This window comes from Terrabacter ginsenosidimutans (assembly GCF_039539425.1).
GTDB classification, from domain to species: Bacteria; Actinomycetota; Actinomycetes; order Actinomycetales; family Dermatophilaceae; genus Terrabacter; species Terrabacter ginsenosidimutans.
Window position 1 is genome coordinate 229,610 of the sequence record NZ_BAABDC010000002.1, and the last position, 56,849, is coordinate 286,458.

A 56,849-nucleotide genomic window follows, 5' to 3' on the forward strand; every position below is an offset into this window, starting at 1 on the left:
GGCCGAGGCGGTCCTTGCGGCATACCCACGCCTCGACGTGCTCGTCAACAACGTCGGCGGCTACTGGGCCACCCGCCACGTGACCCAGGACGGCCTGGAGCGCACCTTCGCCGTCAACCACCTCGCACCGTTCCTGTTGACCCACCTGCTGCTCGACCGGCTGCGCGCCAGCGCGCCGGCCCGCATCGTCACCGTCTCGTCGGGCGCCCAGGCCATGGGCAGGATCAACCTCGAGGACCTCCAGGGAGCGCGCGACTACAGCGGGCAGCGGGCCTACAACCAGTCCAAGCTCGCCAACGTCATGTTCACCTACGAGCTCGCGCAACGACTCCGGGGATCCGGGGTGACGGCGAACGTCCTCCACCCCGGCATCGTCCGAACCGCCTTCGGGCAGGAGGACTCCGGCACATGGATGCGGCTCATGCTCCCCGTGGTCCGGCCCTTCATGAAGAGCCCTGAGCGCGGGGCTGACACGTCGGTCCTGCTCGCCTCGTCACCGGACCTGGAGGACGTCTCGGGCTGCTACTTCGCGGACGGCAGGGCGAAGCGCTCGTCGCGGGCCTCCTACGACACCGAGGTGGCGGCGCGGCTGTGGCGGGCCTCGGCCGAGCTCGTCGGCATCGAGCCCTCCTGACGTCAGGCTGCCCCACCGGCGCAAGTAGGCTCTGCTCCGTGAGCGAGCGCTACGACTGCACCGACCCCGAGGGCCGTGCCGAGGGGATCCCGGCCGCGGCGTCGGCCATCCGACGCGGCGAGATCGTCGTCCTGCCGACCGACACGGTCTACGGCATCGGCTGCGACGCCTTCGACGCGACGGCCGTCGCCTCGGTCCTCGCCGCCAAGGGGCGGGGGCGCGACATGCCGCCCCCGGTCCTGATCCCCACGGCCCGCACGGCTCAGGGCCTCGCGACGCAGGTGCCCGACTACGCCCAGCGGCTCATGGAGAAGTTCTGGCCCGGCCCGCTGACGCTCGTGCTCAAGGCGCAGACCTCGCTCCACTGGGACCTCGGCGACACGAACGGCACGGTCGCCCTCCGCGTGCCCGCCCACGAGCTCACCCTCGAGCTGCTCGGCGACATCGGGCCGATGGCCGTCACGAGCGCCAACACCACCGGCGACCCCGCCGCACGCACCGTCGACGAGGCGGTGGGGATGCTCGGTGAGTCCGTCGGGGTCTACCTCGACGGCGGCCCCGCCGGCGAGGGCCAGCCCTCGACGATCATCGACTGCACGGGCGAGACGCCGGTGACGCTGCGCATCGGCGCGCTCTCGCAGGACGACATCGACGCTGCTCTCGTGCCCGAGCCCGAGCTCGAGGCACCCGCGCCCGACCCGGCGGCCGACAGCCCCGACACCGTGGGGGAGTGGCGCGACGTGTCGTCGCCCGAGCAGCCGTCCGACGGTCCCAGCACGACCCCATAGAGTTGGCTCGCGCTCGCGCCCCACTCCCGACCCACCCGGAGAACTCCCATGGCTGACGACACGTTCTACGGCTCCGACTTCGGCGCCCTGCAGTCCTTCGACCCCGACATCGCCGGGGTGCTGCTGTCGGAGCTCGACCGCATCCGCGGCGGCCTGCAGCTCATCGCCAGCGAGAACATCAGCTCGCCCGCCGTGCTGACCGCCCTCGGGTCGACGTTGTCCAACAAGTACGCCGAGGGCTACCCGGGGCGTCGCTACTACGGCGGCTGCTCCGAGGTCGACAAGGCGGAGACCATCGCCATCGAACGGGCCAAGGCGCTCTTCGGCGCCGACCACGCGAACGTCCAGGCCCACTCCGGCGCGAGCGCCAACCAGGCCGTCTACGGCGCCTTCATGGCGCCCGGCGACACCATCCTCGCCATGGCGCTGCCGATGGGCGGCCACCTGACCCACGGCACGAAGGTCTCCTTCTCCGGCAAGTGGTTCAACGCCGTGCACTACGGCGTCGACAAGGAGTCCGAGGACATCGACTACGACCAGGTCGAAGCGCTCGCGCGCGAGCACCGGCCCAAGGTCATCTGCGCCGGTGGCTCCGCCATCCCGCGCCTCATCGACTTCGAGCGCTTCCGCGCCATCGCCGACGAGGTCGGCGCGATCCTCTGGGTCGACGCCGCCCACTTCATCGGTCTCGTGGCGGGCAAGGCCATCCCCTCCCCGGTCCCGTATGCCGACGTCGTGACCTTCACGACGCACAAGGTGCTGCGCGGCCCGCGCTCGGGCGCCCTCGTGTGCAAGGCCGAGCATGCCGCGGCCATGGACAAGGCGATCTTCCCGATGATGCAGGGTGGCCCGCAGATGCACACCATCGCGGCCAAGGCGGTCAACTTCAAGGAGGCCGCGACCCCCGAGTACGCCCAGTACGCCAAGGACGTCATCGCCAACAGCCAGCAGCTCGCGGCCAGCCTGCTCGAGCTCGGCATCCGCCCGACGACCGGCGGCACCGACACCCACCTCTCGCTCCTCGACCTGCAGGGCGTCGGCGTCACCGGCAAGGAAGCCGAGGAGCGGGCCGACGCAGCCGGGATCGTGCTCAACAAGAACGCCATCCCGTTCGACCCGCAGAAGCCCAACATCGCCTCCGGGATCCGTGTGGGCACGCCGTCGGTCACGACGCAGGGCATGGGCCTGGAGGAGATGAAGCAGATCGCCTCGCTCATCCACACGGCCGTCACGCAGGGCGACGCGGATCCCGACCACGCGATGAGCAAGCAGGTGCGCGCGGGGGTCACCGACCTCGTGACCCGCTTCCCGGCATACCCTCGCTGAGTCGGCTCACTCCACAGCGTCGGCGCCCGAGCGAAGGTCGGTAGGTGCACGAGTACGTCCTCGTCCTCATCGTGGCCGCTGCGGTCACGTACCTCGCCACACCCTTCGTCCGGAGCGTCGCCGTCGCCACGGGCGCCTTCACGGCCGTCCGTGAGCGCGACGTCCACAAGACGCCGATCCCGCGGCTCGGGGGAGTGGGGATCTACATCGGCTTCGTGGCCGCTGCGCTCGTGGCCAGGGCACTGCCCTACCTGGGCACCCTCTTCTCCGACCGGCGCATCTTCGGGGTCATCGTCGCCGGCGGCATCGTCTGCCTGCTCGGGGCGTTCGACGACATCCGCGAGCTCGACTGGCTGACCAAGCTGGCGGGGCAGATGCTCGCCGCGGGCCTGATGGCCTACACGGGAGTGCAGCTGCTCTCGCTCCCCATCTTCGGCACGACGATCCTGCCGACACCGGTCCTCGTGCTCTTCACGATGCTCGTCGTCATCGCGTCGACGAACGCCGTCAACTTCATCGACGGTCTCGACGGCCTCGCCGCCGGCGTCGTGGGCATCGCGGCGTTCGCCTTCTTCATCTACAGCTACCTCGTCTCGCGCTCCTTCGTGCCGGCCAACGTGTTCTCGACCGCCACCTTCATCAGTGCGGCCCTCGTGGGGTGCTGCGCCGGCTTCCTGCCCCACAACTTCCATCCGGCCCGGCTCTTCATGGGTGACTCCGGGGCGCTGACCCTGGGCCTGCTGCTGTCGGCGGCGACGATCACGCTCACCGGCAACGTCGACCCCGGGCAGGTCAGTGCCAACGAGGTGTCGGCGGCGTTCCTGCCGGTCCTCGTGCCGCTGTCGGTCCTGCTCCTGCCGTTCCTCGACATGGTCCTCGCCGTCGTCCGTCGTACCCGGGCCGGAAAGCGGCCGTGGCAGCCCGACGCGATGCACCTGCACCACCGGATGCTGCGCATCGGTCACGGCCACCGCCGGGCCGTGCTGATCCTCTACCTATGGGCCGCCATCGTGGCCCTGGGCTCTGTCTCCTTCGTCATCTGGGACGGACCCCGTCCGCTCGCGGTCGTGGGGGCAGCTGCCGCCATGGGCGTCGTGCTCACCGTCTGGCTTCCGCGGTGGAGGCCGTCCGAACGCTTGTGATAGCATTCACAAGCACCTGAGGGCAGCCTGAGAAGGCCGCCGCGGGTGCCCGAATCTCTTGTCAGCACTACCGATCCGAGCTCGATCGGGATCAGCCCGAGCCCCGCCCGCACTACGCCTCTCGACGCACCAGGCAGGTTTTCCTTGAGCGCCACACCGGCACGCGACGCATCACAGTCAGATGCCTTCGCGCAGCTCCTCCGGGGCTCGCTGCTGCCGACGTCCGTCGCCGGCCTCGTCTGCGTCGTCGTGGGGCTCTTCTCCAGCCCCAAGGCCGCCTGGTCGGCTGCGCTCGGCGCGGCGATCGTCATCTTCTTCTTCAGCCTGACGCTCCTCGTCATGAAGCGCACGGCCGACCTGGCGCCCACCACGACCATGATGATCGTCATGGCCACCTACACCTTCAAGGTGCTGGTGCTCGGCATCGTCATGTTCAGCCTGCGCGACGTGACCTGGGCCTCCGGCTACGCCATCGGCCTGTCCGTCACCGTCTGTGCCGTCGTCTGGCTCTTCTTCGAGATGCGCGCCTACAAGCGGCTGCGGATCTTCGCCTACGACCCTGACGGCGCGGCCTCGCTCGACGCGTCGCCCGACGCGGCACCCCACCGGGAGCCGCGTGATGAGCCGTGACACCGGAGGTCGACATGACCACATCACCGACGCCGGAGCCCGGCGACCCGAGCGAGCCCACGGTGCCCAGCGAGCCCAGCGAGCCCTCGGCGGAGGACAAGGCCGAGGAGCTGCGCCGGTTCAACACCCGCGAGCAGGACTCCGCTTGGCGTGCCGTCGCGTACATGCTCACGGGTCCGCTCATCTACGGCGGTCTGGGTGCCCTGGCCGACCATTGGCTGGGCACGACCTGGCTCGTCGGGGTCGGGATCGTGGGTGGAATGGCCCTGTCGCTCTACCTGATCTGGTTCCGATACGGTACCCATTGAGCCCGACGGCCTCCGTGCCGCACGTCAGCGCGTCGCCCGCAGGCCCGCCGACCTGGAGCCTCACCGGGAGCCCGCTCCCGAGCACCGACTCTCCACCCCTGACGCAGGTCGTCAGCCGAAGTGCCCAGAACCTACAAAGGAGTAACCCGTGAGCATCGTGGCCGCCGCCCCGACGGACTACACCGCCCCCGGCGTCGAGGAGTTCTGGCAGCCCCTCTTCGGGACCGACGGCCCCTGGGCGGTCACGCGGCCCATCCTCCTCATGGTCGTCGCGACCGGCCTCGTCGTCTGGTGGCTGCTCGCCACGACGAAGAAGAAGGCGCTCGTGCCGGGCCGTGGCCAGATGGGCACCGAGGCCGTCTACGGCCTGGTCCGCAACAGCATCGCCAAGGACCTCATCGGCAGCAAGGACTTCATGCGGTTCGTGCCGCTGCTCTTCGCGCTCTTCACGACGATCCTCGTCAACAACTTCTTCGGCGTGATCCCGCCGTTCAGCTACCCGACTTTCAGCCGCATCGGCTTCCCGATCGCCTTATCGCTCATCGTCTGGGTCGTCTTCCACGTCGTGGGCATGCGCAAGCACGGCTTCATCGGGTACTGGAAGTCGCTCGTGCCCGCGGGCCTGCCGAAGGCGATGATCCCCGCGATCTTCTTCCTCGAGCTGATCACCGACCTCTTCACGCGACCGGTCACCCTCGCCCTGCGACTCTTCGGCAACATGTTCGCGGGCCACATCCTCATCGTCCTGTTCATCACCGGTGGCTGGTACATGCTCAACTCCGGCGGCGTCCTCGTCGTCGCCGGTGGCGTCACGTGGATCTTCGCCTTCGTCATGACGCTCTTCGAGCTGCTGGTCGAGTTCCTCCAGGCCTACGTCTTCACCCTGCTGGCCGCCCTCTACATCGGCGGCGCGGTCGCCGACGAGCACTGAGGCCGGCGTCTCCCTGCGCGTTCGGCGCCCCACGAACTGCACCACCGCACGAGCACCACAAACCAGCTTCGCCCCAGCCCGTCTGGTAACCGCCAGCCGGACAAGACAAGAAGGAATGGAACACACATGACTGGCAACATCGCCATCCTCGGTTACGGCCTCTCCGCCATCGGCCCCGGTATCGGTGTCGGTCTGATCTTCGCCGCCTACATCAACGGCGTCGCCCGTCAGCCCGAGGCCCGCGGCATGCTCCAGCCGATCGCCTTCCTCGGCATGGCCATCACCGAGGCGCTCGCCATCTTCGGTATCGCGCTCGCGTTCGTCTTCAAGGGCTGACGCCCCTTACCGGGGGCAGCTCGAAGCACCGACCGTCTTTTCTCTCTAGGAGAAGCTCATGCAAGCAGTGACCGTGACCGCCGAAGGCGGCGAGGGCTTCTGGGCCACCGCGGCACCGATCATCCCGCACCCGCTGGAGTTCTTCTTCGGCCTGGCGTGCTTCGCGATCCTCTACGTCGTGGTGGCCAAGAAGGTCGTGCCACGGCTGGAGCAGATCTACGCCGAGCGCACGGCTGCCATCGAAGGCGGCATGAACAAGGCGGAGGAGGCCCAGGCCCAGGCCCAGGCCGCGCTCGAGCAGTACCAGGCGCAGCTCGTCGAGGCTCGCTCCGAGGCTGCCCGCATCCGTGAGGACGCGAAGGCCCAGGGCGCGCAGATCATCGCCGAGATGCGCGAGCACGCGGCGTCCGAGGCGTCCCGGATCACCGAGACGGCGCACAAGCAGATCGAGGCCGAGCGCCAGCAGGCGGTCGTCTCGCTCCGCAACGACGTCGGACGCATCTCGACCGACCTCGCGAGCCGCATCGTCGGCGAGTCCCTCCACGAGGAGACCCGCCAGAAGGGCATCGTCGAGCGCTTCCTCGCCGAGCTCGAGTCGGGCGACGTCGTGCGCGAGAAGGTCGGCGGCGCCGCCGGCAGCCAGGGCGGAGACGCCTGATGCAGGGACCCTCACGCGCAGCAGCGGTGGCGAGCCGCGAGGCTTTCACCGGCGTCCTCGCTGCCGGTGCCGACCGCTCGCGGTTGGCCGAGGAGCTCTTCGCGGTCGTCGGCGTCATCGACGGCAGCGCGACCCTGCGCCGAGCCGTGGCCGACCCCTCGCGCGAGGGCGCTGACAAGGCACAGCTCGCCGAGCGTCTCTTCGCGGGCAAGATCAGCGCTGAGACGCTCGTCGTGCTCAAGGGCGCCTTCGGGCAGCGCTGGAGCTCCGAGCGTGACCTGACCGACGCGCTCGAGAGGTATGCCGTCGAGGCCGTCATCGCCGAGGCCGAGTCGGCCGACCGAGCCGACCGCGTCGAGGACGAGCTGTTCCGCTTCGAGCGGATCGTCGCCGCCGACGCGGAGCTGCGTGCGGCGCTGGTCGACACGCAGGCACCCTCCGACAAGCGCGCCGACCTCGTGTCGTCGCTGCTGAGCGACAAGGTCACCCCGGAGACCCTCGTGCTGGCCCGTCAGGCCGTCGTCGCCCCGCGCGGCCGCCGGTTCGACCGGGTCCTCGAGCGCTACCTCGAGACGGCGTCGAGCCGCCGCGAGCAGCAGACGGCCACCATCACCTCGGCCGTCCCGCTCACCGACGAGGACCGCACCCGCCTCGCGGCGGGCCTGGCCGCCATCTACGGCGGCAAGGTCCACGTCAACACCGTCGTCGACCCGCGGGTCATGGGCGGGATCAGGGTCGAGATCGGTGACGAGCTCATCGACGGCACCGTCATCCGCAAGCTCGACGCGGCCCGCCGGGCCATGGGTGCCTGAGGCACCCACCACCAGCTGTGATCAACCATTGGCCCGTTCTGCGGGTCGAGACCGAGGAGAAGATCTGACATGACGGAGCTTTCGATCCGTCCGGAGGAGATCCGGGACGCTCTGGACTCGTTCGTCCAGTCCTACGAGCCCGGCACGGCCTCCCGCGAAGAGGTCGGCCGCGTCACCGACGCCGGTGACGGCATCGCTCACGTCGAGGGTCTTCCCTCGGCCATGACCAACGAGCTGCTCCAGTTCGAGGACGGCACGCTCGGCCTCGCGCTGAACCTCGACGTCCACGAGATCGGCGTCGTCATCCTCGGTGACTTCGCCGGCATCGAGGAGGGCCAGACCGTCAAGCGCACGGGCGAGGTCCTCTCGGTCCCGGTCGGTGACGACTTCCTCGGTCGCGTCGTCGACCCGCTCGGCAACCCGATCGACGGTCTCGGCGAGATCAAGACCGAGGAGCGTCGCGCCCTCGAGCTGCAGGCGCCCAACGTCGTCCAGCGCAAGTCCGTGCACGAGCCGCTGCAGACCGGCATCAAGTCGATCGACGCCATGACGCCGATCGGCCGCGGCCAGCGCCAGCTGATCATCGGCGACCGCCAGACCGGCAAGACGACGGTCGCGATCGACACGATCATCAACCAGAAGCGCAACTGGGAGTCCGGCGACCCCGACGCCCAGGTCCGCTGCATCTACGTCGCCATCGGCCAGAAGGGCTCGACCATCGCGTCGGTCCGCGGCACCCTCGAGGAGGCCGGCGCCCTCGAGTACACCACGATCGTCGCGGCCCCCGCGTCGGACTCGGCGGGCTTCAAGTACCTCGCCCCCTACACCGGTTCGGCCATCGGCCAGCACTGGATGTACCAGGGCAAGCACGTCCTCATCGTCTTCGACGACCTGAGCAAGCAGGCCGAGGCCTACCGCGCCGTGTCGCTGCTGCTGCGCCGCCCGCCGGGCCGTGAGGCCTACCCCGGCGACGTCTTCTACCTGCACTCGCGGCTCCTCGAGCGTTGCGCGAAGCTCTCGGACGACCTCGGCCACGGCTCGATGACCGGCCTGCCGATCATCGAGACCAAGGCCGGTGACGTCTCGGCGTACATCCCGACCAACGTCATCTCGATCACGGACGGCCAGATCTACCTGCAGGCCGACCTGTTCAACGCCAACGTGCGTCCGGCCATCGACGTGGGTGTCTCGGTCTCCCGAGTCGGCGGCGCCGCGCAGATCAAGGCGATGAAGTCGGTCGCCGGTCGACTCAAGCTCGACCTCGCGCAGTTCCGCGCCATGGAGGCGTTCGCCATGTTCGCCTCCGACCTCGACCCCGCCTCGCGAGCCCAGCTCGCCCGTGGTGCGCGCCTCGTCGAGCTGCTCAAGCAGCCGCAGAGCTCGCCGTACCCCGTCGAGGAGCAGGTCGTCTCGATCTGGACCGGTACGACCGGCAAGCTGGACGACGTCGCGGTCGAGGACGTCCGGAATTTCGAGGCCGAGCTGCTCGATACGCTGCGTCGGGACGGCAAGATCCTCCAGACGATCCGCGAGACCCTCAAGCTCGACGAGGACACCGAGACGGCCCTGTCCAAGGTCGTCGACGAGGTCAAGTTCACCTTCCGGGGCACCGGCAGGGACGGCCTCGAGGCCGGCAACGAGGAGTTCGACGAGATCGCCGACGACCAGATCACCCAGGCGAAGATCGTCAAGCAGAAGTAGGCACCACGGGGCTCCGTCCCCGTGCGTCCCGACAGCCCGCGTGGCTGGGAGGATGCCCGGGGGCGTGGCCGCCCCACACGGCATACGCGACGCCGTGCCCTGCAGGACAACGTCACCACAGACACACGAGACCAAGAGAGGCGGAGCACATGGGAGCGCAGATGCGGATCTACCGCCAGCGCATCAAGTCCGTCAACTCCATCAAGAAGATCACCAACGCGATGGAGCTGATCGCTGCCGCACGCGTCGTCAAGGCCCGCCAGCGGGCCACCGAGGCGATGCCGTACACGACCGCGCTCACGCGCGCCGTGTCTGCGGTGGCGACCAACACGAACGAGGACCACCCGTTGACGACGGCGAAGGAGACCGCCAAGCGGGCCGGCGTCGTCATCATCACGGCGGACCGCGGACTTGCCGGTGCCTACTCCGTCGCGGCGATCAAGGAGAGCGCGGAGCTCATCTCCAGGCTGACCGCCGAGGGCAAGGAGGTCGTCCCCTACCTCGTCGGCCGCAAGGCCGTGAGCTACTACAAGTTCCGCAAGCGCGACTACGCCGCCGAGTGGACCGGGTTCTCCGACGCCCCGACCTTCGAGAACGCCAAGGAGATCGCCGACCGCATCACGGCCGACTTCCTCAAGGACACCGAAGAGGGCGGCAACGACGAGATCCACGTCGTCTTCACGCGCTTCCGGTCGATGGTCCGCCAGGACCCGCACGTGCTGCGCCTGCTGCCCCTCGAGGTCGTCGAGGCCGACGAGGCCGGCGACGACGAGAGCCTGGACCTCAGCGTGCACCACTACGAAGAGGGCCAGATCCCGCCGGAGTACTCCTTCGAGCCGAACGCCTCCGAGGTGCTCGACCTGCTCCTGCCGAAGTACGTCCGCAACCGCATCTTCACCGCGCTCCTCAGCTCGGCGGCCTCCGAGCTCGCGGCGCGCCAGCGAGCCATGAAGTCGGCCACCGACAACGCGACGGAGCTGATCAAGACCTACCAGCGCCTCGCGAACCAGGCCCGACAGGCCGGCATCACCCAAGAGATCAGCGAAATCGTGGGCGGCGCCAACGCCCTCGCCGACGCCAAGAAGTAACGCCCACAGGTAAGGAAGCAGACCACCATGACTGCAACTGTCAGCGACACCACGTGGACGGCCCCGCCCGCGGGCGGCGTCGGACGCATCTCCCGCATCATCGGCCCGGTCGTCGACGTGGAGTTCCCCGTCGACAACATGCCGGAGCAGTACAACCTGCTCACGACCGAGGTCACCCTCGCCGGTGAGACCAAGAACATCAACCTCGAGGTCGCCCAGCACATCGGCGACAACATGGTCCGTGCGATCTCGCTCCAGCCGACCGACGGTCTCGTGCGCGGCTCGGCCGTCCAGGACACCGGCGGCCCCATCACCGTCCCCGTCGGCGACGTGACGCTCGGCCACGTGTTCAACACGACCGGTGAGTGCATGAACCTCGCCGAGGGCGAGCGGCTCGAGGTCAAGGAGCGCTGGGGGATCCACCGCAAGGCCCCCGCCTTCGACCAGCTCGAGTCCAAGACGACCATGTTCGAGACGGGCATCAAGGTCATCGACCTGATGACCCCGTACGTCCAGGGTGGCAAGATCGGCCTCTTCGGCGGTGCCGGAGTCGGCAAGACCGTGCTCATCCAGGAGATGATCGCGCGTGTCGCCCGTGACCACGGCGGTGTCTCGGTGTTCGCCGGCGTCGGCGAGCGCACCCGTGAGGGCAACGACCTCATGGTCGAGATGGAGGAGGCCGGCGTCCTCGGCCAGACCGCCCTCGTGTTCGGCCAGATGGACGAGCCGCCGGGCACGCGTCTTCGCGTCGCCCTGTCGGCCCTGACGATGGCGGAGTACTTCCGCGACGTCCAGAAGCAGGACGTGCTCCTGTTCATCGACAACATCTTCCGCTTCACGCAGGCCGGCTCGGAGGTCTCGACCCTCCTCGGCCGTATGCCGTCCGCCGTGGGTTACCAGCCCACCCTGGCCGACGAGATGGGCACCCTCCAAGAGCGCATCACGTCCACGCGCGGTCACTCGATCACCTCGATGCAGGCGATCTACGTGCCGGCTGACGACTACACGGACCCGGCTCCGGCCACGACGTTCGCGCACCTCGACGCGACGACCGAGCTCTCGCGTGACATCGCGTCGATGGGTATCTACCCGGCCGTCGACCCGCTGTCCTCGACCTCGCGCATCCTCGACCCGCGCTACGTGGCAGCCGACCACTACAGCACGGCCGTGCGCATCAGGTCGATCCTCCAGCGCAACAAGGAGCTGCAGGACATCATCGCGATCCTCGGTATCGACGAGCTCTCCGAGGAGGACAAGATCCTCGTCAACCGGGCCCGTCGCATCCAGCGCTTCCTGTCGCAGAACACCTACGTCGCCAAGCAGTTCACCGGCATCGAGGGCTCGACCGTGCCGCTGTCCGACACGATCGAGGCGTTCACGAAGATCGCCGACGGCGAGTACGACCACGTCGCCGAGCAGGCGTTCTTCATGTGTGGTGGCCTCGACGACGTCGAGCGTCAGTGGGCGGACATCCAGAAGAACCTCTGACCCACACACGAGCGCCGGGATGACCGGTCTCACCCGACGACGGGGAGGTGCCCAGGTGGCCCTCCCCGTTCGTCGTGTCGTGGTACCCGTGCTCATGCTGCTCGTGGCTGTCACGCTGGCCGTCCGAGCCCGCTTCGGGCTCGACCTCGGCGACGGCACGCACGCGGTCGAGCTCGCGATGCGGCTCGCGCGCGGGGACCTGCCGTTCCGTGACGAGATGAACCTGCAGGTCCTGGGGGCCTGGCCGGCGGTGCCGTTCGTCTGGGTGTGGATGCATGCGGTGGGGCTCGAGGGCATCGTCCTCGCCTCCCGGGTGTACTTCGTCGTGCTCGCCGTGGCCGTCGCCGGGCTGGCCTGGTCGGCCGTGCGCGGGTTCCTGGGCCGCTGGGTCGCGGGCCTGGCCGCCCTCACGGCTGTCGTGCCGACGGCCTACAACCTGCAGCTCGTCGGCTACAACACGACTCCGGCCCTGCTCTACCTGGTGGGCGGGAGCAGCGCTGCCGGCGCGATCGCGAGGGGGTCGCTCGGCTGGGGCGTGCTCGGAGGTGCTGCTGCCGTCCTGGGGGCGATGAGCCATCCGGTCACGACACCGGCGGCCGTCGCCCTGCTGGTCGTCTCCCTGGTCCTCGCGCGCGGACGGGTGAGGGCCGGCCTGCTTGCCGGTGCCGTGGCGGCGACCGCGGTCGTCGTGGGGCTCGCGGTGGCGGTGTGGGGCATCGACCACGTCCGGGAGACCCTGGCCTTCACCACGGGCTACCAGCGGGAAGGGGTGGACCGCCTCGGGCGTCTCGGTACCTGGCTGTCCTACCTCGGCGGAGAGCTGGGCCGGCCTGCGGTGCTCGTCGCCCTGGCCCTCGGGGTGACTGCGGCCGTCGCGCTCTGGCGCGGCAGCCGCCTCGGCGGCCCCGTCCTCGTGGCCGCGGTGGCGATCACGACGGCCCACGGGCTGACTCGCGGAGCGAGCGCCGCGACCTACACCATCGGCTCGTGGCTGAGCCCCGTCATGGCGCTGGTCCTGTCGCTCGTGCTGCTGCCCTCCGCCCTGGTCGCGGCCGCCTGCCTGCGCGGGATGCCGGCGCGGCTGCTCGTGATCGGGGTGACGCCCGGGCTCGTGGGCGCTCCGGTCGTGGCGGCCTTCACTGCGTCGTCCCCGAGGTGGGGCGCGGTGGGGGCGTGCCTGGCGCCGGCAGTCCTCGCGGTGTCGGCGTGCGCCCTGACGGGCCTCGTGCGAATGGGTGGACCCGGCGTCCAGCAGCGAGAGGAGCCCGCTGGCACGGCGCGGACCCTCGTCGCGGCGGGGGTCGGCCTGCTCGTGCTCGGCTCCCTCGTCGCAGCGCACACGGCGACCAGCTTCCGTGATGCGCCCCTCGACCGTCTCGACGCGGCGGCGCCGTCCGGGGCGTATGCCGGCCTGCTGACGAGCCAGCGCCGGGCCGACGAGGTCGCCGGCGCCCAGGCGGCCCTGCGAACCTGCGCCCGACCGGGATCGACCGTCCTCGCGATCGGCTACCCGGCGGCATACCTCATGGGTGACGTCGAGTTCGGGAGTCCGGTGACGTGGCTCGGCGACTTCGGGGCCAGCACGTCGCACGTCGTGCGCTGGCTCGACGCGCGGGCCGTCGTGCCGGACTGCGTGGTGCACCCGGCCCGCTGGTGGGCGCCGCAGCGCCCGGGCGGCTCCGTCGTGGATCCCCTGCGTGACTGGGTGGGGGACCGCTACCACGAGACCACCTCCACGACCCAGCTCGTGGTGCTGGGCAAGAACTCCGGATGACGGGAGCCCTGCCAGACTGGGCACGGTGTGCGGGAGCACACGTCGTGAGCCGGGGACGGCGGGCATGTGCCGTCGACGCCCGGTGTTGCATCCACTGAGAGACGTCAGCGCCGACGAGCCAGCACCCACCGCAGGACGAGGAGAATCGTGAGCAGCTCCACCCAGCACTCCACGCGCCACCGTGTCGTGGTCATCGGATCCGGCTTCGGCGGCCTGTTCAGCACCCAGAAGCTCAAGGGGGCCGACGTCGAGGTCACCCTCATCGCACGCACGACCCACCACCTGTTCCAGCCGTTGCTCTACCAGGTGGCGACCGGCATCCTCTCCGAGGGCGAGATCGCCCCGTCGACGCGAGAGGTGCTGCACCGACAGCGCAACGCCAAGGTGCTGCTCGGCGACGTGACGAAGATCGACCTCGCCGCTCGCACGGTGACGCACTCCGCCGTCGGTCGCGAGACGGTCACGCCGTACGACTCCCTCATCGTCGCCGCCGGCGCCGGCCAGTCCTGGTTCGGCAACGACCAGTTCGCACGGCACGCCCCCGGGATGAAGTCGATCGACGACGCGCTCGAGCTGCGCGGGCGGATCTTCGGCTCCTTCGAGCTCGCGGAGCTCGCCACCACCCAGGCGGAGATCGACCGGCTGATGACGTTCGTCGTCGTCGGCGCGGGCCCGACGGGCGTCGAGATGGCCGGCCAGATCTCCGAGCTGGCGCGGCGCACCCTCAAGCGCGACTTCCGCCGCATCGACCCGACCAAGGCTCGGGTCATCCTGCTCGACGCAGCTCCGGCGGTGCTCGGCTCGTTCGGCGACAAGCTCGGCGACCGCGCCGTCGAGCGCCTGACCGAGATGGGCGTCGAGGTCCGGCTCGGGGCCAAGGTCGTCGACGTCGACTCGACCGGCATCGAGGTCGAGCGCGGCGACGGCAGCCGCGAGCGCATCGAGTCGGTCTGCAAGGTCTGGGCCGCCGGCGTCAGCGCCTCACCGCTCGGCCGCCAGCTCGCGGACCAGACGGGCGCCTCGCTCGACCGCGCCGGACGCATCGAGGTCCTGGACGACCTCACCCTGCCCGGCCACCCCGAGGTCTTCGTCGTCGGCGACATGATGGCCCTCAAGGGACTCCCCGGCGTGGCCCAGGTCGCGATCCAGGGCGGGCGCTACGCGGCGGAGCAGATCACGCGCCGGCTCGGGGGACAGGAGCCCAAGGGGCCGTTCGAGTACTTCGACAAGGGATCGATGGCGACGATCTCACGGTTCTCGGCCGTCGCGTCGGTGGGCAAGGCGCAGTTCAGCGGGTTCTTCGCCTGGATCCTCTGGTTGGCCGTCCACCTCGTCTACATCATCGGCTTCAAGCACCGCATCACGACGCTGCTGCACTGGGTCGTCACCTTCATCGGTCGCGGGCGGTCCGAGCGGGTCGTGACGGAGCAGCAGGTCTTCGCCAGACAGGCCATCGCCGACCTCGGGTCCGACTTCAGCCCCGAGCTGCCGCGCCTGACCAAGGACCGGCCCCACGAGAGCCCGCTGGAGAGTGCGCGCGAGACCCCGCCGGAGAGCCCGCAGGACGGTTCGGCCGTCGCCGAGCCCGCGGCGGATGCCTCCAGGGTCGACTGACCGTCACCGCAGACGCGACCGGGCCGGCTCCTCGTGGGAGCCGGCCCGGCGGCATACCTGCTGGGTGCCCGCGCTCGGGCGTCGGATCAGGGGACGAGTCGCTCCACGGCCGCGCCGAGGCGCGGGAGCGCGGCAACGACGTGCTCCTTGGCCTTGCCGCGCAGCGAGCCGTAGACCTTCGCCGCGGACCCGTGCGAGGTGCTGGCGGCCTTGGCGTCGGTCACCGCGAGCAGCGCGTCGGCGGCCGCGTCGGGCTGGGCCGCGAGGTGGGCGCCGAAGGCCTGCTCGCCCTTGGTGGCCCAGAACGGGTCGAGCGCGGTCGCGAACTGGGGGAGCAGCCGGTCGGTGGCGCTCGTGACGAAGTTGCCGCCGAGCTTCTTGGCGGCGGCGTAGCCGGCCTTGACGGCGGCGCCGCCGAAGCCGGACTTGTCGGCCACCTCGGCGTCGATGACGTCGGTGAGAGTGGCGACGGCAACGGGTCGGCGGGCCGTCTCGAGAAGGGCGTCGGACACGGCTGTGCTCATGGACTGGACTCCTGTGGAGGGTTGGGGATCGGAGCGGGCGGCCTGCGCCACCTCGCGTACGGAGCATCCTCGCAGAGGCACTAAACTGCAGAGCACACCCCCACGATCCGGAGGAAACGTGAGTTCGCTCAAGGTAGAGATGGTTGCCGCCGACCGGAAGGTCTGGGAGGGCGAGGCCAAGTTCGTACGCGCTCGGTCCATCTCGGGCGAGCTGGGCATCCTGCCGGGCCACGCTCCGTTGCTCGGCGTCCTCGTCGAGGGTGAGGTGGCCATCGAGTCCCTCGAGGGCGACCGTCGCACCGTGACGGTCGACGGTGGCTTCCTCTCGGTCGACTCCGACGTGGTGACGATCGTCGCCGAGCACGTCGACGCCTCGTCGCTGCAGACGAACTGAGTCCCCGCGTGCCGTCCGTTCTCGTCTCCACCGAGATCGTGATCGGCACGCTGCTGGTGATCGCGGTGGTCGTTCTCGCGACCACCTTCCTGCGCCGCCGCTACATCGCCAAGGGTCTGCCCCTGACGCTCTGCGGCATGCGCCGGTCGCCGTCGGACCGCTGGCGCCTGGGACTCATCAGGTTCGGCGACAACGCCCTCGAGTGGTACACCCTCGGGGGCGTCTCCGTGCGTCCGAGACACCGCTGGCTGCGCCAGCGCCTGCTGCTCGACGTCCCGGAGCTGCTCCGGGGCGGCGACTCCCTCCCGCTGCTTCCGGGGGCGAGCCGGGTTCCGTGCAGCGACGGTGACAGCGACTTCGAGCTGGCCCTGCAGGGACCTGCCTACACCGCGCTGCGGTCGTGGCAGGAAGCCGCGCCCCCCGGCTACAACGTCAACGTCGCCTGACGCCGCCGCCCCGCCGCCGGCGTCACACCGCCGTCCAGGAGCTGGCGGCGGGTGAGCAGACCATGCTGGTGCGTCGCGAGCTCGTGCAACGACGGGGAGAGGGTGCGGTCCACCACCCGAGAGTGCTCCGCGACCCAGCTGTCGAAGCTCCCGATGGTGTCCGCTGTGGACGGGGTGGGTCGCGCGGCAGGGGATGTGGACACCACGCGTGGTCGGACCTGTGGTCGTGCGCCAGATCGCGCCGGCGCTGCGCCTTGACGACATCACCCGCGCGATCTCGTGCGCTGCCCGACGCGAGACCAGAGGTCGCGCGCGAGGGCGTATGCCGTGTGGTTGGGTCAGTGCTTCCTGGCCCGTTCCGGCTTCTCGACGCGGCCGCCACCGGGCTGCCACAGGATGTCGCCGCCGATCGGCTTGTTCGCGACGCGGGCCAGGATGAAGAGCAGGTCGGAGAGGCGGTTGAGGTACTTCGCGGTCAGCACGTTGACCCCGCCCACGCCGCGCGCATCCGTGTCCTCGGCTGCCGGCTCGGTGCCGTGCTGGTCGACGGCCGCCCAGGCGGACCGCTCCGCACGCCGCACGATGGTCGTGGCGAGGTGCAGGTGGGCCGAGCCGGGAGTGCCGCCGGGCAGGATGAACGAGCGCAGCTTCTCGACCTGCTCGAGGTAGTGGTCGCAGTCCTTCTCGAGGTCGTCGACCCATGGCTGCTCGACACGCAGCGGGGGGTAGTCGTAACGCTGGCGCAGCGGCGTCGAGAGGTCGGCGCCGACGTCGAAGAGCTCGTTCTGCACGCGCTGCAGGGTGGCCTTCACCTCCTCGGTCAGGTCGCCGCAGGCCACGGCGATGCCGATGGCCGCGTTGGCCTCGTTGGAGTCGGCGTAGGCGTGGAGCCGGGCGTCGTTCTTGCTGACCCGGGAGAAGTCCCCGAGGCTCGTCGTGCCGTCGTCGCCGGTGCGCGTGTAGATCCGCGTCAGGTTGACCATGGGGCCACTCTCTCACCCGCCCCGGCCGGTCCGACGCTCGCCCACGTCCCCGCTAGGGTTCGGTGGGTGAGAGAGCGATTCCGCGTCGTCGGTGGTGCCCACCTGATGGGCGAGGTGTCCGTCGTTGGCGCCAAGAACAGCGCCCTCAAGCTGATGGCCGTGGCCCTGTTGGCGGTCGGTCGCACCACCTTGACGAACGTCCCGGCCATCGCCGACGTGACGATCATGGCCGAGCTGCTGCGGCGTCTCGGGGTGGGGGTCGACTACGACGCCGCCGCAGGTGTCGTGGTGCTCGAGGTGCCCGAACGCATCGGTCATCGCGCCGACTACGAGCTCGTCCGTGCCCTGCGCGCCTCCATCTCGGTGCTCGGCCCTCTCGTGGCCCGGGTGGGGGAGGCCGACGTCGCCGTCCCCGGTGGGGACGCGATCGGTTCCCGTGGGCTCGACCTCCACGCAGCGGGTCTGGAGGCGCTCGGGGCCGAGGTCCACGTGACCCACGGCTACCTCATCGCCACCGCTCCCCGTGGCCTGCGCGGCGCGGACATCCGCCTGGACTTCCCCAGCGTCGGGGCCACCGAGAACATCCTCACCGCGGCGGTCCTGGCGAGCGGCACGACGACGATCGACAACGTGGCCAAGGAGCCCGAGATCATCGACATCGCGCAGATGCTCGTCTCCATGGGGGCCCGCGTCGAGGGTGCCGGCACGTCCCGCATCACCGTCCACGGGGTGGACTCACTCGCCCCGACCGAGCATGCCGTCGTCTCCGATCGCATCGCCGCCGGGACCTGGGCCTTCGCCGCCGCGACGACCCGGGGAGACATCGAGGTCGTAGGCGGCGTCGCTGACCACCTGCGCGCGCCGTTGGGGGCGCTCGAGGCGGCCGGCTGCCGCGTCGAGGTCACCGACCGCGGCTTCCGGGTCTCGGCGCTCGAGCGGAGGCCGCGCGCCTTCGACGTCGCGACCCTGCCCTTCCCCGGCTTCCCGACCGACCTGCAGCCCTTCGCCCTGTCCTACAACGCGGTGGCGGACGGGTCGGCCATGATCACGGAGAACCTGTTCGAGGCGCGCTTCCGCACCGTCCAGGAGCTCGCCCGCCTCGGGGCCGACACCCAGGTCGACGGCCACCACGTCATGACCCACGGGGTCCCGATCCTGTCGGGTGCCCCCGTCGAGAGCAGCGACATCCGCTCGGGTGCGGCCCTGGTGATCGCGGGTCTCGTGGCCGAGGGCGAGACCCTCGTCAGCGGTGTCCATCACATCGACCGCGGCTACCCGCGCTTCGAGGAAGCGCTGCGGGCCATGGGTGCCGAGGTCACGCGCGAGCCCGACGACGAGCCCCCCTTCGAGTAGCAGGTCTCCAGCGCCCCAGGGGTGGATCGTCCCCTTTGCCCGGGAGTAGTCGAATCGGACCATGGTGCCCCATCACGTTGTTCGTCCCGAGGTCGTATTTCTTGACCACTTCTTGACTCCGAGGGGCAACGTTTCGGTTGGCTGAGGCGTCATCATGGTGACGGCACAGCGTTGAGAGGGGTCTGCATGACGCTGAACACCCACCGCAGGGGACCGGTCCGAGTGCTCGACGCACCCGACGGCCACGATGTCATCATCGAGGGTCGGCTCGACGTCCACACGGTTCCGGACATACGCGACGCGATTCACGCAGTCATCAACCAGGGGCCGGGCGAGCTGCGTCTGCATCTCGGCAGCGCCGAGATCGGTGACGCGACCGGTCTCGGGGTCATCGTCCACCTCCATCGGCGCGCCACCCGGGCCGAGCGGCGCATGCTGCTCGTCGACGCGAGCGACCGCACGACGCGCCTGCTGCGCGGGTGTCGTCTCGAGCGCATCCTCGCGCCGCGCCACGGCTCGGACGAGACCGGGTCCAGGGTGACTGTGGCGCCTCTCACCGCCTGAGCGCCTGCCCACGGCGAGGTGCCGCCGCTACCGTCGAGCCATGTCTTCGACGGAGAGCACACCGCCCCCGCCTGCCCGGGCGACGCCCGACCGTCCGTGGGTCATGCGCACGTATGCCGGTCACTCGAGTGCCGCTGCGAGCAACGCGCTCTACCGCCGGAACCTCGCGAAGGGTCAGACGGGCCTGTCCGTCGCCTTCGACCTGCCGACCCAGACGGGCTACGACCCCGACCACGTGCTGGCGCGCGGCGAGGTCGGCAAGGTCGGCGTGCCGATCAGCCACATCGGCGACATGGCGGCCTTGTTCGCCGACATCCCGCTGCGCGAGATGAACACGTCGATGACGATCAACGCGACGGCCATGTGGCTGCTCGCGCTCTACCAGGTCGCTGCGGAGCAGCAGGCCGAGGCCGCGGGGGAGGACCCCGCCGAGTGGGTGCGCTCCCTGGCCGGGACGACGCAGAACGACATCATCAAGGAGTACCTCTCACGCGGGACCTACGCCTTCCCGCCCGGTCCGTCGCTGCGCCTCATCACCGACCTCATCACCTACACGGTCCGCGAGATCCCCCAGTGGAACCCGATCAACATCTGCAGCTACCACCTGCAGGAGGCCGGGGCCACGCCGGTGCAGGAGATCGCGTATGCCATGTCGACCGCGGTCGCCGTCCTCGACGCCGTCCGCGACTCCGGGCAGGTGCCGGCCGAGGAGCTCCCGAGCGTCGTGGCCCGGATCTCCTTCTTCGTCAACGCCGGTGTCCGCTTCGTCGAGGAGATGTGCAAGATGCGCGCCTTCGTCGAGCTGTGGGACGAGCTGACCCGCGAGCGCTACGGCGTCACCGACCCCAAGGCGCGCCGGTTCCGCTACGGCGTCCAGGTCAACAGCCTCGGCCTGACCGAGGCCCAGCCCGAGAACAACGTCCAGCGCATCGTCCTCGAGATGCTCGGGGTGACGCTCTCGAAGGACGCCAGGGCGCGCGCGATCCAGCTGCCGGCCTGGAACGAGGCGCTCGGCCTGCCCCGGCCGTGGGACCAGCAGTGGAGCCTGCGCATGCAGCAGGTGCTCGCGTACGAGTCCGACCTGCTCGAGTACGACGACCTCTTCACCGGGTCGGTGGTCGTCGAGGCCAAGGTGGCCGAGCTCGTCGCCGGCGCCAAGGCCGAGATGGCGCGCGTCGAGGGGATGGGCGGCGCGGTCGCTGCCGTCGAGTCCGGCTACATGAAGTCCGCCCTCGTCGCCTCCCACGCCGAGCGCCGCCGCCGCATCGAGGCGGGCGAGGCCGTCGTCGTCGGGCTCAACCGCTTCGAGACGACCGAGCCCAACCCGTTGACCGCCGACCTCGACACCGCGATCCAGACCGTGGACGCCGACGTGGAGCGGCACGCCTCCGAGGCCGTACGCGCGTGGCGCGGGACCCGTGACGCCGACCCCGAGCGGCGCGCTCGGGCGGCAGCGGCGATGGAGCGCCTGCGCGCTGACGCGGCGTCGGGCACCAACCTCATGTCGGCCTCCCTCGAGTGCGCCCGCGCCGAGGTCACGACGGGGGAGTGGGCAGCGGTCCTGCGCGAGCAGTTCGGCGAGTACCGCGCTCCCACAGGGGTTTCCGGCTCCGTCGGTGTCGGCTCGAGCGAGCCGGGCGATGCCTTGTCGCACGTCCGTGAGCTCGTGGCCCGCACGGGTGAGGAGCTGGGCGAGAAGCTGCGCATCCTCGTCGGCAAGCCCGGCCTCGACGGTCACAGCAACGGCGCCGAGCAGGTGGCCGTCCGGGCCCGCGACGCCGGCTTCGAGGTCGTCTACCAGGGCATCCGGCTCACGCCGGAGCAGATCGTCGCGGCCGCGGTGGCCGAGGACGTCCACCTGGTCGGGATCTCGATCCTCAGCGGGTCGCACATGGAGCTCGTGCCCGAGGTGCTGCGCGGCCTGCGCGAGGCCGGGGCCGGTGACGTGCCGGTAGTCGTCGGCGGCATCATCCCCGAGTCCGACGCCGCCGCACTGCGGGCCGCGGGCGTCGCCATGGTCTTCACGCCGAAGGACTTCGGCCTCAACGACATCATGGGCGAGATGGTCGGTGTGATCCGCGCCGCACGTGGACTGGCGCCGCTCGAGTCCGCGCCGGCCTGAGCAGGCGTAGCGTCGCAGCATGAGCGACCTGCAGTGCGCCGCGCGCATCATCGTCGTCAACCCGCCCGGGCTCGCGGACGTGCCGTGGCTCGCGTCAGCGGTCCACCTCGAGAAGGTGCAGGCGGTGTATGCCGCCGACGACGTCCCCGACACCGGCCCCGTCGAGTCCCTGGCCGACGACCTCGGGGTTCCGTCGCACCTCGGTCACGGTGCCCTCCACGACGGCTCGTCCGGGCTCGAGGAGCTCGTCGACCGGCACCGCGGCGAGACGGTCGTCGTCGTCCGCGGAGGCGACGACCCCGACCCCGTGATGCTGCTCGTCGACGCGGACGGCATCACCCGCCAGCCGATCGAGGGCCTCGCCTGATGCCGTCCGCGGCATCCGCAGACGCCGTCGTGGCCGAGCTGGAGGCGGAGCGCAGCGACGAGGCGCACGCCTCGGCGCGCCGGCGGCTCGCGCCGACCGAGGAGGCGTTCGGGGTGCGGATGGGCACGCTCTTCTCCATCGCCAAGCGACACACCGGTCTGCCCCTCGCCGAGGTCGTCCGACTTCTCGCCCAGCCGGCCTACGAGCCCCGGCTCGCGGCGGTCTGCATCCTCGACTTCAAGGCCCGGCGCAAGCGCATCGACGGCCACGGCCGCGGCACCCTCGCCCGGACCTACCTCGGTCACCACGACCGGATCACCACGTGGGACATGGTCGACCGCGCCGCGCCGCGGGTCATCGGGCTCTGGCTCGTCGGACGTGACAAGCAGGTCCTGCGCGACCTCGCAGCCGCGCCGGAGCCGCTGCGGCGGCGCACCGCGATGACGGCCCCGCTCGGACTGCTCGACACTCCCGACGTGGAGGTCGGCTGGGAGCTGGCGGGGGAGCTGGCTCCGGACCGGGATCCCCTCGTGCACCAGCCGGTCGGCATCTTCCTCAAGCACGCCGGCGAACGGGACCCGGACCGGCTCGTGGCCTTTCTCGAGCAGCACGTCGCCGACATGCCGAGGCCGGCCGTGCGGCTGGCCGTCGAGAAGCTGCCGTCCGAGGTGCGTACGCGCTGGGTCGGGCGCCAGGTCGGGCGCTAGGTCAGCGGGCCGACGCGACCGCGCCACACGGCATACGCCATCGACGCCGCGGAGCCGTCAGAAGAGGCGGGACTCGGCGTCGTCGATGCCCTTGAGGGCGTCGTAGTCGAGCACGACGCAGCGGATGCCGCGGTCCTCGGCGAGTGTGCGTGCCTGCGGCTTGATCTGCTGCGCGGCGAAGACCCCGGTCACGGGCGCGAGGTGAGGGTCGCGGTTCATCAGCTCGAGGTAGCGGGTGAGCTGCTCCACGCCGTCGATCTCGCCGCGGCGCTTGATCTCGACCGCGACGCTCGTGCCCGACGAGTCCTTGGCGAGGATGTCGACGGGGCCGATGGCGGTCATGTACTCGCGGCGCACGAGCGACCAGCCGTGGCCGAGCGTGTGGATGTGCTCGGCGAGGAGCCGCTGCAGGTGGGCCTCGACGCCGTCCTTGACGAGACCGGGGTCGACCCCGAGCTCGTGGTCCGAGTCGTGCAGGACCTCGTGGAGCAGGACGGTCAGGCGGTCCTCGCTCTTGGCGTGCTGCACGCGCCAGACGGCGACGACCCCCTCACCCGACTGCGCCTCGTCCGGGTCGACCTCGGCCATGGTGCACGGCGGCGACATCCAGTTGAGCGGCTTGTACGAACCGCCGTCGCTGTGGACGAGCACCGAGCCGTCGGCCTTGACGACGAGCAGACGGGTCGCGAGGGGGAGGTGGGCGGTGAGGCGACCGTCGTAGTCGACGCTGCACCGGGCTATGACGAGACGCACCGCACCACCCTAGAGGAGGTCGCGTGGGGAGCGTCACGCCCCGGGCGGGTGTGGCGCGTGCAGCCCCTCTGCGAGACTCCACCCATGGCTCGTGAGTTCACCAAGGTCGGCGTCATCGGACTCGGCACCATGGGTGCCGGCATCGTGGAGGTCTTCGCCCGCAACGGCATCGACGTCGTCGCGGTCGAGGTCACCGACGAGGCGGTCGAGAGGGGCAGGGGCGTCCTGCAGCACTCGACCGACCGCGCGGTCACGCGCGGCAAGCTGACCCCCGAGGACCAGACCGCGCTCCACGCCCGGGTGCAGTTCACCAGCGACATGGCCGACCTCAAGGAGTGCCAGCTCGTCGTCGAGGCCGTGCCCGAGCACCTCGACCTGAAGAAGGACATCTTCGCCAAGCTCGACGCCATCGTGTCCGACGACGCGATCCTAGCGACCAACACGAGCTCGCTGCCGGTGACCGAGATCGCCGTGGCCACGATCAACCCCAAGCGCGTCGTGGGCATGCACTTCTTCAACCCGGCTCCCGTGCTCCAGTTCGTCGAGGTCATCAAGACCGTCATCACGAGCGACGAGATCTTCGAGGACGTCAAGGCGCTCGCCGAGCGGCTCGGCAAGAAGCCCGTCATCGTCGGCGACAAGGCGGGCTTCATCGCCAACGCCCTGCTCTTCGGCTACCTCAACCACGCCGTCGCGATGTTCGAGAGCAAGTACGCGACACGCGAGGACATCGACGCCGCGATGAAGCTCGGCTGCGGGTACCCGATGGGTCCGCTCGCCCTGATGGACCTCATCGGGCTCGACACGGCCTACGAGATCCTCGACACGATGTACAAGCAGGGCCGCGACCGCCTGCACGCCCCGAGCCCCATCATCAAGCAGATGGTCAGCGCCGGGCTCAAGGGTCGCAAGAGTGGCCGCGGCTTCTACACGTATGCCGCCCCCGGCAGCTCGGCGGTCGTCGACGACGCGCTGACGCCCACGGCGGCGGCGGGCTCGACGGCGGGCACGCGTCCGGTGCGGACCGTCGGCGTCGTGGGCTCCGGCACGATGGCGACCGGCATGGTCGAGGTCTTCGCCAAGGCGGGACTCGACGTGACGTTCGTCGCCCGCAGCGAGGCGAAGGTCGAGGCCGTGCGGGCAGCCCTTGCCAAGAGCCTCGAGAAGGCGGTCCAGCGCGGCAAGGCCACCGAGGAGGAGCGCGACGCGGCCCTCGGGCACGTGCGCGGCACGACGCGCCTCGAGGACCTCGCCCAGGTCGACCTCGTCGTCGAGGCGGTCGTCGAGGACCTCTCCGTCAAGCGTGCCCTCTTCGAGAACCTCGACGAGATCTGCCGCCCCGACGCGATCTTGGCGACGACGACGAGCTCGCTGCCCGTCGTCGAGTGCGCGGCCGCGACGAAGCGCCCGCAGGACGTCGTCGGCATGCACTTCTTCAACCCGGCGCAGGTCATGAAGCTCGTCGAGGTCGTGCACACCGTCTCGACGGCCGACGACGTCGTGGCCACCGTGCAGGCCCTCTGCGCGACCGTCGGCAAGCACGCCGTCACGTGCGGCGACCGGGCCGGCTTCATCGTCAACGCGCTGCTCTTCCCCTACCTCAACGACGCCGTGAAGATGCTCGAGGCCAACTACTCGACGGCCGACGACATCGACACCGCGATGAAGACGGGCTGTGGACTGCCGATGGGACCGTTCGAGCTGCTCGACGTCGTGGGTCTCGACGTGTCGCTCGCCATCGAGCGCGAGCTGTACCTCGAGTTCCGCGAGCGTGGCTACGCTCCTGCGCCGCTTCTCGAGCACCTCGTCACCGCCGGCTACCTCGGTCGCAAGACGGGGCGCGGCTTCCGCACCTACGCCTGAGACCTACGCTGGGGCCATGCCCTCGCGTCGTCGTCCCAGCAAGCACGCGCGCGAGCACGTGCCGCTCGACGTGACACGGATCCAGGGCGGCTCGACGCGTGAGGAGCCGTATGCCGGCACGCGCTGGACGGTGCGCTCCGTGAGTGGCGCGTCCGCCACGCGGGACTACCTGTGCCCGGGCTGCCAGCAGGACATCCCGCCCGGGGTGCCGCACGTCGTCGTGTGGCCCGCCGAGGGGGTGGGCGGTCTCGGTGACCGGCGTCACTGGCACACGGGCTGCTGGCAGCGCCGCGACGCGCGTCCACCCGGCAACTCCTACCGCTGACGCCCCCGGACGGACCTGTCGGGCTGCGGGGGAGTCGAGGGCTCACGCGTCGAGGACCGGTGCGAGCTCCCGGGCGACGAGGCGCAGGGGGGCGGTGTCGCGCTGGGCCCGGGCCAGCAGGATTGCCCCCTCCAGGGCGCACAGCATGAGGGTCGAGAGCGTCTCGGCACGCCTGCGGGTCCTGCCCATCGTCACCAGGGCGTCGGTGATGGGTCGGCGCCACGTCTCGAGAGCGGCCGAGGCCGCCTGTCGGACGGCCGCGTTGGTGTCGGCACAGTCGACGACGGCGCCCGCGACGGGGCAGCCGCGCTCGAAGTCGCGCCCCCGCAGGTCGGCGTCCCAGTCGTCGACCATGGCCGTGAAGAGCCGGCTGGGGGAGGGGCGGCGCATGCCCGCGAGGTGTCGGCCGATCCGGTCCGCTGCCCACGAGCCGGACCACTGGAGCGCCTCGGTGACGAGCTGGTCCTTGCCGCCGGGAAAGTAGTGCTGGAGGGAGCCGCGGGGCGCTCCCGCCTCGGCGACGACCTGGCGCAGTCCCGTCGCGGTGACGCCGGCGCGCCGCAGCTGCTGGGCCGTCTCGTAGACGATCCGATCACGGTGTCCGACGGGTCCATTTGGCATCCTCGGCCTCCTGCGTGCCACATGACTGCTTTCGCAGAACTATGACATGTGTCATGATCTTAAAGCCACTATGACGGTCGTCATAAGTCGTGGTCCGAGGAGGTCGGTGTGGAACGTGTGGGATTCATCGGGCTCGGCATCATGGGCACGCCCATGGCGACCAACCTTCTCCGGTCAGGGTTTCCCCTCGCCGTCTGGAACCGCTCACCTGACGCGCCGGCACGGTTGGGACTGCAGGGTGCACGCGTCATGGCCTCTCCGACCGACGTCTTCGCCGAGTGTGAGGTCGTGCTGCTGATGCTCGCGCACGAGACAGCGGTGGACGCGGTGCTGCGTCGGGGGACTGCCGAGTTCGACACCATGGTCGCCGGCCGCACGGTCGTGGCGCTCGGCACGACGTCCCCGACGTTCTCCGCGGGGCTCGAGCGGGACGTCGTGGCAGCAGGTGGGCGCTACGTCGAGGCGCCGGTGTCGGGCTCGCGGGTGCCTGCGGAGCGGGGCGAGCTGGTGGGCCTCGTCGCCGGCGACGAGGACGCGGTCGAGGAGGTCACGCCGCTCCTACGGTCGATGTGTCGCACGGTGCTGCCCTGCGGACCCGTGCCCGCGGGCCTCGGCACCAAGCTCGCCGTCAACCTCTACCTCTGCACCATGGTGGCCGGGCTGGCGGAGGCCTACCACCTCGCAACCGCACTGGGCCTCGACCTGACCGCCTTCCAGCAGGCGCTGGATGCCGGGCCGATGGCGAGCGCCGTCTCGACCCTGAAGCTCGCCAAGCTCGTCGAGCGGGACTTCGAGGCGCAGGCCGCGATCCGCGACGTCCACACGAACACGCGCCTCGTCGCCGACGCGGCCCGGTCGGTCGGCGCGGCAAGCCCCCTGCTGGACGTGACGCGTGAGCTCTTCCGGGAGACGGAGGACTCGGGGGCTGCGCTGCTCGACATGGCTGCCGTCGTGACCGCCCTCGAGAACCGCGACGGGATCACCGCGGCACGGCAGGTCCCGGCCGGCAGCCCTTGACCGCTGGGCGCCCTACCCCTTCGGCCGGGACGCGAGCACCTGCTCGCGGAGGATGTCGGCGTGGCCGCAGTGCTGGGCGAGCTCACGCAGCACGTGGAGGTGGACCCAGCGCAGGGGCAGCGGGCCGCGGCGGTTGCCCCGCACGACGTCGTCGAGTCCGAGGTGGGCCGTCACCGCTCGGGAGGCCTCGCACGCCTCCCGGTGCGCTCGCTGCACCGAGGCGATGGTGTCGGCCTCGTCGAGGACGAACGACTCGTCCGGCGTCGCGGGGATGCCGATCTCGGTCCGGGAGCGACAGGTCACGGCCTCGTCGAACCAGACCTTCTCGACAAAGGTCGCGTGCTTGACCAGGCCGAGCAGGGTTGTGGCCGACGGCACGAGGGAGCGCCGGGCCTCGGCCTCGCTGAGGTCGTCGAGGGAGGCCCTGAGGGCTGCGCGGTGCTCGTCGAGGAAGACCTCGAACTGGACGCGGGCGGGCTGGTCGATGACGTCCTCGGCGAACGTCGGGGGGAACGACATGGGGAGAGCCTGCCACGAGAGCGCCCGGTGCGCGCGCGCCGGGCGCACCGGCACAGGGGCCTAGTGCCGACGTTGCCTGGGGACGAGGACCTCCTCGTAGAGCAGCAGCGCGCCCGCGGCGAAGGGGATCGCCAGCAGGGCCCCGAGGATGCCGAGCAGGGCGCCGCCGGCGAGCGCGGCGACGACCGTCACGGCACCGGGCACGGCCACGGTCCGCTGCATGATGCGCGGCATGACGGCGTAGTTCTCGATCTGCTGGTAGACGATGAAGTAGATGATGACGATGAGCGCCTTCTTGGGCTCGTCGAAGAAGGCCACGATCGCGACGACGGACGCGCCGAGGGTCGCACCGATCATCGGGATCAGGCCGAGGAAGCCGACCGCGACGGCCAGCACGGCCGCGAACTGCAGCCCGATGAGGCTCATCATGATCCAGGCGAAGAACGCGTTGATCGCGGCGACGGCCACCTGGCCGATGGCATACGACCCCACCCGTCGCATGACCTCCTCCGCGAGGGAGGCGGTGCGCGGACGACGACTGGCCGGCACGAGGGCGTAGGCCGCCTGCTTGACCGCGGGCAGGGAGGCGAGGAAGTAGAGCGTGAGCACGAGCACCGTCAGGCCGCTGAAGACGCCGGTCGCGATGATCTTGCCGGCGTCGAGGACGCCACCGAAGACGCCTGCCCACAGGTTGCCGTCCGCGACCCGCTTGTTGACCTCCTCCTGGATGCGCTGGACGAGCTGGTAGCGGTGGTCGACGTCCTGCACCCACGGGTTGGCCAGGAGGTTGTCGAACATCCGCGGCACGTTCGTCGCGAGCTCGCTGCCCTGCTGGGCCACGGGCGGGATGACGACCCAGCCGACGAGGGTGAAGACGGCGAGCACGCCGAGGAAGACGATCGTCACGGCCCACCCCCGCCGCACGTTGCGCCGGGTCAGCGCCTCGACCAGAGGGTTGAGCGCCAGCGTCAGGAAGAGCGAGATGACGAGCAGCGTGATGACGGTGCCGAGACGGCCGACCGCCTGCACGACGGCGTATGCCGTGAGCACGCCGATGGCACCGACGAAGCCGATGTAGAAGGGCGACTGGCGGTTGAAGGGCGTGCCGCTCGGGCCGAAGTCCTTCCGGGGACCCTTGCCCCGCTTGCCGCTGCCGGTGGCAGCCGGGATGTCGGGGCCGGCCGGCGACGGCGGCTCGTCGCCGCGTCCCGCGTCCGCGCCCGTGGTGTCGAGGGGCAGGGCGCCGGCGAGGAGACCGGGCTCCGGCTGCCCGGCCTGCCCGTTCTGCGCAGCCCGCCCGGTCTGCTCGGCCTGCCCGTTCTGCCCGTCGCGCGAGGCACCGTGCCAGCCGTAGGCCGCCTCGGAGGCCCGCTCGTCGAAGCCGAGGTCGCGGGCCCTGAACTCGTCCATCCGAGCGCGCTGGGCGCGGCGGTACTGCGTCCACCGTCCCCAGATCTTCACGGTCGCGAGCCTACGTCAGGTGCCGCCTGCGGGCTCGGGGTGCCGGTCGCGTGTCAGTCCTCGGACCCGAGACGGAGGGCATACGGGTACGGAGTGGGTGAACGAGGACATGGCGGCGCCGTCGTCGCGGCGCCGTCCCACCCACCCGACAGGCACGAGGAGCACCCATGCCCAGCGTCACCCGCAGCTTCACCGTCCGACCCGCCCCGGCGGATGTCATCGACTACCTCAAGGACTTCGCGAACGCAGAGGAGTGGGACCCGGGCACCGAGTCGTGCACCCGCGTCGGGGACGGCCCGGTCGCGGTCGGCGCCCGGTGGCGCAACGTGTCCAGGATCGCCGGCGTGACGACCGAGCTCGACTACGAGCTGACCGAGCTCACCAACTCGAGCGTCGTGCTCGTCGGGCGCAACGACAGCGCGACCTCAACCGACACGATCACGGTCCGGCCGTCCGGTCAGGGCAGCCAGATCACCTACCACGCGGACCTCGACATGCACGGGCTCGCCAACCTCGCGGCTCCCGCCATGAAGCTGGTCTTCGAGAAGCTCGCGAACGACACCGAGGAGCAGCTGACGCGCGTGCTCGACGCCCGCTGACGGCACAGCGAGGCGCGAGCCCGCGTCACGAGGAACGGCGACACGAGGAACGGCGACACGACGAGGGCCGGTCCACCGCGATGGTGTGCCGGCCCTTGTCGTGGGTGGTGCGGGTGGCTACTGGTCGGCGAAGCGGTTGATCGCCTTCTCGAAGCCGGCGCGCTTCTCGGGGTCGCTGACTCCGAGACCGGGCTCGGGCGAGAGCGTCAGCACGCCGACCTTGCCTTGGTGGGCGTTCTGGTGGACGTCGAGCGCCGCCTGGCCCACCTCGTCCAAGGTGTAGGTCTTGCTGAGCGTCGGGTGGATCAGGCCACGGTTGACCAGCTCGTTGGCCTCCCACGCCTCGCGGTAGTTCGCGAAGTGCGAGCTGATGATCCGCTTCAGGTTCATCCAGAGGTAGCGGTTGTCGTACTCGTGCATGTAGCCCGACGTCGACGCGCACGTCACGATGGTGCCGCCCTTGCGCGCCACGTAGACGCTCGCCCCGAAGGTCTCGCGGCCCGGGTGCTCGAAGACGATGTCGACGTCGTGGCCGCCGGTGAGCTCACGAATCTTCTTGCCGAGGCGCTTCCACTCGCCCGGGTCCTGGGCGGTCCCCTCGTCGTTCCAGAAGCGGTAGCCCTCGGCGTTGCGGTCGATGATGAGCTCGGCGCCCATGGCGCGGCAGATCTCGGCCTTCTCGGGCGAGGAGACGACGCAGATCGGGGTCGCGCCGCCGGCGAGGGCCATCTGGGTGGCGTAGGAGCCGAGGCCACCGGACGCGCCCCAGATGAGGACGCGGTCGCCGAGTTTCATCGCGGCGCCGTTCTTGGAGATGAGCTGGCGGTAGGCCGTGCTGTTGACGAGGCCGGGCGAGGCGGCCTCCTCCCAGGTCAGGTGGCCGGGCTTGGGCATCAGCTGGTTGGCCTTGACGATCGCGAGCTCGGCGAGACCGCCGAAGTTCGTCTCGAAGCCCCAGATGCGCTGCTGGGGGTCGAGCATCGTGTCGTTGTGCCCCTCGGCGTCCTCGAGCTCGACGGAGAGACAGTGCGCGACGACCTCGGTGCCCGGCTTCCACTTCGTGACGCCGGGCCCAGTGCGCAGGATGACGCCCGCGAGGTCGGACCCGACGACGTGGTACGGCAGGTCGTGGCGCTTGGAGAACTCCGACATCCGGCCGTAGCGCTCGAGGAAGCCAAAGGTCGAGACCGGCTCGAAGATCGAGGTCCACACGGTGTTGTAGTTGATGGCGCTCGCCATCACCGCGACGAGCGCCTCACCGGGGGCGAGCTCGGGCACCGGCACCTCGTCGATGTGCAGCGACTTGCGCGGGTCCTTGTCGCGCGTGGCGAGCCCCTCGAACATGCCGACCTCGTCCTTGTGGACGGTCGCCCCGCGATATGTCGCGGGGATCTCGATGTTGGCGTAGGTCTCCTGGGTGCGGTCGCCGGAGAGGATGGCGTCGCGGATGGCCTGCATTGAAGGTCCTTACGTCGCAGCGTCATTGGTGGGTCGAGACAGTGTCGAACCAGTGCGGTGTGCTCCGAACGTAGCGAGACGTGACCCGCGGGTAGCCCGTTCTGAGACGGCCACCACAGGTGACCTGGGTCACGAGGGCCGAGGGGCGCCCGGGTACGGTCGGCGCGTGCGACGGATGACGCTGGGGCGGTGGTGCTGGCTCGTGCAGCCGGCCTACCTGGTCGCCGAGCTGCTCGCCGCGGCCGGTGCGTCGGCGGCATACTCCCTGCGCGACGACACGATCAGCGCGCTCGGGATGCTGACGTGCGCCCCCGGGCACGCGGGGTCGCTCGTCGACGTCTGCTCGCCCTGGCACGTCGGGATGAACACGGCCTTCGTCGTCTTCGGGCTGCTGCGTGCGGCGGGTGCCGTGCTGCTCCGGCCCGTGCTCGGGGCAGGGACGTGGGCGGGCGTCGCCGTCTCGCTGTGGGTCGCCTCGGCGCTCGCGGCTGCCGCGGTCGGCCTGGTGCCGGTGGACCAGCAGCCGGGGTGGCACGTCGTCGCAGCGCTGCCCGTCTTCGTGCTCCAGCCTCTCGCCGTCCTGGCCACGGGGGAGGCCCTCAGGCGCTCGGGAGCCGTCTCGCGGACCGTTGCCCGGTCGGGCCTGGTCGTCGGTGCCGTCACCCTCGCCGCGGCCGCCGGCTTCGGACTGCACCTGGGCGGCCCGACGTGGGTGGGCGGCCTCGAACGCCTCGCCCTCTGGCCCGCCTACCCGTGGCTCGCCGTCGTCGCGCTGGCACTGCCGGCCGCCACGAGGTCCGAGACCGTGACGAAGCGGTAGCCGTCGTCACGCAGGCGGCGGATGATCGCGGGCAGCCGGTCGATGGTGACGAGCCGGTCCTGCGACCCCGTGTCGTGCGCGAGCACGATGGAGCCGGGGCGCACCTGCGACGCGACGTCGTCGACGATGCCGTCCGGGCGGTCGGCCACGAGGTCCTCGCGCGCCTGCGCGGACCACAGGACGGTGGTGAGTCCCGCCTCGGCGGCCGCGAGCACGGTCGCCCCGCCGAGGTGGCCGTAGGGCGGACGGAACAGCCGGGGAGCCACCCCGTAGGTCTCCTTCATGAGCCGGCTCGTCCGCTCGATCTCGTCCCGGCAGCGCGACCAGTCGTGCCGGCCGAGGTCCGGGTGGTCGAAGGTGTGGTTGGCCAGCTCGTGGCGTCCCAGGCTGTCGCGGTGCAGGTCCCCGTGGTCGCGCACGTTGCGGCCGAGGCAGAAGAAGGTGGCCGGCACGTCCTCGGCGGCGAGGGCCGCCAGCACGCGGGGCGTCCACTCGGGGTGGGGGCCGTCGTCGAAGGTCAGTGCGACCCGCCGCTGGTCGCCCGGGCCGCTCCAGACGACAGACCCACCCGCCGCGGACGGCGGCGACCGGTCGGGGCGGATGGCGCTGACGGGGCTTCCGTAGAAGGGCAGAGGCGTGGACTCGTCGAGGTGCTCCTCGAGGCGCACGGCACCGACCGTCCCGGCTGCACCGACGACCGCGCCGGCCGCCGCGGTCAGGGCCTGACGGCGTGTCACCTCCATGGCAGCCGATGCTACGGGTCGGCCGTCCCGAACCTCGCGCGAGCGGCCGCGGTGCGTGCCACACTGGCGCCCGGTCGACGGGGAGGTCGCCGCGAGATCGAGGGAGGTGCGCGTGCGTCGTGCCGTGGTGGGCGCCCTGGCTGCCGTCGTCGCCGCCGGGTGCGGTCTCGTCCCGCAGCTCGTGGACGACGACCCCCTGCCGGTGCTGCGCAACGACGCCGGCTGGAGGGTGAGGTCCGTGCTGGCTCCGGCGACGCTCGGCGACCGGCTGATCGACCCGGTCGCAGAGGGAGTCTGGCTCGTCGACGGGCGCGTGCCGTCGGCGGGCGCTCGCACGCGCGTCGCGGCCCAGGCGCTTCGAGACCTCCATGCCCTGACCCGTCCGAACGGGGCCGTCGCGGCGGGTCCCGACGGTCCCTGGGCGTATGCGTGGCCGAGGGACTCCGCCTTCGTCGCGGTGGCGTTCGCCGAGACGGGGCACGCGGCGGACGCGCGCCGCGTGCTGGGCTTCCTCGCCCGGGTCCAGCTGCCCGATGGCGGGTTCGAGGCTCGCTACCGCCTGGACGGTTCGGGCCCGCCCGACGGCCGGCCCCGTCAGAGCGACGGTGCGGGCTGGGTCCTGTGGGCGCTCGAGCGGGTCCGGAGCGCGAGCGCGGACCGGGTGCTGCCGTCAGGGCTTCGAGGTCTGCGGGACCGCGCGTTCGCCTTCGCCCTCGCGCAGACGGACGCAGGGAAGCGCCTTCCGGAGGTATCGCCCGACTACTGGGAGGTCTCCGAGCGGCGGGTGACGCTGGGCACGGCGGCGCCCCTCGCGGCGGGTCTCGAGGGCGCGTCCCGGATGTACGCCGACGAGGGCGATGCAACACGGGCTCAGCAGGCGGCGCGGGCAGCGAGTGGGCTGCGCCGGCTGATCCGCTCGGAGTTCGGGCCCGACTACGAGCGGCACGGACACTCCGGAGGTTTGGACGCGGGGGTCGCGATGCTCATGCCACCCTTCGCCGCACTCGACGACGACGCCGCCGAGCGAGCCTGGGCTCGCTACCCGGTCCTGGCCCTGCGGAGCGCGGGTGGGCTGGCTCCCGGGGTCGAGTGGAAGAGCGACGGCGTCTCGTGGACCCCCGAGACGGCGATGGTCGCCTACACCGCCGCGGCGTCCGGGCACCCGCTCGAGGCCGAGCACTGGATGACGTGGCTCGACCGGCACTGCACGACGTGGGGCAGCCTCCCCGAGAAGGTCCTCCCGGACGGGCGCCCCGCCGGACCGGCACCGCTCGCCTGGACGGCGGCTCTCGTCGTGCTCACCGAGAGCGAGCTCGCCGCGCAGCGTTCTGGCGTCGACGCGTCAGTGAGCGGCGGCTGAGGGCTCCACGAGCTCCACGAGGACACCGCCGGCGTCCTTCGGGTGGATGAAGTTGACGCGACTGTCGCTCGTGCCGCGCTTCGGGGTGTCGTAGAGCAGTCGCAGACCGCGCTCGCGGAGGGTCGCGCACACGGCGTCGATGTCGGCGACGCGGTAGGCGAGCTGCTGGATGCCGGGGCCGCTGCGGTCGAGGAACTTCGCGATCGTCGACTCGGGGGAGAGCGGCGCGAGCAGCTGGATGCACGACCCCGACTCGCCGACGCCCATCATCGCCTCACGGACGCCCTGCTCGGCGTTCGTCTCCTCGTGGAGCATCGTCATGCCGTACTTCTCCTCGTAGAACGCGATGGCCGCGTCGAGGTCGGGCACGGCGATGCCGACGTGGTCGATGTGGGTGAAGAGGGGGTCGGGAGTGGCACTCATGGTCCCAACGTAGGGCGGCGTGACGGCATACGACCTGCGTATGCCGTGTGCGCTTGGTCATGCTCCGAGCGGGCCGCGGGAGGCCCCGTCTACAGTTGTCGGGACACCCCCAATGACGTCGGAAGAGGCTGCACCCATGACTGCTGACCGTCCCACCTCCGTGATCGTCGCCGGTGCCCGGACCCCCATGGGTCGGCTGCTCGGCTCGCTCAAGGACTTCTCCGGATCGGACCTCGGTGGCGTCGCCATCAAGGGCGCTCTCGAGAAGGCGGGCGTCGCCCCGGAGCAGGTCGAGTACGTCATCATGGGCCAGGTGCTGCAGGCCGGCGCCGGCCAGATCCCGGCCCGCCAGGCGGCGCACGCCGCGGGCATCCCGATGACGGTCCCGGCGCTGACGATCAACAAGGTCTGCCTCTCCGGCATCAACGCCATCGCCATGGCCGACCAGCTCATCCGCGCCGGTGAGGTCGACGTCGTCGTCGCCGGCGGCCAGGAGTCGATGACCAACGCGCCCCACCTCATGACGAAGTCGCGCGAGGGCTACAAGTACGGCGACGTGACGATGCGCGACCACATGGCCTTCGACGGGCTGTGGGACGCGTTCACCGACCAGGCGATGGGGCTGCTGACCGAGCAGGCCAACACGGGTGAGCAGGCGTTCACGCGCGAGGAGCAGGACGCGTTCTCCGCGCGCTCCCACCAGCTCGCCGCCAAGGCCTGGAAGGACGGACTCTTCGACGACGAGGTCGTCCCCGTGTCGATCCCGCAGCGCAAGGGTGAGCCCGTCGTCTTCAAGAACGACGAGGGCATCCGCGCCGACACGACGACCGCCTCGCTCGGCGGACTGCGGCCTGCCTTCAGCAAGGACGGCACGATCACCGCCGGGTCGGCCTCGCAGATCTCCGACGGTGCCGCCGCGGTCGTCGTCATGAGCAAGGCCAGGGCCGAGGAGCTGGGCCTCACGTGGCTCGCCGAGATCGGCGCGCACGGCATGGTCGCCGGCCCCGACTCGACGCTGCAGCAGCAGCCGGCCCGCGCCATCGCCCGGGCCTGCGAGAAGGAGGGGATCACGCCCGCCGACCTCGACCTCGTCGAGATCAACGAGGCCTTCGCCGCCGTGGGTCTGGCGTCCGCCAAGGAGCTCGGCATCGACGTCGACAAGGTCAACGTCAACGGCGGTGCGATCGCGCTCGGCCACCCGATCGGGATGTCCGGTGCCCGCATCGCCCTGCACCTCGCGCTCGAGCTGAAGCGCCGCGGCGGCGGCGTCGGCGCGGCCGCGCTCTGCGGCGGCGGCGGCCAGGGCGACGCCCTCATCGTCCGCGTGCCCGCGTCCGCCTGACCCGCCACCACCACCGCTCCGTGGCGCGCCGATCCGTCGACGTCCCCGCCCTGGTCGAGTCGGCCAGGGCGGGGTCCCCGCGTGCCGTCGCGCGCCTCATCTCGCTCGTCGAGGACGGCCACGGGTCGCTCCGCGAGGTGATGGCGATGCTGGCCCCCCACGCGGGCAACGCGTGGGTCATCGGCATCACCGGGTCGCCCGGTGTCGGCAAGTCGACGACGACCACCGCGCTGGTGGGCGCCTTCCGCGAGCGGGGTCTGCGGGTCGGTGTGCTCGCGGTCGACCCGAGCTCGCCCTTCTCGGGCGGTGCGCTCCTCGGTGACCGGATCCGCATGCAGGACCACGCCCTGGACCCCGAGGTCTACATCCGGTCGATGGCCTCGCGCGGCCACCTCGGCGGGCTGTCGTTCACGACGCCGCAGGCGATCCGCGTGCTCGACGCCGCCGGGTGCGACGTCGTGCTCGTCGAGACGGTCGGGGTCGGACAGTCGGAGGTCGAGATCGCGGGTCTGGCCGACACCTCGGTCGTGCTGCTCGCGCCGGGGATGGGCGACGGCATCCAGGCCGCCAAGGCCGGCATCCTCGAGATCGGTGACGTCTTCGTCGTCAACAAGGCCGACCGGGACGGCGCCGACGCGACGGTCCGCGACCTGCGGCACATGATCTCCCTCGGTGACCGCACGGAGCCCGGTCTGTGGAGACCTCCGGTCGTGAAAACCGTTGCGGCACAGAAGATCGGCATCGACGAGGTCATGGAGGCGCTCGACAAGCATCGCGCCCACCTCGAGGAGAACGGCGAGCTCGCGCGCCGTCGTGAGCGCCGCGTCGCCGACGAGATCGAGACGATCGCGCTCGCGACCCTGCGGGCCCGCCTCGGGCACCTCGGTGGGCGAGAGGGCGTGCTCGCTCTGGCCCGGGACGTCATGGCCGGGCGCACCGACCCGTATGCCGCCGCCGACCGCCTCGTCGAGCAGCTCGGCACCTGACCGGTCGGACTGGCGGGACGGCGCCCCCTCCCGATCGCGGTCGTCCCCGTCTGCGCGCCGGATCCGCGAGCGGCGTTCCCCGCGGACATGTGAGGTGTGCGCCGGGGAGCCGGCTCAGGCGTACGAACCTGCGCTAGCGCGGAGTTCCTGTGTCGCGCGAGCCCGGCGTTCCGCGCGCACGAGCACGGACCGGACCCAGGCCGCCTGGAACATGACCTGCTCGTACGTGAAGCGGTAGACGTCCCAGCCATCGAGCACCAGCTCGTCGTAGCGCCAGCAGTCACGTGTCAGCTGCATTCTGCCCGTGTGGAACTCGTGGCTGTCGGCCTCGGCGACGATCCCCAGCGCGACGTCGACGAGGTCGGGCACCACGCGTGTGCCGCCCGCGACCGCGATGCCCACCTGCGGGCGGAGGTCGAGCCCCGGGACGTCGAGAGCGATGGCGCGCAGCACGGACTCGAAGGGGTTGGCGGCCCTGCCCGATGCCGAGGTGAGCACGCGTACGACGCCCGGACGCCCCGGGCCGCGGACCTCACGGGCCGCCATCGCGAGGTCCGCGGGACGCACGCTGCGAGAGCGGAGAGCGGAGTCTGCGACGGCGAGCGCCTCGTCGAACGGTAGGTGCCGGGCGCAGTCGATGACGGTGCGCAGCGGCGTCGTGGTCCCGGCCGCGACGTCGGCGCCCTCGAGCCGCGAGGTGAGCACCGCCGCCCTCCGTCGGGTCCCGAGCGCGATCTTGCGCCCCGGCGGGACCGTGACCTCCGGCCGTGGCGGGACGGTCTTGACCTTCCACCCGTGAGCCAGGGCCGCCGAGCGCAGCGAGACCACCGCGGTCAGCTCGTGGGCCAGGGCGCGAGCCGTGTCGACCTCGGGCAGCAGGTACCTCCCGGGTCGCGGCCGCAGCACCAGCCCCAGCTCGACGGCGCGTCGGAGACGACGCTTCGCCACGAGGGGACGCAGCTCTGCGCGGGTCGCCGTGCCGCCGAGCCGCCTGAGCGCTGCGTCAGCCTCCATACGGGACAGGGTGTCCCGGCGGCGTGGGGGCCGGAGCGCGCCGTCCACAGGCCACGGCGACATGCCAAGGGTGGGCCGCCGCCCGCTCCCGTGCGGGCTGGGGCCGCCGGACCGGGACTTCGGGTGTCTCGAGGGACCACGTCCGGACGGGCCCAGCGCGGGTGGGGACGGACGGCATACGAACGCGCGTGGGGAGCGGGTGGCGAGCGGTGCGCGTGGCCCTAAATCGTTGGCGCCACGACGGCGTGGGGTGACACCGTCGAGGGATGGACATCATCCCGCTCGACCATGACGACGACGTCATGCTCAAGGCGCTCCATGGCGTGGCTCGGCGGAGCGAGGCCGTCTCGCGCGTCCAGCCGATCCAGCGCACCGAGGAGGAGTTCCTCAAGATGGTGCGTTTCTCGTTCCCCGGGGAGCGCGAGCAGATCGCGGTCGCCGTCGACGACGGGGCGCCCGTCGGGTGGGCCCGCGTCTCCATCTTCGAGCGCGAGAACCTCGACAAGTGCTGGTTTCAGCTCGAGGTCGACCCGCAGCACCGCCGTCAGGGGGTCGGTGCCGCCCTCGTCGAGTGGACGGAGCAGCAGGCGAAGGACGCCGGCCGCGACCTGCTCCTCACGCAGGTCTTCGTGCCGGTGGGTGCCCGTGCGTCCCACGCTGATAGCGACTTCGCGCTCCGGCGTGGCTACACGGTGTCGAGCGTCGAGATCGTGCGCTCGCTGCCGCTGCCCGTGGGGACCGACCTCCTGACCCGGTACCGGGACGACGCGGCCGAGGCGATGGGCGACGCGTACGAGCTGAGCGTCCACGTCGACGGCGTGCCGGAGCACCTGCGGCAGGGAGTCTGTGACGCGTCGAACCGGCTCATGCTCGATGCCCCGACCGGAGACGTCGAGTTCGAACCGGAGTCGATGACGGTCGAGGACTACCAGACGTTGCTCGACCACCTCCGAGACAAGGGCAGCACGTTCCTCACGGCGGTGGCCGTGCACCGCGACACCGGGGTCGTCGCCGCGTACACCGACCTCTCCATCCCGTCCGGGGACCCGAACGTCGTGTTCCAGTGGGGCACCCTGGTGCTCCCCGAGCACCGTGGTCACCGGCTCGGCATGGCGGTCAAGGTCGCCAACCTGGACCAGCTGGCCTCCTTCGCGCCGGGACGGCGTTCGGTGCAGACGATGAACGACGAGCAGAACCCGTGGATGGTCCGGATCAACCAGGACCTGGGCTTCGAGATCATCGAGGACGTGCTGACGATGAAGAAGGCGTTGTGAGGCCGATGCGCGTGCAGGGGTGGGGGCGCGACCCCCTCTGCGGCGGCATACGGTGAGGTCATGTTGATCGCCTTCTCCGTCGCCCCCACCGTCGCGGCTGACGACACCGGATCGGTGTCCGACGCGGTTGCCCGAGCCATCCGCGTGGTGCGCGACTCCGGTCTGCCGCACCGCACCGACGCGATGTTCACGACGATCGAGGGGGAGTGGGAGGAGTGCATGGCTGTCGTCAAGCAGTGCTGCGACGTGCTGGCAGAGACCTCACCCCGTGTCGGTCTCGTGCTCAAGGCGGACATCCGTCCCGGCTGGACAGGTGAGCTCGACGGCAAGCTCGAACGCCTCGAGGACGCACTCGGCCGTCAGCAGGATGACTGAGTCTGCCTGGCACCTGAGGCCGCTCGCGCTCGAGGACTGCGATGAGCTGGGCCGCGTGCACATGGCCGTCTGGCGCGACGCGTATGCCGGGCTGATGCCCGCCGACTACCTCGCCGGGCTGAGCGACGAACGGTGCGCGGACAACTGGCGGCTGGTCGCGGCGCGCGCCGGGGACGTCGCCGAGGACGTCGCCGGGGGCGTCGCCCCGCGCACGCTCGTCGTCGTCGGCCCCGACGGTGGCCTCGCGGGTTTCGGGAGCGCCGGCCCGAGCCGTGACGAGGACGCCCCCACCGAGTGGGAGCTGTATGCCGTCAACCTGGCGGCTTCGGCCCGCGGCACCGGCGTCGCCGACCGCCTCGTCGACGAGCTCGTGGGTCCACGCTCGGCGACCCTCTGGGTGGTGGAGGGCAACGAGCGCGCCCGAGCGTTCTACACGCGGCGTGGTTTCGTCGACGAGGGTGGGCGCGGCGAGCACCCGGCAACCGGGACATCCGAGATCCGGATGATCCGGCGCGCCTGAAACGGACGGGACGAACTGCGCATACCGGTCAGGACGCTCGAGCGCCCAGCGTGACCGGCCTGACACCGATCGCATCCCCCCGCACGATCCGCGTCCAGACCGTCCGGAAATGTCCTCGGCGAGCCTCTTCCCCGGATTGGGGAACCAGCACGGTCCGTGCGTATCGTGGGTCGCGGTCGAGCCAGTTCGGCCTGTCCCCCTGCGTCACCGAAAGGCTTTTCCATGCCCCGCACCGCGACCCGTCGACGTGCTCTTGCCGCCGCGCTCGCCTGTGCTGCCATGCTCTCCGCCTGCACCGGCAACTCCGACGACGGCAGCAGCGGCACCGCCGGCGCGGGGACCCCTGCGGTTGCACCGGAGGCCGCCCAGACCACGGCCACGTCGGCCGTGACCGCAGCTGCCACGTCGTCCCTCGATGCCACGGCGGCCGGCGCGGCCGCCCGCGACAAGGCCTTCGTCGGAGCGGCTCTCCAGTCGGCGAACGCGTATGCCAAGACCCTGCCCGGTCGCACGGCGGCGGAGAAGGCCGACACACAGCTGGCGACGACCGGCGTCAAGGTGCTCGCGATCTCGCGCGGCGGTGACGCGCCCCAGCAGGTGCTCGCCCAGACGACGTTGAAGAAGACCGGAGCGGCCGTCCTCGTGCTGCTCGTCGGCGGCCAGAACGGCGCCCCGTTCAAGGCGGCCGCGGTCACGCCCATGCTTCCCGACGCCAAGCTCGACGCCCTCGACCCCACGACCGACGGCTCGGCCGCCGTCGGCGACGGCTCAGGCCTCGCCGCCAAGCCCGACGACGTCATGGCAGCCTTCGCCGCATCGGTGAAGTACCCCAAGCCGACCGCGACCAAGCTGCTCGCCGCCGACCCGCTGTCGGAGCAGCTGCGCCAGTCGGCCGTCGCGCAGTCGCAGGCCCTGAACAACCAGGGCGCGTTCACGCAGGAGCACGAGCCCAAGGGCGTCGTCGGTGGGTTGCGCCTCAAGGACGGCAAGGGTGCCATCGTGTTCGCCCACCTCGTGCGCAACGACGCCATCGCCATGCGAACCCCCGTCAAGCTCACCCCGGCCAAGGACCTCACCCTCCTGACCGGCATCAAGCAGATCACCACGGAGGCCAACCTGACCTCCAACGAGATCGTCGCCATCGTCATCCCCGCGTCTGGACAGGCGCGCATCGTCGCCGCTTCGGACCAGCTCGTCGCCGGCTCGGGTCGGTGAGGGAGGATTGATCTATGAGTCACCAGCCATTCACCGCAGCAGCACTTCGCGGTGCCGTCGACCTGTCATCGCTCAAGCGTCCGGCCCAGCCGGCTGGCCCCGCCTCCGGCGCGGGCTCCACCTCCGCGGACGGTGCTGGCCTCGTCATCGAGGGCACTGACGCCTCGATCCGCGACGTCATCGCGGCCTCCGCCTCGCACCCTGTCGTCATGGTGCTGTGGACGCCGCGGCTGCAGGAGTCCGCCGACTTCGTCACGACCTTCGGGTCGGTCGCGCGTCGCTACGGCGGACGCTTCCAGCTCGTCACCGTCGACGTCGACGCCAACCCCACGATCCTGCAGGCCTTCCAGGTGCAGGCCGTCCCGGTCAGCTTCGCCTTCGTCCAGAGCCAGCCCGTGCCGCTCTTCGAGGGGGTGCAGCCCGAGGACCAGATCACCGCGGTCATCGACCAGGTGCTGCAGCTGGCTGCCCAGCACGGGGTCACGGGCACCGTCCCGTCCGGTGACGGCGCCGCTTCCGCCACGGACGAGCCGGAGCAGGAGCAGCCCCTGCCGCCCCTGCACCAGAAGGCCTTCGACGCCATCGAGGCGGGTGACCTCGATGGTGCCGCAGCCGCCTACCGCGAGGCTCTGGCCCAGAGTCCTGCCGACACGGACGCCAAGCTCGGCCTCGCCCAGGTGGGGCTGATGCAGCGCACCCAGGGCGCGGACCTGCAGGCCGCCCGCGCCGCTGCGGCAGCTGCCCCGACCGACGTCGACGCCCAGATCCTCGTCGCCGACCTCGACCTGCTCGGTGGTCACGTCGAGGACGCCTTCATGCGCCTCATCGACACCGTGCGCGTCACGGCTGACGCCGACCGCAACCGGGCGCGCGAGCACCTCGTCGAGCTCTTCGAGGTCGTGGGGGTCACGGACGAGCGCGTCGTCAAGGCGCGCAAGTCGCTCATGAGCGCCCTCTTCTAGGCCAGGCACTCACGTTCGACCGAAGAGCAGCTCGTCGCACCGGGCGACGAGCTGCTCTGTCGGGTCCAGGGGTCAGTCGGTCTCGGCCGTGAGGACGAGGGCGTCGTCCAGCCGGGCGACCACGTCGTCGGCGGCCCGCTCCGTGGAGCCCGTCGAGTCGGCGAGGTCCACCCACAGTCCCCAGTGCGGGGTCGACGGATCGGCGTCCTCGCGCACCACCACGACGTGGACGGGTTCGGGCTCGACCAGGTCGAGGAAGTCCTCGAGCCGGTCACCGAGGGCGTCCTCGGCGACGACGGCGTCGAAGCCCTCGAGCTGGTAGGTCTCGGCCACGGCGAGGGCGGCGGACCATCGCAGCAGTCGCAGCCTCAGCTGCTCGGACGTCGGCGGCTCGCCCCAGCCCCCCGGCGCTCCCGCCGTGAGGGCGTGCTCGAGCGCGGCACCGTCGACGAGGACCGCCCGCTCGAGGCGAGTCGTCACGGCTGAGGCGAGCGCGGCCCGGGCAGGCGCCCGAGCCGCGGTCACGAGCAGGAGCCGGCCGCGCGGGCCGGACTCGTCGACCTCGGTCATCCGCCGAGGGCCGCCGACACGACGTCCTTGGCCTCGGCCTGCACCCGGGCGAGGTGGTCGGCCCCCTGGAAGGACTCGGCGTAGATCTTGTAGACGTCCTCGGTGCCGGACGGGCGCGCCGCGAACCACGCGCTCTCCGTCGTCACCTTGAGGCCGCCGATCTTGGCGCCGTTGCCCGGCGCCTCGGTGAGCTTGCCCGTGATCGGCTCTCCTGCAAGGGTTTCCGCGGTGACGTCCTCGGGGGAGAGGGCGCCCAGCTTGGCCTTCTCCTCGCGTGACGCAGCCGCGTCGATCCTGGCGTATGCCGGGTTGCCGTGCCTGGCGGTCAGCTCGGCATAGTGCTGGCTGGGGGTCTTGCCGGTCGCCGCGAGGATCTCGGAGGCCAGCAGCGCCAGCAGGATCCCGTCCTTGTCGGTCGACCAGACGGTGCCGTCCTGGCGCAGGAAGCTGGCCCCGGCGGACTCCTCGCCACCGAAGCCCACGGAGCCGTCCAGCAGGCCCGGCACGAACCACTTGAAGCCCACCGGGACCTCGAGGAGGGTGCGTCCGAGGTCGCTCGCGACGCGGTCGATCATCGACGACGACACGAGAGTCTTGCCGATGGCCGTCGTCCCGGGCCAGCCGGGGCGCCCGCCGCCGTAGAGGTACTGGATCGCGACGGCGAGGTAGTGGTTGGGGTTCATCAGCCCGGCGTCCGGGGTGACGATCCCGTGCCGGTCGGCATCGGCGTCGTTGCCCGTCGAGATGTCGTAGGCGTCCTTGGCGTGGATCAGGGAGGCCATGGCCGACGGGGAGCTGCAGTCCATCCGGATCTTGCCGTCCCAGTCGAGCGTCATGAAGGCCCACTGCGGGTCGACGCGCGGGTTGACCACCGTGAGGTCCAGCCCGTGACGCTCGCCGATCTCGCCCCAGTAGGCGACCGACGCGCCGCCGAGCGGGTCGGCGCCGATGCGCACCCCGGCGTCGCGGATCCTGGCCAGGTCGACGACGTTGGGGAGGTCGTCGACGTAGGTGCCCATGAAGTCGTAGCTGCCGGCATCACTGCGGGCCTGCGCGAAGGGGACGCGCCTGACGTCCTTGAGCCCGTCCCGGATGAGGTCGTTGGCGCGCTTGGCGATCACCGAGGTCGCGTCGGTGTCAGCCGGACCACCGTGCGGCGGGTTGTACTTGAAACCACCGTCCGCCGGGGGGTTGTGCGACGGGGTCACGACGATGCCGTCGGCGAGCCCGCTGGAACCAGATGGCTTCCCGCGGTTGGCGCGCAGGATCGCGTGCGAGACGGCCGGAGTCGGTGTGAAGCCGTCGCGGTCGTCGACGAGCACCTGGACACCGTTGGCGACGAGCACCTCGAGGGCCGACCGCCATGCAGGCTCGGACAGCGCGTGCGTGTCGCGCCCGATGAAGAGCGGTCCGTCGAACCCCTGCGAGGTGCGGTAGTCGACGATGGCCTGCGTCGTGGCGAGGATGTGGTCCTCGTTGAAGGCGGTGCGCAGGCTCGAGCCGCGGTGCCCCGACGTGCCGAAGGCGACCTGCTGGTCGGGGTCGTCGACGTCGGGGTGCCGGTCGTAGTAGGCGCCGACGAGGGCGTCGACGTCGACGAGGTCCTCGGGCAGGGCCGGCTGACCGGCTCTCGGGTGGGTCATGAGGGGTCTCCGTTCGTGGTCGTGACGGCGGGTGCGGAGCCGGCGTCGCCGGGCGTTGCCCGACCCGCCGTGCCGACGGACGTCGAGGCGAGCGACGGCACCTCGGGCTCGTCGACGGGGACGAGCCAGACGGTCGACAGCCGCGGCACCGTGAGGTCCACGGCATACGGCTGGTCGTGCCAGGCCTCCGCCCTGGCCTCGACGACGAGACCGGCGCTGCTGGGGGCGTCGGGGTGGTAGCCGGCGGTGTCGAGCACGACGGTCCACCGCCCGCCGCGTGGCAGGCCGATCCGGTAGGACTCCTGCGTCTCGCCGCTGAAGTTCATGACGCAGGCGACGACGGGGGCGTCGGTCGACCGGTCGCCCTTGCCGAAACGCAACCACGAGAAGGTGTTGTGGGCGGCGTCGTCGGCCTCGAGCCACTCGAAGCCCGAACGGTCGGCGTCGAGCTCCCACAGGGCGCGGTGGCTGCGGTAGATGCCGTTGAGGTCCTTGACGAGGTTGTGCACGCGGTAGTGCAGCGGCTGCTCGAGCAGCCACCAGTCGAGGCTGCGGCCCTCGGACCACTCGGACTCCTGGCCGAACTCGCAGCCCATGAAGAGCAGCTGCTTGCCGGGGTGGCACCAGAGGTAGGCGAGGAACGCGCGCAGCGTCGCCACCTGCTCCACCCGCGAGCCACGCGACTTGCGCAGCAGCGAGCCCTTGCCGTGGACGACCTCGTCGTGGCTGATCGGCAGCACGAAGTTCTCGTCGAACGCGTACATGAGCGAGAACGTCAGCTTGCCGTGGTGGTAGCTGCGGTAGATGGGCTCCTCGCCGAGGTACTTCAGCGAGTCGTTCATCCAGCCCATGTTCCACTTGAAGCCGAAGCCGAGACCGCCCTGGTCGGTCGGCTTGGTGACGCCGGGCCACGTCGTCGACTCCTCGGCGATCGTGACGATGCCGCCGACGCGCTTGTAGGCGGTGCCGTTGGTCTCCTTGAGCAGCTCGACGGCCTCGAGGTTCTCGCGGCCGCCGTCCTTGTTGGGGACCCAGGCGCCCGGCTCGCGGGCGTAGTCGAGGTAGAGCATCGAGGCGACCCCGTCGACGCGCAGGCCGTCGAGGTGGAACTCCTCGAGCCAGTAGATCGCGTTGGCGACGAGGAAGTTGCGCACCTCGGGCCGGCCGTAGTCGAAGATGTTCGAGCCCCACTCGGGGTGCCAGCCCTTGCGGGGGTCCGGGTGCTCGTAGAGCGGCAGGCCGTCGAAGCGCGCGAGGGCCCACTCGTCCGTGGCGAAGTGCCCGGGCACCCAGTCGAGCAGGACCCCGATGCCGGCCCGGTGCAGCTCGTCGACGAGGAAGCGGAAGTCGTCCGGACGGCCCCAGCGTGAGCTCGGAGCGTAGTAGCCGGTCACGTGGTAGCCCCACGACGGCACGTAGGGGTGCTCCATGACGGGGAGGAACTCGACGTGGGTGAAACCGAGGTCGCGCACGTAGTTGACGAGGTGCTCGGCGAGCCCGCGGTAGCCCAGCTCCTGGCGCCACGATCCGAGGTGGACCTCGTAGATGCTCATCGGCCCCTGGTGGGCGTTGCTCGTGCGGCGGTGCTCCATCCAGTCGTCGTCACGCCACTCGTAGTGGGTCTCGGTGACGATGGCCGCCTGCTTGGGGGCCACCTCCGTCATGCGCGCCATCGGGTCGCTCTTGAGCCGGACGAGCTCGTCGGGCCCGCGCACGGCGAACTGGTAGTTCATCCCCTCCTGGGCCCCGGGCAGGAACAGCTCCCAGATGCCGCTCTCGCCGAGGGCGCGCATCGGGTGGGAGCGACGGTCCCAGTCGTTGAAGTCGCCGATGACGTGGACGGCCTTGGCGCGCGGCGCCCAGACGGCGAAGGACACGCCCCAGACGTCGCCGAGGGGCCCGGGGTAGTGGCGCACGTGTGCCCCGAGGACGGTCCACAGCTGCTCGTGGCGGCCCTCGTTGATGAGGTGCCGGTCGATCTCACCGAGCGTCGGCGCGAAGCGGTACGGGTCGTCCTGCTCGTGCTCGACGCCGTCGCCGTACTCGACGAGCAGCCGGTAGTCGTGCGTCGTGCCGAAGTCGGGCGAGGTCATCGACCAGATCCCGTCCCGGACGTGCTGCAGGTCGACCCGTTCACCCGAGTCGAGCCGGGCACCGACCCGGGTGGCGTACGGGCGGTAGGCGGTGATGGTGAGGCCGCCGGGGCCGACGTGGTGGCCGAGCAGGTCGTGGGGCTGTCCGTTGCGACCCTGGAGGAAGGCGGTGATGGCTGCGTCGTCCAGGGAGGGGCCCCGGGTGGTGTCGGTGGTCATGGCGTGCCTTCCTCAGTGGTGAGCCGCTCGACGGCGCCGAGCGGGATCGGCAGCCACGTGGGCCGGTTGCGCGCCTCGTAGACGACCTCGTACAACGCCTTGTCGAGCTCGAGCGCCCGGATCAGCGCCTGGGCGTCGGCGTCGGGTGCGCCCGCGACGGAGGCGTAGCCGTCGAGGAACACTGCGCGGCAGGCGGCAGCCCAGGCGGTCGCGTCGACGGGGGCCTCGGCCAGGGCGACAGAGCCAGCGGCGTAGTCGAACGACCGCAGCATCCCGGCGACGTCTCGCGCCGTGAGGTCGGGTCGTACGCGTTCGGTGAGCGGGCGCAGGGGCTCGCCCTCGAAGTCGAGGGCCACCCAGCCGCGCTCGGGCACGTCGAGCACCTGACCGAGGTGGTAGTCACCGTGGATCCGCTGCAGCGGCGGCCAGTGCACGTCGCGCACGGAGGCGACGACGCGTTCGACGGCGGCGGAGCAGGAGTCGAGCTCGGGCACGAGGGCGACAGCGGCGGCATACCTCTGTCGCATCGAGGCGACGACGGCCTCACGCGCCTCGGGCGTCACCTCGTGGGTGCCGAGCGAGTGCGCGAGCGCGCCGTGGATCTCGGCGGTGACGACACCGAGGTCGCGGGCCCGCTCGGTGAAGTCGGCGCCGGAGGCCGCGGCCACGAGGGCCACGCGCCAGGCGTCCTCGACACCCGGGATGAACTCCTGGGCGAAGGCGAGGTGTCCGTGCATCGGGGACCCGCCGACCGGGGAGTCCCAGGCGCCGGAGAGGTGCCCGATCGCCATCGGCACCCGGTCGGAACCCTCGGCGGTGAGAGCCGACTGCACGACGACGTCGGGGTTCTCGCCGTCCTGCAGGGTGCGGAAGACCTTGACGATGACCGGTTCGGCGGGGCCGCCCCCGGGCGCCGTCATGCGGCAGATGATCGAGGTGTTGGACTGCTCGCCGCTCAGCACCGTGGCCGAGGACACGGACCCGTGGGCGTGACCGGTCGACGAGCCCGTCGCGAGGGCGTTGCTGCCCGACGACGCCTGCGCCTCGTCGGAGACTCCCGACCCGAGGATGGTCGCCATCAGCTGGCCGACGTAGACGGGGTCGTGCGGGGCGTCGTAGACCCACCGGGTGCCGAGGACGCTGTGCTCCATGGTGCCGAGCAGGGCGTGCTCACCGCCCTCGAGCGGCGACGGCCGGTAGGTCAGCGGGACTTGGTAGACGACCGCGGGGGTCACGGTCTCGTCGGCGAGCAGCAGGGTCTCGCAGCCGACCTCTCCCTCGGGGTCCTCGAAGCGGAACCCGCCCACGCGGCGCAGCTGCGGCACGTGGCCCTTGCCGTGGTACCACCGCTGGCGCGGCATCCACTCGGTGACCATCTCGGTCTTGGTCGGCACGATCGACGCGCCCTTGTGCACGATGGCCATCAGCGGTTGTCCTCCCCGCCCCGCACGCGGAGCCAGAAGAAGTCACGCGAGCCGAGGGTCAGGGTGACCCGCCCGTCGCTCGCGACCCACGGGAACCCACTGCCCCCGAAGAGGTCGATGAGCTCCCGGCCCGCGAGGTGCTCGGGCAGCTGGATCGTCGCGGCCTGTGGGCGGCTCGAGAGGTTGTTGACGCAGAGCACGGCCTCGCCGGGCTCGTTCCCGTCGGGCTCCATGGTGCGCGTGAACGCGAGGATCGCGTCGTTGTCGGCCTCGACCACCGTGAAGTCACCGAGCCCGAAGACGGGGTGGCGTCCGCGGATCTGGAGCATCCCGCGGACCCAGTGGAGCAGCGAGGCCGAGGACGCCATCTGCGCCTCGACGTTGATGTTGTTGTAGTGGTAGACGAGGCTGCTGATGACGGGGAGGTAGAGCTTGCCCGGGTCGACGCTGGAGAAGCCCGCATTGCGGTCGGGGGTCCACTGCATCGGTGTGCGGACGGCGTCGCGGTCGGTGAGCCAGATGTTGTCACCCATGCCGATCTCGTCGCCGTAGTAGAGGCACGGTGACCCCGGGAGCGACAGGATGAGGGCGTGGATCAGCTCGATCTCGGGCCGTGAGTTGTCGAGCAGCGGCGCGAGCCGGCGACGGATGCCGACGTTGGCGCGCATCCGGGGGTCCGGCGCGTACCAGCCGTACATCGCGGCCCGCTCCTCGGGCGTGACCATCTCGAGCGTCAGCTCGTCGTGGTTGCGCAGGAAGGTGCCCCACTGGGTGCCGTTCGGGATGGCGGGGGTGTCCGCGAGCACGTCGATGATCGGCGCGGCCGTCTCCTCGCGCAGCGAGTAGTAGAGCCGGGGCATGACGGGGAAGTGGAAGCACATCTGGCACTCCGGCGCCTCCTCGGTGCCGAAGTAGTCGACGACCTCGGCCGGCGGCTGGTTGGCCTCCGCGAGCAGGATGCGACCGGGGTACTCGGCGTCGACCATGGCGCGCAGCTTGGCGAGGAACTCGTGCGTCTTGGGGAGGTTCTCGCAGTTGGTGCCCTCCTCCTCGAAGAGGTAGGGGACCGCGTCGAGGCGGAAGCCGTCGATGCCGAGGTCCATCCAGAACCGCACGATGTCGAACATCGCCTCCTGCACGGCCTCGTTCTCGAAGTTGAGGTCGGGCTGGTGGCTGAAGAAGCGGTGCCAGAAGAACTGCCGGCGCACCGGGTCGAAGGTCCAGTTGGACACCTCGGTGTCGACGAAGATGATGCGCGCGTCGTCGTAGCCGTCGTCGGTGTCGGACCAGACGTAGAAGTCACCGTAGGGGCCGTCCGGCTCGGCACGGCTCGCCTGGAACCACGGGTGCTGGTCGCTCGTGTGGTTCATGACGAAGTCGGTGACGATCCGGATGCCGCGGGCGTGTGCCTGCGAGACGAGCTCGGTGAACTCCGGCAGCGTCCCGAACTCGGGCAGCACCGCCTTGTAGTCCGCGATGTCGTAGCCACCGTCGCGCAGGGGAGAGGCGTAGAAGGGCGGCAGCCACAGGCAGTCGACCCCGAGCCACTGGAGGTAGTCGAGCCGGTTGATCAGTCCGGTGAAGTCACCGGCGCCGGAGCCCTTGGAGTCGGCGAAGGCGCGAACGAGCACCTCGTAGAAGACTGCCTTCTTGAACCACTGGGGGTCGTGCTTCAGGCCGGGCTGGGACAGGTTGAGGCCCTGCATGCGTCAGTGGCTCCTCACGTGGATGATGTGGACGGGCTCGGAGTCGGGCCCCAGTCGGACGAAGTTGTCCTGGCGCCATTCCCACGTCTGGTTCGTGATGTGGTCGTGTGCCTCGAAGGTCGACCACGTGGCCATACCCAGAGCCTCCATGTCGAGATGCACCCACGTCTCACGGGTCGCGTGCGGGTCGAGGTTGGCGATGACGAGCACCGTGTCGCGCTCACCCGTCTCCCGGTCGACGATCCGGGACTTGCTGAAGACGAGGACGTTCTCGTCGTCGGCAGCGTGGAAGCGCAGGTTGCGCAGCCAGCGCAGGGCCGGGTGCCAGCCGCGGATGTCGTTGAGGCGCTTGAGGTACCAGGCGAGGGACCGGCTCTCGAGGGGACCGCCCGGCTCGTAGAGGTACCACTGACGGTCCTTGTACTCGTACTTCTCGTTGTCGATCTGCTCCTCGGCCCCCGGACGGGCCACGTGCTCCATCAGCTCGTAGCCGGCGTAGATGCCGTAGGTCGGCGACATCGTCGCCGCGACGGCCGCGCGCAGCTTCCACGCGGTCGGGCCGCCGTACTGCATGTAGGGCGTGAGGATGTCGTGCGTCGTCGGCCAGAACGAGGGGCGCATGTAGGCCGACCCGGAGGTCTCGCCCGCGAGCTCGCGGCCGTACTCCTCGAGCTCCCACTTGGCATTGCGCCACGCGTAGTAGGTGTAGCTCTGCTGGAAGCCGGCCTTGGCCAGCTCGTGCATCATGGCCGGCTTGGTGAACGCCTCCGAGAGCCAGATCGTCTCGGGGTGGGTGAGGGCTACGTCGGCGATCAGCCACTGCCAGAAGGCAACCGGCTTCGTGTGCGGGTTGTCCACGCGGAAGATGCGCACGCCGTGGTCGAGCCACACCTGGATGACCCTGCGGACCTCGGCGTACGCCGCGGCGGGGTCGTTGTCGAAGTTCAGCGGGAAGATGTCCTGGTACTTCTTCGGCGGGTTCTCGGCGTAGGCGATGGTGCCGTCGGCGCGGGTCGTGAAGAGCGAGGGGTGCGTCTGCACCCACGGGTGATCCGGTGAGGCCTGCAGGGCGATGTCGAGCGCGACCTCCATCCCGGCGCGCCCCGCCTCGGCGACGAAGTGGTCGAAGTCCTCGAACGTGCCGAGGTCGGGGTGGATCGCGTCGTGCCCACCGTCGGGCGAGCCTATGGCGTAAGGAGATCCGGGATCACCGGGCTCGGCACTGAGGGAGTTGTTGCGGCCCTTGCGGGCCGTCGTGCCGATCGGGTGGATCGGGGTCAGGTAGACGACGTCGAAACCCATCTCGGCGATGGCCGGGAGCCGCTTGGCCGCGGACCGGAAGGTGCCCGAGACCCAGACACCTGTCGTCTCGTCCCGGTGCGCTCCCTCGGAGCGCGGGAAGATCTCGTACCAGGCGCCGTAGAGAGCGCGCTCGCGCTCGACGAGCAGGGAGTAGGCCGGTGAGGTCGACACGAACTCGCGCAACGGCACGAGCGATGCGAGCCCCGTGATCTCGGGAGAGGTTGCCGCACCGAAGCGGTGGGCGGCGGGGGACCGGGTGTCACCGAGCGCGACGACGCCCTTGTCGATCTCGGACGCGTCGACCCCCAGACCGCGCACGGAGTCGGCGAAGCGCTGGAGCACGCGGACGCCCTCGGCACACATGAGGTCCTCGTCGACGCCGGCGGCGATCTTGATGCCGGCGTCGTGCACCCAGGTCGCATAGGGGTCGGACCACCCCTCGACGCGGTAGGTCCACCAGCCCTCGCGGTCGGCCACGACGGAGGCGGACCACTCGGAGAGTCCGGGGTTGTCGCTGTGCATCGCGAAGTAGTGGTCCGAACCGTCGGGGTCGGTCAGCACGGCCGTCGCGTTGACGGCGTCGTGGCCCTCGCGGAAGACCTTGGCCCGGACGGTGAACTCTTCGCCGACGACCGACTTCGTGGGGCGGGTGCCGCCGTCGACGAGAGGACGGACGTCGCTCACGGGGATCCGTCCCATGGGGAGCGCGCCACCCGGCATACGCTCCACGGTCGGCGGGGTGCTCACGGGGTGGTCGGGGGCGAGGTGGACGGCTCCTGCCGCGGTGTCGTCGACGAAGGCGGTGTCTGCGGTCGGGGTGGCATCGTCGCGTCGGGCTGGGGGTGGGGCGGCGGTGCGCACGCGGTTCGGCTTGCTGGAACGATGCTTCTTCGCTGAGCCAGTCACGTGTTCGACCGTATCGAAGTTGCAGCGTTTGGCCCATGAGGCGGCGCGGGTCCGTCCGCTGGGTGAAACCCCGCTGCAAGGGTTGCAAGAACCCGTCATGGCGACCCCTATGCTGTCCCCTTGTGAAGGCCATCCGTCGCTTCAGCGTCCGCACCGTCCTGCCGAGCCGCATCGAGGGTCTCGGCGTCCTCGCGAGCAACCTCCGCTGGTCCTGGCACCCGCCGACCCGAGACCTCTTCGAGAGCATCAGTCCGCGCAAGTGGGCCCAGGCGGGGGAGGACCCCGTCAAGCTCCTCTCGCGTCTGTCCGCCGACGAGCTCGCCGCCCTGGCTGCCGACGACGACTTCGTCGGCCGCGTCGCGGCCGCCAACGAGGACCTGCACCACTACCTCACCGACGAGCGCTGGTACCAGTCGTGGAGCCGTGAGCAGGAGGCCGCCGGCAAGGCAGCCCCCGCCGCGGTCGCCTACTTCAGCCCCGAGTTCGGCATCACGGCGGTGCTGCCGCAGTACTCCGGCGGCCTCGGCATCCTCGCCGGTGACCACCTGAAGTCGGCCTCTGACCTCGGCGTGCCGATCGTCGGCGTCGGTCTCTTCTACAAGACCGGCTACTTCAAGCAGTCCCTCAACCGCGACGGCTGGCAGGTCGAGACCTACCCGGTGCTCGACCCCGACGGCCTGCCGCTGGCGCTGCTGCGCGAGGAGGACGGCACCCCCGCCGTCGTCACCGTCAGCCTGCCCGCCGGCCGCGAGCTGCACGCCCACGTCTGGAAGGCGCAGGTGGGCCGGGTTCCCTTGCTCCTCCTCGACTCCGACGTCGCCGGCAACGACGAGCAGACCCGCAAGGTCACCGAGTCGCTCTACGGCGGAAGCGGCGACACCCGCCTCGAGCAGGAGCTGCTCCTCGGCATCGGCGGCGTGCGCGCCCTGCGCCTGTGGTCCCGGCTGTCCGGCGACCCGACGCCGGAGGTCTACCACACCAACGAGGGCCACGCCGGCTTCCTCGGGGTCGAGCGCATCACGGAGCTCGTCCGCGACCACGGCCTCACGTTCGACGACGCCCTCGAGGCCGTCCGCGCGGCGACCGTCTTCACGACGCACACGCCCGTGCCCGCCGGCATCGACCGCTTCGACGCCGCCAAGATCAACCTCTTCTTCGGGGGAGCCAACGCCATCCCCGGCGTCCCGGTCGAGCGGCTGCTGGCCCTCGGCGCCGAGGACTACGAGGGTGGTCAGCCCGGCATCTTCAACATGGCCGTCATGGGCTTGCGCCTCGCCCAGCGGGCCAACGGCGTCTCCCAGCTGCACGGTGTCGTCAGCCGCGAGATGTTCGACGGCCTGTGGCCGGGCTTCGACGACGTCGAGGTCCCGATCTCCAGCATCACCAACGGTGTCCACGCTCCGACGTGGGTCGACCGAGCGGTCTACGACGTCGCTCGCACCTATCTCGGCACCGCCGACATCGCCGGCGAGGACGCCTGGGGCCGCATCGACGAGGTGCCGGCCGACGCAGTCTGGTCGACCAAGCGCGTCATGCGCGAGAAGCTCGTCGCCGACGTGCGTCGTCGCGTGCGGTCCTCTTGGCAGAAGCGCGGCGCGAGCGACGCCGAGCTCGGCTGGGTCGACGACGTTCTCGACCCGGACGTCCTGACGATCGGGTTCGCCCGACGCGTGCCGACCTACAAGCGCCTCACCCTGATGCTCCGCGACCCGGAGCGGCTCAAGCGGCTCCTGCTCCACCCCGAGCGCCCGGTGCAGCTCGTCATCGCCGGCAAGTCGCACCCCGCCGACGAGACCGGCAAGCGCCTCATCCAGGAGATGGTCCGCTTCGCCGACGACCCCGAGGTGCGCCACCGGATCGTCTTCCTGCCGAACTACGACATCGCCATGGCCCAGCACCTCTACCCCGGCTGCGACGTCTGGCTCAACAACCCGCTGCGTCCCTTCGAGGCGTGCGGCACGTCGGGCATGAAGGCGGCTCTCAACGGCGGCCTCAACCTCTCGATCCTCGACGGGTGGTGGGACGAGTGGTTCGACGGCCGCAACGGCTGGGCCATCCCGACCGCGGACGGTGTCGAGGACGCCGACCGGCGTGACGACATCGAGGCCTCGGCGCTCTACGACCTCATCGAGAACGACGTCGCGGCGAAGTTCTACGACCGCGACGCCGCCGGACTGCCGCAGGGGTGGATCGACATGATGACCCACACCCTGAAGACGCTCGGCCCCAAGGTGCTGGCGAGCCGCATGGTTCAGGACTACACCGAGCGGCTCTACAGCCCCGCTGCGGGTGCCGGTCGCTCGGTCGGGGGGTCGGACTTCGCCGGCGCCAAGGACCTGGCGGCCTACAAGACGAAGATCCGCGCCGCGTGGCCGAAGGTCCGGGTCGAGCACGTCGAGCCCTCGGGCCTGTCGGACTCGCCGCAGATCGGCGACGTCCTCGACCTGCGCGCCTACGTCACGCTCGACGGCCTGACGCCCGACGACGTCGAGGTGCAGCTCGTCCACGGGCACGTCAACGACGTCGACGAGCTGTGGGGCATGGAGGTCGCGCCGCTGGCCCTCGTGGAGTCCTACGAGGACGGTCGCCACCAGTTCGCCGGCTCGCAGCCGCTGCGGCGCACCGGCTCGTTCGGCTACAGCGTCCGGGTCGTGCCGAAGCACGCCGGCCTCGCCGGACCGGCCGAGCTCGGTCTCGCGCGCAACGCCTGACGCTCGCAACCGACGGAGAGCCCGGACCCCGACGGGGTCCGGGCTCTCCCGTGTCCGGCGGGCGTGTGCCGTCAGCGGCGCCGCCGGCCGCGCCTGGCGGTCAGGCCGCTTCGACCGGGCGCCAGACGCGCATCGACGCCGCGCCCATCTGGACGAAGTGGCCCGCGGGGACGGGATCGCCGGGGGGAGTGGGCCGCTCGTCGGTGCTGTCCCAGAGGAGCTCGTATGCCGTCGCGCCGGGCGCCGCCGGGAGCGTCACGTCGACCGCACCTGCCGACCCGTTGACGACGATGAGGACCGACCGCTCCGAGGTCGCTGCCCCGTTGTAGAGGCCCTGGAGCACGGAGACAGCGGGACCGTCCCAGCGCTCGCCCATCGGCTCACCGTCGGCTCCGAACCATGCGAGGTCGGTCGAGCCGTCGGCGTGGACCCGCCTGCCGGAGAAGAAGGTCCGCTGTCGAAGGACAGGGTGCTCGTGCCGCAGCCGCACAAGGTGACGGGTGGTCTCGAGGAGGTCCTCCTGCCACAGCTCCAGGTCCCACGCCATCCAGCTGATCTCGTTGTCCTGGGAGTACGGGTTGTTGTTGCCGCGCTGGCTGCGTCCCAGCTCGTCACCCGCGTTGAGCATCGGCACTCCGGTGGAGAGCAGGAGCGTCCCGAGCAGGTTGCGCATGGACCGCCGCCGAGCCGCCGAGATGTCGGGGTCGTCCGTTCGGCCCTCGACACCGTGGTTCCAGGACCGGTTGTCGTTGGAGCCGTCGGTCCCGCTGTGTCCGTTGGCGCCGTTGTGCTTGGTGTCGTAGACGGTGAGGTCTGCGAGGCTGAACCCGTCGTGGGCGGTGACGAAGTTGACGGACGCGATCGTGCCCCGGTCGTGCCGGTCGAAGAGGTCCTGGGACCCGGCGAGCCGTGTCGCCAGCTCGCGCACGCCGTGGCCGATGCCGCCCGAGGCGGAGGCGGCGAGGTCGCGCAGCCAGAACGTGCGGGTCGCGTCACGGTAGCGGTCGTTCCACTCCGAGAACGGCGGGGGGAACTGGCCGGTGCGCCAGCCGTGGAGGCCGAGGTCCCACGGTTCGGCGATGAGCTTCGTGCGTGAGAGCACCGGGTCGGTGCGCAGCGCCACGAGGAAGGGGTGGTCGCGGTCGTAGCCGTCGTCCTTGCCGCGGGCGAGCGCGACGGCGAGGTCGAAGCGGAAGCCGTCGACGTGACACTCCTGCACCCAGTAGCGCAGCGAGTCGAGGACCATGCGCGCGACGACGGGGTGCGTCAGGTCGAGCGTGTTGCCGCAGCCGGTGACGTCGATGTCGCGACCTCGCCCGTCGACGCGGTAGTAGGCGCGCTGGTCGAGGCCGCGCCACGAGAGCGTCATGCCCTCCCGGGAGTTCTCGGCCGTGTGGTTGTAGACGACGTCGAGGAGCACCTCGATGCCCGCGGCGTGCAGCTGCTTGACCATCGACTTGAACTCGTCCAGGGCGCCCTGCGGGTCGTCGGTCGACGCGTACGCCGCGTGCGGCGCGAAGAAGCCGAGCGTGTTGTAGCCCCAGTGGTTGGTCAGCCCGCGCAGCACGAGGTCGGGCTCGTGCGTGAAGGTGTGGACCGGGAGCAGCTCGAGTGCCGTGACCCCAAGGCGCTTCAGGTGGTCGACGAAGGCGGGGTGGGCGAGGCCGGCATACGTCCCACGGAGCTCGTCGGGGACGTCGGGGTGCAGCATCGTGGCGTTCTTGACGTGGACCTCGTAGATCAGCGACTCGGTGAGCGACCGTCTCGGGAAATCGTCTGCCCCCCAGTCGAACTCGTCGTCGACGATGACGCAGCGTGGCATGTGCGGTGCCGAGTCGCGGTCGTCGCGGACCCAGAGGTCGCCCCGGAGGTCGGAGCCGACGCGGTGGGCGTAGAGGGCGGGATCGAGGTGCACGCCGCCCTCGACGGCGCGCG

Annotated in this window: 53 protein-coding genes (2 of these 53 running past the window's edge); 36 read left to right on the forward strand and 17 right to left on the reverse strand. The window is 70.8% G+C overall.

The genetic code is table 11. The features are described from left to right. The 15 genes from ABD831_RS07035 to ABD831_RS07105 all read left to right on the forward strand — a co-directional run. On the forward strand, positions 1-634 hold the 3' portion of the coding sequence (locus ABD831_RS07035; protein WP_344943591.1) for an SDR family oxidoreductase. 242 nt of this gene lie to the left of the window's left edge; only the last 634 of its 876 coding nucleotides appear in the window; its start codon lies beyond the left edge, outside the window; the stop codon is at positions 632-634. Between the two features lie 38 nt (positions 635-672). Next, positions 673-1,422, forward strand: coding sequence for an L-threonylcarbamoyladenylate synthase (locus ABD831_RS07040; RefSeq protein ID WP_344943594.1), 750 nt, complete (start codon positions 673-675; stop codon positions 1,420-1,422). Between the two features lie 48 nt (positions 1,423-1,470). Further along, positions 1,471-2,748 carry a serine hydroxymethyltransferase gene (locus ABD831_RS07045; protein ID WP_344943597.1) on the forward strand — a complete coding sequence of 426 codons (1,278 nt, stop codon included), beginning with the start codon at positions 1,471-1,473 and terminating at the stop codon, positions 2,746-2,748. Between the two features lie 44 nt (positions 2,749-2,792). Beyond that, positions 2,793-3,890, forward strand: a complete 1,098-nt coding sequence (locus ABD831_RS07050; RefSeq protein ID WP_344943599.1) for a glycosyltransferase family 4 protein — start codon at positions 2,793-2,795, stop codon at positions 3,888-3,890. A 144-nt stretch (positions 3,891-4,034) separates the two neighbouring features. Continuing rightward, positions 4,035-4,520 carry a Cg1360 family ATP-synthase-associated protein gene (locus ABD831_RS07055; RefSeq protein WP_344943602.1) on the forward strand — a complete coding sequence of 162 codons (486 nt, stop codon included), beginning with the start codon at positions 4,035-4,037 and terminating at the stop codon, positions 4,518-4,520. Positions 4,521-4,534: 14 nt separating this feature from the next. Then, a complete protein-coding gene (locus ABD831_RS07060; protein WP_344943604.1) occupies positions 4,535-4,828 on the forward strand; it encodes an AtpZ/AtpI family protein in 294 nt (97 codons plus the stop codon). 148 nt (positions 4,829-4,976) lie between these two features. Next, entirely contained in the window at positions 4,977-5,759 is a 783-nt protein-coding gene (gene atpB, locus ABD831_RS07065; protein ID WP_344943607.1) for a F0F1 ATP synthase subunit A, read from the forward strand. A 126-nt stretch (positions 5,760-5,885) separates the two neighbouring features. Continuing rightward, entirely contained in the window at positions 5,886-6,095 is a 210-nt protein-coding gene (atpE, locus tag ABD831_RS07070; RefSeq protein WP_020142944.1) for an ATP synthase F0 subunit C, read from the forward strand. Between the two features lie 58 nt (positions 6,096-6,153). Next, positions 6,154-6,753, forward strand: coding sequence for a F0F1 ATP synthase subunit B (locus ABD831_RS07075; RefSeq protein ID WP_344943612.1), 600 nt, complete (start codon positions 6,154-6,156; stop codon positions 6,751-6,753). Next, on the forward strand, positions 6,753-7,565 hold the full coding sequence (locus ABD831_RS07080; RefSeq protein WP_344943615.1) for a F0F1 ATP synthase subunit delta: 813 nt from the start codon (positions 6,753-6,755) through the stop codon (positions 7,563-7,565). The genes ABD831_RS07075 and ABD831_RS07080 overlap by 1 nt, the downstream gene beginning before the upstream one ends. Before the next feature lie 69 nt (positions 7,566-7,634). Then, complete coding sequence (gene atpA / locus ABD831_RS07085) at positions 7,635-9,266, forward strand: F0F1 ATP synthase subunit alpha (RefSeq protein ID WP_344943618.1); 1,632 nt, start codon at positions 7,635-7,637, stop codon at positions 9,264-9,266. Between the two features lie 149 nt (positions 9,267-9,415). Continuing rightward, on the forward strand, positions 9,416-10,354 hold the full coding sequence (locus ABD831_RS07090; protein ID WP_344943621.1) for a F0F1 ATP synthase subunit gamma: 939 nt from the start codon (positions 9,416-9,418) through the stop codon (positions 10,352-10,354). 27 nt (positions 10,355-10,381) lie between these two features. Beyond that, entirely contained in the window at positions 10,382-11,842 is a 1,461-nt protein-coding gene (gene atpD, locus ABD831_RS07095; RefSeq protein ID WP_344943626.1) for a F0F1 ATP synthase subunit beta, read from the forward strand. A 55-nt stretch (positions 11,843-11,897) separates the two neighbouring features. Beyond that, positions 11,898-13,616, forward strand: a complete 1,719-nt coding sequence (locus ABD831_RS07100) for a hypothetical protein (protein WP_344943629.1) — start codon at positions 11,898-11,900, stop codon at positions 13,614-13,616. Between the two features lie 147 nt (positions 13,617-13,763). After that, positions 13,764-15,230 (forward strand): NAD(P)/FAD-dependent oxidoreductase, encoded by a 1,467-nt coding sequence (locus ABD831_RS07105; RefSeq protein ID WP_344943632.1) that lies wholly within the window; start codon positions 13,764-13,766, stop codon positions 15,228-15,230. 86 nt (positions 15,231-15,316) lie between these two features. Here ABD831_RS07105 and ABD831_RS07110 read toward each other — a convergent pair whose 3' ends face one another. Next, positions 15,317-15,754: a DUF6918 family protein gene (locus tag ABD831_RS07110; protein WP_344943635.1), complete on the reverse strand. Its 438-nt coding sequence runs from the start codon at positions 15,752-15,754 to the stop codon at positions 15,317-15,319. Between the two features lie 118 nt (positions 15,755-15,872). On the opposite strand from ABD831_RS07110, the gene ABD831_RS07115 reads away from it, so the two are divergent. Together ABD831_RS07115 and ABD831_RS07120 are read left to right on the forward strand one after the other, a co-directional pair. After that, complete coding sequence (locus ABD831_RS07115) at positions 15,873-16,148, forward strand: F0F1 ATP synthase subunit epsilon (RefSeq protein ID WP_142177206.1); 276 nt, start codon at positions 15,873-15,875, stop codon at positions 16,146-16,148. A gap of 8 nt (positions 16,149-16,156) precedes the next feature. Continuing rightward, the gene (locus tag ABD831_RS07120) at positions 16,157-16,594 is read left to right on the forward strand and encodes a DUF2550 domain-containing protein (RefSeq protein WP_344943639.1); all 438 of its coding nucleotides are present in this window, start codon (positions 16,157-16,159) and stop codon (positions 16,592-16,594) included. Positions 16,595-16,932: 338 nt separating this feature from the next. On the opposite strand, the gene ABD831_RS07125 is transcribed toward ABD831_RS07120, so the two are convergent. After that, complete coding sequence (locus ABD831_RS07125) at positions 16,933-17,577, reverse strand: cob(I)yrinic acid a,c-diamide adenosyltransferase (RefSeq protein WP_344943641.1); 645 nt, start codon at positions 17,575-17,577, stop codon at positions 16,933-16,935. A 66-nt stretch (positions 17,578-17,643) separates the two neighbouring features. On the opposite strand from ABD831_RS07125, the gene murA reads away from it, so the two are divergent. The 5 genes from murA to ABD831_RS07150 all read left to right on the forward strand — a co-directional run bounded on the left by murA (position 17,644) and on the right by ABD831_RS07150 (position 22,690). Further along, a complete protein-coding gene (gene murA, locus ABD831_RS07130) occupies positions 17,644-18,930 on the forward strand; it encodes a UDP-N-acetylglucosamine 1-carboxyvinyltransferase (protein ID WP_344943644.1) in 1,287 nt (428 codons plus the stop codon). Positions 18,931-19,116: 186 nt separating this feature from the next. After that, positions 19,117-19,494 (forward strand): STAS domain-containing protein, encoded by a 378-nt coding sequence (locus tag ABD831_RS07135; RefSeq protein ID WP_185744631.1) that lies wholly within the window; start codon positions 19,117-19,119, stop codon positions 19,492-19,494. 103 nt (positions 19,495-19,597) lie between these two features. Next, on the forward strand, positions 19,598-21,616 hold the full coding sequence (locus tag ABD831_RS07140) for a protein meaA (protein ID WP_344945351.1): 2,019 nt from the start codon (positions 19,598-19,600) through the stop codon (positions 21,614-21,616). Between the two features lie 19 nt (positions 21,617-21,635). Then, the gene (locus tag ABD831_RS07145; RefSeq protein ID WP_344943647.1) at positions 21,636-21,983 is read left to right on the forward strand and encodes a hypothetical protein; all 348 of its coding nucleotides are present in this window, start codon (positions 21,636-21,638) and stop codon (positions 21,981-21,983) included. Then, complete coding sequence (locus ABD831_RS07150) at positions 21,983-22,690, forward strand: DNA alkylation repair protein (RefSeq protein ID WP_344943650.1); 708 nt, start codon at positions 21,983-21,985, stop codon at positions 22,688-22,690. Before ABD831_RS07145 ends, ABD831_RS07150 begins: the two co-directional genes overlap by 1 nt. Before the next feature lie 57 nt (positions 22,691-22,747). Here the strand turns inward: ABD831_RS07150 and nucS are convergent, their stop codons facing one another. Next, the gene (gene nucS / locus ABD831_RS07155; RefSeq protein WP_142177214.1) at positions 22,748-23,443 is read right to left on the reverse strand and encodes an endonuclease NucS; all 696 of its coding nucleotides are present in this window, start codon (positions 23,441-23,443) and stop codon (positions 22,748-22,750) included. An 84-nt stretch (positions 23,444-23,527) separates the two neighbouring features. Between nucS and ABD831_RS07160 the strand changes: the two genes are divergently transcribed. Beyond that, the gene (locus ABD831_RS07160) at positions 23,528-25,306 is read left to right on the forward strand and encodes a 3-hydroxyacyl-CoA dehydrogenase family protein (RefSeq protein ID WP_344943654.1); all 1,779 of its coding nucleotides are present in this window, start codon (positions 23,528-23,530) and stop codon (positions 25,304-25,306) included. A 16-nt stretch (positions 25,307-25,322) separates the two neighbouring features. After that, positions 25,323-25,631 (forward strand): hypothetical protein, encoded by a 309-nt coding sequence (locus tag ABD831_RS07165; protein WP_142177216.1) that lies wholly within the window; start codon positions 25,323-25,325, stop codon positions 25,629-25,631. A gap of 42 nt (positions 25,632-25,673) precedes the next feature. Here the strand turns inward: ABD831_RS07165 and ABD831_RS07170 are convergent, their stop codons facing one another. Next, positions 25,674-26,252: a TetR/AcrR family transcriptional regulator gene (locus ABD831_RS07170; RefSeq protein WP_344943658.1), complete on the reverse strand. Its 579-nt coding sequence runs from the start codon at positions 26,250-26,252 to the stop codon at positions 25,674-25,676. A 108-nt stretch (positions 26,253-26,360) separates the two neighbouring features. On the opposite strand from ABD831_RS07170, the gene ABD831_RS07175 reads away from it, so the two are divergent. Beyond that, positions 26,361-27,269, forward strand: coding sequence for an NAD(P)-dependent oxidoreductase (locus ABD831_RS07175; protein WP_344943661.1), 909 nt, complete (start codon positions 26,361-26,363; stop codon positions 27,267-27,269). Positions 27,270-27,281: 12 nt separating this feature from the next. On the opposite strand, the gene ABD831_RS07180 is transcribed toward ABD831_RS07175, so the two are convergent. Beyond that, positions 27,282-27,788, reverse strand: a complete 507-nt coding sequence (locus tag ABD831_RS07180; protein WP_344943664.1) for a DinB family protein — start codon at positions 27,786-27,788, stop codon at positions 27,282-27,284. Positions 27,789-27,848: 60 nt separating this feature from the next. After that, on the reverse strand, positions 27,849-29,249 hold the full coding sequence (locus ABD831_RS07185) for an AI-2E family transporter (RefSeq protein ID WP_344943668.1): 1,401 nt from the start codon (positions 29,247-29,249) through the stop codon (positions 27,849-27,851). A gap of 167 nt (positions 29,250-29,416) precedes the next feature. On the opposite strand from ABD831_RS07185, the gene ABD831_RS07190 reads away from it, so the two are divergent. Beyond that, on the forward strand, positions 29,417-29,848 hold the full coding sequence (locus tag ABD831_RS07190) for an SRPBCC family protein (RefSeq protein ID WP_344943671.1): 432 nt from the start codon (positions 29,417-29,419) through the stop codon (positions 29,846-29,848). 117 nt (positions 29,849-29,965) lie between these two features. Here ABD831_RS07190 and ccrA read toward each other — a convergent pair whose 3' ends face one another. Continuing rightward, positions 29,966-31,306 carry a crotonyl-CoA carboxylase/reductase gene (ccrA, locus tag ABD831_RS07195; protein WP_344943674.1) on the reverse strand — a complete coding sequence of 447 codons (1,341 nt, stop codon included), beginning with the start codon at positions 31,304-31,306 and terminating at the stop codon, positions 29,966-29,968. A gap of 175 nt (positions 31,307-31,481) precedes the next feature. On the opposite strand from ccrA, the gene ABD831_RS07200 reads away from it, so the two are divergent. After that, positions 31,482-32,126 (forward strand): DUF998 domain-containing protein, encoded by a 645-nt coding sequence (locus ABD831_RS07200; RefSeq protein WP_344945354.1) that lies wholly within the window; start codon positions 31,482-31,484, stop codon positions 32,124-32,126. Here the strand turns inward: ABD831_RS07200 and ABD831_RS07205 are convergent. Then, positions 32,054-32,869: a polysaccharide deacetylase family protein gene (locus tag ABD831_RS07205; protein ID WP_344943677.1), complete on the reverse strand. Its 816-nt coding sequence runs from the start codon at positions 32,867-32,869 to the stop codon at positions 32,054-32,056. The two genes, ABD831_RS07200 and ABD831_RS07205, sit on opposite strands and share 73 nt — an antisense overlap. A gap of 112 nt (positions 32,870-32,981) precedes the next feature. Between ABD831_RS07205 and ABD831_RS07210 the strand changes: the two genes are divergently transcribed. Beyond that, positions 32,982-34,229, forward strand: a complete 1,248-nt coding sequence (locus ABD831_RS07210; RefSeq protein ID WP_344943680.1) for a glycoside hydrolase family 15 protein — start codon at positions 32,982-32,984, stop codon at positions 34,227-34,229. Here ABD831_RS07210 and mce read toward each other — a convergent pair. Next, positions 34,212-34,652 carry a methylmalonyl-CoA epimerase gene (mce, locus tag ABD831_RS07215; RefSeq protein WP_344943683.1) on the reverse strand — a complete coding sequence of 147 codons (441 nt, stop codon included), beginning with the start codon at positions 34,650-34,652 and terminating at the stop codon, positions 34,212-34,214. The genes ABD831_RS07210 and mce overlap by 18 nt on opposite strands. 136 nt (positions 34,653-34,788) lie before the next feature. On the opposite strand from mce, the gene ABD831_RS07220 reads away from it, so the two are divergent. Both ABD831_RS07220 and meaB read left to right on the forward strand, forming a co-directional pair. Beyond that, positions 34,789-35,994, forward strand: coding sequence for an acetyl-CoA C-acetyltransferase (locus ABD831_RS07220; protein ID WP_344943686.1), 1,206 nt, complete (start codon positions 34,789-34,791; stop codon positions 35,992-35,994). Positions 35,995-36,014: 20 nt separating this feature from the next. Beyond that, entirely contained in the window at positions 36,015-36,980 is a 966-nt protein-coding gene (gene meaB / locus ABD831_RS07225) for a methylmalonyl Co-A mutase-associated GTPase MeaB (RefSeq protein ID WP_344943689.1), read from the forward strand. A 114-nt stretch (positions 36,981-37,094) separates the two neighbouring features. On the opposite strand, the gene ABD831_RS07230 is transcribed toward meaB, so the two are convergent. Continuing rightward, complete coding sequence (locus tag ABD831_RS07230) at positions 37,095-37,994, reverse strand: hypothetical protein (RefSeq protein ID WP_344943692.1); 900 nt, start codon at positions 37,992-37,994, stop codon at positions 37,095-37,097. Positions 37,995-38,260: 266 nt separating this feature from the next. On the opposite strand from ABD831_RS07230, the gene ABD831_RS07235 reads away from it, so the two are divergent. From ABD831_RS07235 to ABD831_RS07255, 5 genes are all read left to right on the forward strand, one after another. Next, positions 38,261-39,268: a GNAT family N-acetyltransferase gene (locus tag ABD831_RS07235; protein WP_344943695.1), complete on the forward strand. Its 1,008-nt coding sequence runs from the start codon at positions 38,261-38,263 to the stop codon at positions 39,266-39,268. A gap of 60 nt (positions 39,269-39,328) precedes the next feature. Continuing rightward, positions 39,329-39,643 (forward strand): thiamine-binding protein, encoded by a 315-nt coding sequence (locus ABD831_RS07240; protein WP_142177229.1) that lies wholly within the window; start codon positions 39,329-39,331, stop codon positions 39,641-39,643. Beyond that, positions 39,636-40,163, forward strand: a complete 528-nt coding sequence (locus ABD831_RS07245; RefSeq protein ID WP_344943700.1) for a GNAT family N-acetyltransferase — start codon at positions 39,636-39,638, stop codon at positions 40,161-40,163. Before ABD831_RS07240 ends, ABD831_RS07245 begins: the two co-directional genes overlap by 8 nt. A 222-nt stretch (positions 40,164-40,385) precedes the next feature. Continuing rightward, entirely contained in the window at positions 40,386-41,378 is a 993-nt protein-coding gene (locus tag ABD831_RS07250; protein ID WP_344943703.1) for a hypothetical protein, read from the forward strand. Between the two features lie 14 nt (positions 41,379-41,392). Continuing rightward, positions 41,393-42,340, forward strand: coding sequence for a tetratricopeptide repeat protein (locus ABD831_RS07255; RefSeq protein WP_344943706.1), 948 nt, complete (start codon positions 41,393-41,395; stop codon positions 42,338-42,340). A 72-nt stretch (positions 42,341-42,412) separates the two neighbouring features. Here ABD831_RS07255 and ABD831_RS07260 read toward each other — a convergent pair whose 3' ends face one another. Genes ABD831_RS07260 through ABD831_RS07285 form a run of 6 tightly spaced genes read right to left on the reverse strand, consistent with a single transcriptional unit; the run spans position 42,413 to position 52,203 of the window. Then, positions 42,413-42,910: a hypothetical protein gene (locus ABD831_RS07260; protein ID WP_344943709.1), complete on the reverse strand. Its 498-nt coding sequence runs from the start codon at positions 42,908-42,910 to the stop codon at positions 42,413-42,415. Further along, entirely contained in the window at positions 42,907-44,553 is a 1,647-nt protein-coding gene (pgm, locus tag ABD831_RS07265; RefSeq protein WP_344943712.1) for a phosphoglucomutase (alpha-D-glucose-1,6-bisphosphate-dependent), read from the reverse strand. The genes ABD831_RS07260 and pgm overlap by 4 nt, the downstream gene beginning before the upstream one ends. Further along, a complete protein-coding gene (glgB, locus tag ABD831_RS07270; RefSeq protein ID WP_344943715.1) occupies positions 44,550-46,865 on the reverse strand; it encodes a 1,4-alpha-glucan branching protein GlgB in 2,316 nt (771 codons plus the stop codon). The genes pgm and glgB overlap by 4 nt, the downstream gene beginning before the upstream one ends. Next, positions 46,862-48,289 carry a maltokinase N-terminal cap-like domain-containing protein gene (locus ABD831_RS07275; RefSeq protein WP_344943718.1) on the reverse strand — a complete coding sequence of 476 codons (1,428 nt, stop codon included), beginning with the start codon at positions 48,287-48,289 and terminating at the stop codon, positions 46,862-46,864. The genes glgB and ABD831_RS07275 overlap by 4 nt, the downstream gene beginning before the upstream one ends. After that, complete coding sequence (gene treS, locus ABD831_RS07280; RefSeq protein ID WP_344943721.1) at positions 48,289-49,995, reverse strand: maltose alpha-D-glucosyltransferase; 1,707 nt, start codon at positions 49,993-49,995, stop codon at positions 48,289-48,291. Before treS ends, ABD831_RS07275 begins: the two co-directional genes overlap by 1 nt. A 3-nt stretch (positions 49,996-49,998) precedes the next feature. Further along, complete coding sequence (locus tag ABD831_RS07285; protein WP_425582794.1) at positions 49,999-52,203, reverse strand: alpha-1,4-glucan--maltose-1-phosphate maltosyltransferase; 2,205 nt, start codon at positions 52,201-52,203, stop codon at positions 49,999-50,001. A 122-nt stretch (positions 52,204-52,325) separates the two neighbouring features. On the opposite strand from ABD831_RS07285, the gene glgP reads away from it, so the two are divergent. Continuing rightward, the gene (gene glgP / locus ABD831_RS07290) at positions 52,326-54,914 is read left to right on the forward strand and encodes an alpha-glucan family phosphorylase (RefSeq protein WP_344943724.1); all 2,589 of its coding nucleotides are present in this window, start codon (positions 52,326-52,328) and stop codon (positions 54,912-54,914) included. Between the two features lie 100 nt (positions 54,915-55,014). Here glgP and glgX read toward each other — a convergent pair whose 3' ends face one another. Next, on the reverse strand, positions 55,015-56,849 hold the 3' portion of the coding sequence (glgX, locus tag ABD831_RS07295) for a glycogen debranching protein GlgX (protein WP_344943727.1). Its footprint extends 310 nt past the window's final position; 1,835 of the gene's 2,145 nt are visible here — the last part of the coding sequence; its start codon lies beyond the right edge, outside the window; the stop codon is at positions 55,015-55,017.

Coding starts and splice junctions, on each gene's coding strand:
- ABD831_RS07045 (WP_344943597.1), top strand. CDS start 1,471: ATGGCTGACGACACGTTCTACGGCTCCGACTTCGGCGCCCTGCAGTCC.
- ABD831_RS07060 (WP_344943604.1), top strand. CDS start 4,535: ATGACCACATCACCGACGCCGGAGCCCGGCGACCCGAGCGAGCCCACG.
- atpE (WP_020142944.1), top strand. CDS start 5,886: ATGACTGGCAACATCGCCATCCTCGGTTACGGCCTCTCCGCCATCGGC.
- ABD831_RS07075 (WP_344943612.1), top strand. CDS start 6,154: ATGCAAGCAGTGACCGTGACCGCCGAAGGCGGCGAGGGCTTCTGGGCC.
- ABD831_RS07080 (WP_344943615.1), top strand. CDS start 6,753: ATGCAGGGACCCTCACGCGCAGCAGCGGTGGCGAGCCGCGAGGCTTTC.
- atpA (WP_344943618.1), top strand. CDS start 7,635: ATGACGGAGCTTTCGATCCGTCCGGAGGAGATCCGGGACGCTCTGGAC.
- ABD831_RS07090 (WP_344943621.1), top strand. CDS start 9,416: ATGGGAGCGCAGATGCGGATCTACCGCCAGCGCATCAAGTCCGTCAAC.
- atpD (WP_344943626.1), top strand. CDS start 10,382: ATGACTGCAACTGTCAGCGACACCACGTGGACGGCCCCGCCCGCGGGC.
- ABD831_RS07110 (WP_344943635.1), bottom strand. CDS start 15,754: ATGAGCACAGCCGTGTCCGACGCCCTTCTCGAGACGGCCCGCCGACCC.
- ABD831_RS07125 (WP_344943641.1), bottom strand. CDS start 17,577: ATGGTCAACCTGACGCGGATCTACACGCGCACCGGCGACGACGGCACG.
- ABD831_RS07135 (WP_185744631.1), top strand. CDS start 19,117: ATGACGCTGAACACCCACCGCAGGGGACCGGTCCGAGTGCTCGACGCA.
- ABD831_RS07140 (WP_344945351.1), top strand. CDS start 19,598: ATGCGCACGTATGCCGGTCACTCGAGTGCCGCTGCGAGCAACGCGCTC.
- ABD831_RS07145 (WP_344943647.1), top strand. CDS start 21,636: ATGAGCGACCTGCAGTGCGCCGCGCGCATCATCGTCGTCAACCCGCCC.
- ABD831_RS07150 (WP_344943650.1), top strand. CDS start 21,983: ATGCCGTCCGCGGCATCCGCAGACGCCGTCGTGGCCGAGCTGGAGGCG.
- ABD831_RS07160 (WP_344943654.1), top strand. CDS start 23,528: ATGGCTCGTGAGTTCACCAAGGTCGGCGTCATCGGACTCGGCACCATG.
- ABD831_RS07165 (WP_142177216.1), top strand. CDS start 25,323: ATGCCCTCGCGTCGTCGTCCCAGCAAGCACGCGCGCGAGCACGTGCCG.
- ABD831_RS07170 (WP_344943658.1), bottom strand. CDS start 26,252: ATGCCAAATGGACCCGTCGGACACCGTGATCGGATCGTCTACGAGACG.
- ABD831_RS07180 (WP_344943664.1), bottom strand. CDS start 27,788: ATGTCGTTCCCCCCGACGTTCGCCGAGGACGTCATCGACCAGCCCGCC.
- ABD831_RS07190 (WP_344943671.1), top strand. CDS start 29,417: ATGCCCAGCGTCACCCGCAGCTTCACCGTCCGACCCGCCCCGGCGGAT.
- ccrA (WP_344943674.1), bottom strand. CDS start 31,306: ATGCAGGCCATCCGCGACGCCATCCTCTCCGGCGACCGCACCCAGGAG.
- ABD831_RS07200 (WP_344945354.1), top strand. CDS start 31,482: ATGACGCTGGGGCGGTGGTGCTGGCTCGTGCAGCCGGCCTACCTGGTC.
- ABD831_RS07205 (WP_344943677.1), bottom strand. CDS start 32,869: ATGGAGGTGACACGCCGTCAGGCCCTGACCGCGGCGGCCGGCGCGGTC.
- mce (WP_344943683.1), bottom strand. CDS start 34,652: ATGAGTGCCACTCCCGACCCCCTCTTCACCCACATCGACCACGTCGGC.
- ABD831_RS07220 (WP_344943686.1), top strand. CDS start 34,789: ATGACTGCTGACCGTCCCACCTCCGTGATCGTCGCCGGTGCCCGGACC.
- ABD831_RS07230 (WP_344943692.1), bottom strand. CDS start 37,994: ATGGAGGCTGACGCAGCGCTCAGGCGGCTCGGCGGCACGGCGACCCGC.
- ABD831_RS07235 (WP_344943695.1), top strand. CDS start 38,261: ATGGACATCATCCCGCTCGACCATGACGACGACGTCATGCTCAAGGCG.
- ABD831_RS07240 (WP_142177229.1), top strand. CDS start 39,329: ATGTTGATCGCCTTCTCCGTCGCCCCCACCGTCGCGGCTGACGACACC.
- ABD831_RS07245 (WP_344943700.1), top strand. CDS start 39,636: ATGACTGAGTCTGCCTGGCACCTGAGGCCGCTCGCGCTCGAGGACTGC.
- ABD831_RS07250 (WP_344943703.1), top strand. CDS start 40,386: ATGCCCCGCACCGCGACCCGTCGACGTGCTCTTGCCGCCGCGCTCGCC.
- ABD831_RS07255 (WP_344943706.1), top strand. CDS start 41,393: ATGAGTCACCAGCCATTCACCGCAGCAGCACTTCGCGGTGCCGTCGAC.
- ABD831_RS07260 (WP_344943709.1), bottom strand. CDS start 42,910: ATGACCGAGGTCGACGAGTCCGGCCCGCGCGGCCGGCTCCTGCTCGTG.
- pgm (WP_344943712.1), bottom strand. CDS start 44,553: ATGACCCACCCGAGAGCCGGTCAGCCGGCCCTGCCCGAGGACCTCGTC.
- glgB (WP_344943715.1), bottom strand. CDS start 46,865: ATGACCACCGACACCACCCGGGGCCCCTCCCTGGACGACGCAGCCATC.
- ABD831_RS07275 (WP_344943718.1), bottom strand. CDS start 48,289: ATGGCCATCGTGCACAAGGGCGCGTCGATCGTGCCGACCAAGACCGAG.
- treS (WP_344943721.1), bottom strand. CDS start 49,995: ATGCAGGGCCTCAACCTGTCCCAGCCCGGCCTGAAGCACGACCCCCAG.